General features: G+C 60.8%; 52 protein-coding genes (1 of these 52 cut by a window edge). 25 read left to right on the top strand and 27 right to left on the bottom strand.

All coding sequences use genetic code 11. From position 1 onward, the window contains the following. The first annotated feature begins 258 nt into the window (after positions 1–258). Together QRN45_RS00500 and QRN45_RS00495 are read left to right on the top strand one after the other, a co-directional pair. Entirely contained in the window at positions 259–1,242 is a 984-nt protein-coding gene (locus tag QRN45_RS00500; protein WP_284762121.1) for a M48 family metalloprotease, read from the top strand. A 496-nt stretch (positions 1,243–1,738) separates the two neighbouring features. Next, positions 1,739–2,785, top strand: a complete 1,047-nt coding sequence (locus QRN45_RS00495; RefSeq protein ID WP_284762119.1) for a PDDEXK nuclease domain-containing protein — start codon at positions 1,739–1,741, stop codon at positions 2,783–2,785. Between the two features lie 213 nt (positions 2,786–2,998). Here the strand turns inward: QRN45_RS00495 and QRN45_RS00490 are convergent, their stop codons facing one another. From QRN45_RS00490 to QRN45_RS00455, 8 genes are all read right to left on the bottom strand, one after another. Beyond that, entirely contained in the window at positions 2,999–3,949 is a 951-nt protein-coding gene (locus tag QRN45_RS00490; RefSeq protein WP_284762118.1) for a trypsin-like peptidase domain-containing protein, read from the bottom strand. Positions 3,950–4,193: 244 nt separating this feature from the next. Then, a complete protein-coding gene (locus QRN45_RS00485) occupies positions 4,194–5,675 on the bottom strand; it encodes a ThiF family adenylyltransferase (RefSeq protein WP_284762117.1) in 1,482 nt (493 codons plus the stop codon). Continuing rightward, positions 5,600–6,169, bottom strand: a complete 570-nt coding sequence (locus tag QRN45_RS00480; protein ID WP_284762116.1) for a hypothetical protein — start codon at positions 6,167–6,169, stop codon at positions 5,600–5,602. The genes QRN45_RS00485 and QRN45_RS00480 overlap by 76 nt, the downstream gene beginning before the upstream one ends. Further along, complete coding sequence (locus QRN45_RS00475) at positions 6,153–6,683, bottom strand: hypothetical protein (RefSeq protein WP_284762115.1); 531 nt, start codon at positions 6,681–6,683, stop codon at positions 6,153–6,155. Before QRN45_RS00475 ends, QRN45_RS00480 begins: the two co-directional genes overlap by 17 nt. A 1-nt stretch (position 6,684) precedes the next feature. Further along, the gene (locus QRN45_RS00470) at positions 6,685–6,984 is read right to left on the bottom strand and encodes a hypothetical protein (RefSeq protein WP_284762113.1); all 300 of its coding nucleotides are present in this window, start codon (positions 6,982–6,984) and stop codon (positions 6,685–6,687) included. A gap of 83 nt (positions 6,985–7,067) precedes the next feature. Next, the gene (locus tag QRN45_RS00465; RefSeq protein ID WP_284762112.1) at positions 7,068–8,117 is read right to left on the bottom strand and encodes an ImmA/IrrE family metallo-endopeptidase; all 1,050 of its coding nucleotides are present in this window, start codon (positions 8,115–8,117) and stop codon (positions 7,068–7,070) included. A 4-nt stretch (positions 8,118–8,121) separates the two neighbouring features. Then, on the bottom strand, positions 8,122–9,087 hold the full coding sequence (locus QRN45_RS00460; RefSeq protein ID WP_284762111.1) for a hypothetical protein: 966 nt from the start codon (positions 9,085–9,087) through the stop codon (positions 8,122–8,124). After that, positions 9,084–10,112, bottom strand: coding sequence for a hypothetical protein (locus QRN45_RS00455; protein WP_284762110.1), 1,029 nt, complete (start codon positions 10,110–10,112; stop codon positions 9,084–9,086). Before QRN45_RS00455 ends, QRN45_RS00460 begins: the two co-directional genes overlap by 4 nt. 320 nt (positions 10,113–10,432) lie before the next feature. On the opposite strand from QRN45_RS00455, the gene QRN45_RS00450 reads away from it, so the two are divergent. The 7 genes from QRN45_RS00450 (at position 10,433) to istB (ending at position 15,981) form a co-directional block, all read left to right on the top strand. Further along, a complete protein-coding gene (locus tag QRN45_RS00450) occupies positions 10,433–10,708 on the top strand; it encodes a type II toxin-antitoxin system Phd/YefM family antitoxin (RefSeq protein ID WP_284762108.1) in 276 nt (91 codons plus the stop codon). Continuing rightward, complete coding sequence (locus tag QRN45_RS00445) at positions 10,705–10,998, top strand: type II toxin-antitoxin system RelE family toxin (protein WP_284762106.1); 294 nt, start codon at positions 10,705–10,707, stop codon at positions 10,996–10,998. Before QRN45_RS00450 ends, QRN45_RS00445 begins: the two co-directional genes overlap by 4 nt. A 180-nt stretch (positions 10,999–11,178) precedes the next feature. Beyond that, positions 11,179–12,018, top strand: a complete 840-nt coding sequence (locus QRN45_RS00440) for an SDR family oxidoreductase (protein ID WP_284762105.1) — start codon at positions 11,179–11,181, stop codon at positions 12,016–12,018. Between the two features lie 144 nt (positions 12,019–12,162). Continuing rightward, positions 12,163–12,549: a winged helix-turn-helix transcriptional regulator gene (locus QRN45_RS00435; RefSeq protein WP_284762104.1), complete on the top strand. Its 387-nt coding sequence runs from the start codon at positions 12,163–12,165 to the stop codon at positions 12,547–12,549. A 502-nt stretch (positions 12,550–13,051) separates the two neighbouring features. Next, entirely contained in the window at positions 13,052–13,237 is a 186-nt protein-coding gene (locus QRN45_RS00430; protein WP_284762103.1) for a hypothetical protein, read from the top strand. 258 nt (positions 13,238–13,495) lie between these two features. Beyond that, positions 13,496–15,175 carry an IS21 family transposase gene (istA, locus tag QRN45_RS00425; RefSeq protein ID WP_284762102.1) on the top strand — a complete coding sequence of 560 codons (1,680 nt, stop codon included), beginning with the start codon at positions 13,496–13,498 and terminating at the stop codon, positions 15,173–15,175. After that, entirely contained in the window at positions 15,172–15,981 is an 810-nt protein-coding gene (istB, locus tag QRN45_RS00420; protein WP_284762101.1) for an IS21-like element helper ATPase IstB, read from the top strand. Before istA ends, istB begins: the two co-directional genes overlap by 4 nt. A 1,043-nt stretch (positions 15,982–17,024) precedes the next feature. Here the strand turns inward: istB and QRN45_RS00415 are convergent. Continuing rightward, on the bottom strand, positions 17,025–17,375 hold the full coding sequence (locus QRN45_RS00415; RefSeq protein ID WP_284762100.1) for a hypothetical protein: 351 nt from the start codon (positions 17,373–17,375) through the stop codon (positions 17,025–17,027). Between the two features lie 69 nt (positions 17,376–17,444). Between QRN45_RS00415 and QRN45_RS00410 the strand changes: the two genes are divergently transcribed. Beyond that, positions 17,445–17,594, top strand: a complete 150-nt coding sequence (locus QRN45_RS00410; protein ID WP_284762099.1) for a hypothetical protein — start codon at positions 17,445–17,447, stop codon at positions 17,592–17,594. Next, positions 17,549–17,956, top strand: a complete 408-nt coding sequence (locus tag QRN45_RS20870) for an AEC family transporter (RefSeq protein WP_350309748.1) — start codon at positions 17,549–17,551, stop codon at positions 17,954–17,956. Before QRN45_RS00410 ends, QRN45_RS20870 begins: the two co-directional genes overlap by 46 nt. A 77-nt stretch (positions 17,957–18,033) precedes the next feature. Here QRN45_RS20870 and QRN45_RS00405 read toward each other — a convergent pair whose 3' ends face one another. Further along, on the bottom strand, positions 18,034–19,320 hold the full coding sequence (locus QRN45_RS00405) for an MFS transporter (RefSeq protein ID WP_284762098.1): 1,287 nt from the start codon (positions 19,318–19,320) through the stop codon (positions 18,034–18,036). Between the two features lie 209 nt (positions 19,321–19,529). Here QRN45_RS00405 and QRN45_RS00400 point away from each other — a divergent pair, with 209 nt between their 5' ends. The 6 genes from QRN45_RS00400 (at position 19,530) to QRN45_RS00375 (ending at position 25,042) form a co-directional block, all read left to right on the top strand. Further along, the gene (locus QRN45_RS00400) at positions 19,530–22,004 is read left to right on the top strand and encodes a glycoside hydrolase family 3 protein (protein WP_284762097.1); all 2,475 of its coding nucleotides are present in this window, start codon (positions 19,530–19,532) and stop codon (positions 22,002–22,004) included. Positions 22,005–22,007: 3 nt separating this feature from the next. Continuing rightward, the gene (locus QRN45_RS00395) at positions 22,008–22,643 is read left to right on the top strand and encodes a TetR/AcrR family transcriptional regulator (protein WP_284762096.1); all 636 of its coding nucleotides are present in this window, start codon (positions 22,008–22,010) and stop codon (positions 22,641–22,643) included. A gap of 111 nt (positions 22,644–22,754) precedes the next feature. Then, positions 22,755–23,198, top strand: coding sequence for a pyridoxamine 5'-phosphate oxidase family protein (locus QRN45_RS00390; RefSeq protein ID WP_284762095.1), 444 nt, complete (start codon positions 22,755–22,757; stop codon positions 23,196–23,198). Next, positions 23,191–23,559, top strand: coding sequence for a YidH family protein (locus QRN45_RS00385; protein WP_284762094.1), 369 nt, complete (start codon positions 23,191–23,193; stop codon positions 23,557–23,559). The genes QRN45_RS00390 and QRN45_RS00385 overlap by 8 nt, the downstream gene beginning before the upstream one ends. Beyond that, the gene (locus tag QRN45_RS00380) at positions 23,556–23,900 is read left to right on the top strand and encodes a DUF202 domain-containing protein (protein WP_284762093.1); all 345 of its coding nucleotides are present in this window, start codon (positions 23,556–23,558) and stop codon (positions 23,898–23,900) included. Before QRN45_RS00385 ends, QRN45_RS00380 begins: the two co-directional genes overlap by 4 nt. Before the next feature lie 746 nt (positions 23,901–24,646). Further along, complete coding sequence (locus QRN45_RS00375) at positions 24,647–25,042, top strand: cupin domain-containing protein (RefSeq protein ID WP_284750904.1); 396 nt, start codon at positions 24,647–24,649, stop codon at positions 25,040–25,042. A 400-nt stretch (positions 25,043–25,442) separates the two neighbouring features. On the opposite strand, the gene QRN45_RS00370 is transcribed toward QRN45_RS00375, so the two are convergent. The 5 genes from QRN45_RS00370 to QRN45_RS00350 form a co-directional block, all read right to left on the bottom strand. Further along, a complete protein-coding gene (locus QRN45_RS00370; RefSeq protein WP_284762092.1) occupies positions 25,443–27,599 on the bottom strand; it encodes an amylo-alpha-1,6-glucosidase in 2,157 nt (718 codons plus the stop codon). 244 nt (positions 27,600–27,843) lie between these two features. Continuing rightward, on the bottom strand, positions 27,844–28,566 hold the full coding sequence (locus QRN45_RS00365) for a winged helix-turn-helix transcriptional regulator (protein ID WP_284750902.1): 723 nt from the start codon (positions 28,564–28,566) through the stop codon (positions 27,844–27,846). Positions 28,567–28,758: 192 nt separating this feature from the next. Beyond that, positions 28,759–29,538 (bottom strand): MBL fold metallo-hydrolase, encoded by a 780-nt coding sequence (locus QRN45_RS00360; protein ID WP_284762091.1) that lies wholly within the window; start codon positions 29,536–29,538, stop codon positions 28,759–28,761. 44 nt (positions 29,539–29,582) lie between these two features. Continuing rightward, positions 29,583–30,056 carry a PAS domain S-box protein gene (locus QRN45_RS00355; protein ID WP_284762090.1) on the bottom strand — a complete coding sequence of 158 codons (474 nt, stop codon included), beginning with the start codon at positions 30,054–30,056 and terminating at the stop codon, positions 29,583–29,585. Between the two features lie 215 nt (positions 30,057–30,271). Then, positions 30,272–30,754, bottom strand: coding sequence for an Lrp/AsnC family transcriptional regulator (locus tag QRN45_RS00350; protein WP_284762089.1), 483 nt, complete (start codon positions 30,752–30,754; stop codon positions 30,272–30,274). A 137-nt stretch (positions 30,755–30,891) separates the two neighbouring features. Between QRN45_RS00350 and ald the strand changes: the two genes are divergently transcribed. From ald to QRN45_RS00335, 3 genes are all read left to right on the top strand, one after another. Further along, the gene (ald, locus tag QRN45_RS00345) at positions 30,892–32,007 is read left to right on the top strand and encodes an alanine dehydrogenase (RefSeq protein WP_284762088.1); all 1,116 of its coding nucleotides are present in this window, start codon (positions 30,892–30,894) and stop codon (positions 32,005–32,007) included. Between the two features lie 67 nt (positions 32,008–32,074). Further along, entirely contained in the window at positions 32,075–32,332 is a 258-nt protein-coding gene (locus QRN45_RS00340; RefSeq protein ID WP_284762086.1) for a hypothetical protein, read from the top strand. 546 nt (positions 32,333–32,878) lie between these two features. Next, complete coding sequence (locus QRN45_RS00335) at positions 32,879–33,373, top strand: HtaA domain-containing protein (protein ID WP_284762085.1); 495 nt, start codon at positions 32,879–32,881, stop codon at positions 33,371–33,373. Positions 33,374–33,911: 538 nt separating this feature from the next. Here QRN45_RS00335 and QRN45_RS00330 read toward each other — a convergent pair. The 10 genes from QRN45_RS00330 to QRN45_RS00285 all read right to left on the bottom strand — a co-directional run bounded on the left by QRN45_RS00330 (position 33,912) and on the right by QRN45_RS00285 (position 45,547). Continuing rightward, positions 33,912–34,676: a type 1 glutamine amidotransferase gene (locus tag QRN45_RS00330; RefSeq protein WP_284762084.1), complete on the bottom strand. Its 765-nt coding sequence runs from the start codon at positions 34,674–34,676 to the stop codon at positions 33,912–33,914. A gap of 202 nt (positions 34,677–34,878) precedes the next feature. Next, a complete protein-coding gene (locus tag QRN45_RS00325) occupies positions 34,879–36,651 on the bottom strand; it encodes a helix-turn-helix domain-containing protein (RefSeq protein WP_284762083.1) in 1,773 nt (590 codons plus the stop codon). A 4-nt stretch (positions 36,652–36,655) separates the two neighbouring features. Further along, positions 36,656–37,807 (bottom strand): NAD(P)/FAD-dependent oxidoreductase, encoded by a 1,152-nt coding sequence (locus tag QRN45_RS00320; RefSeq protein ID WP_284762126.1) that lies wholly within the window; start codon positions 37,805–37,807, stop codon positions 36,656–36,658. A gap of 5 nt (positions 37,808–37,812) precedes the next feature. Continuing rightward, positions 37,813–38,049 carry a ferredoxin gene (locus QRN45_RS00315; RefSeq protein ID WP_284750893.1) on the bottom strand — a complete coding sequence of 79 codons (237 nt, stop codon included), beginning with the start codon at positions 38,047–38,049 and terminating at the stop codon, positions 37,813–37,815. Between the two features lie 5 nt (positions 38,050–38,054). Then, positions 38,055–39,248: a cytochrome P450 gene (locus QRN45_RS00310; protein WP_284750892.1), complete on the bottom strand. Its 1,194-nt coding sequence runs from the start codon at positions 39,246–39,248 to the stop codon at positions 38,055–38,057. Further along, positions 39,245–39,985, bottom strand: a complete 741-nt coding sequence (locus QRN45_RS00305) for a gamma-glutamyl-gamma-aminobutyrate hydrolase family protein (protein WP_284762082.1) — start codon at positions 39,983–39,985, stop codon at positions 39,245–39,247. The genes QRN45_RS00310 and QRN45_RS00305 overlap by 4 nt, the downstream gene beginning before the upstream one ends. A 1-nt stretch (position 39,986) precedes the next feature. Next, on the bottom strand, positions 39,987–40,760 hold the full coding sequence (locus QRN45_RS00300; protein ID WP_284762081.1) for an SDR family NAD(P)-dependent oxidoreductase: 774 nt from the start codon (positions 40,758–40,760) through the stop codon (positions 39,987–39,989). 60 nt (positions 40,761–40,820) lie between these two features. Then, complete coding sequence (locus QRN45_RS00295; protein WP_284762080.1) at positions 40,821–42,266, bottom strand: glutamine synthetase family protein; 1,446 nt, start codon at positions 42,264–42,266, stop codon at positions 40,821–40,823. Between the two features lie 210 nt (positions 42,267–42,476). After that, positions 42,477–44,183 carry a diflavin oxidoreductase gene (locus QRN45_RS00290; RefSeq protein WP_284762079.1) on the bottom strand — a complete coding sequence of 569 codons (1,707 nt, stop codon included), beginning with the start codon at positions 44,181–44,183 and terminating at the stop codon, positions 42,477–42,479. After that, positions 44,180–45,547 carry an aldehyde dehydrogenase family protein gene (locus tag QRN45_RS00285; protein ID WP_284762077.1) on the bottom strand — a complete coding sequence of 456 codons (1,368 nt, stop codon included), beginning with the start codon at positions 45,545–45,547 and terminating at the stop codon, positions 44,180–44,182. The genes QRN45_RS00290 and QRN45_RS00285 overlap by 4 nt, the downstream gene beginning before the upstream one ends. Before the next feature lie 378 nt (positions 45,548–45,925). Between QRN45_RS00285 and QRN45_RS00280 the strand changes: the two genes are divergently transcribed. The 5 genes from QRN45_RS00280 to QRN45_RS00260 all read left to right on the top strand — a co-directional run bounded on the left by QRN45_RS00280 (position 45,926) and on the right by QRN45_RS00260 (position 53,365). Continuing rightward, the gene (locus QRN45_RS00280) at positions 45,926–47,440 is read left to right on the top strand and encodes an APC family permease (RefSeq protein WP_284762076.1); all 1,515 of its coding nucleotides are present in this window, start codon (positions 45,926–45,928) and stop codon (positions 47,438–47,440) included. Between the two features lie 188 nt (positions 47,441–47,628). After that, complete coding sequence (locus QRN45_RS00275; RefSeq protein WP_284762125.1) at positions 47,629–48,963, top strand: aminotransferase family protein; 1,335 nt, start codon at positions 47,629–47,631, stop codon at positions 48,961–48,963. 155 nt (positions 48,964–49,118) lie between these two features. Further along, positions 49,119–50,234, top strand: a complete 1,116-nt coding sequence (locus tag QRN45_RS00270) for a Zn-dependent alcohol dehydrogenase (protein ID WP_284762075.1) — start codon at positions 49,119–49,121, stop codon at positions 50,232–50,234. A 208-nt stretch (positions 50,235–50,442) separates the two neighbouring features. Beyond that, positions 50,443–51,939, top strand: coding sequence for an aldehyde dehydrogenase family protein (locus QRN45_RS00265; protein ID WP_284762074.1), 1,497 nt, complete (start codon positions 50,443–50,445; stop codon positions 51,937–51,939). A gap of 154 nt (positions 51,940–52,093) precedes the next feature. After that, positions 52,094–53,365: a M20 metallopeptidase family protein gene (locus tag QRN45_RS00260; RefSeq protein WP_284762073.1), complete on the top strand. Its 1,272-nt coding sequence runs from the start codon at positions 52,094–52,096 to the stop codon at positions 53,363–53,365. Between the two features lie 385 nt (positions 53,366–53,750). Here the strand turns inward: QRN45_RS00260 and QRN45_RS00255 are convergent, their stop codons facing one another. Continuing rightward, positions 53,751–54,392: a hypothetical protein gene (locus tag QRN45_RS00255; protein WP_284762072.1), complete on the bottom strand. Its 642-nt coding sequence runs from the start codon at positions 54,390–54,392 to the stop codon at positions 53,751–53,753. Between the two features lie 423 nt (positions 54,393–54,815). Beyond that, positions 54,816–55,810: the 3' portion of a hypothetical protein gene (locus QRN45_RS00250; RefSeq protein ID WP_284762071.1), read on the bottom strand. Its footprint extends 112 nt past the window's final position; 995 of the gene's 1,107 nt are visible here — the last part of the coding sequence; the start codon falls outside the window, past its right edge; it ends in the stop codon at positions 54,816–54,818.

Below are 55,810 nucleotides of genomic sequence, written 5' to 3'. Positions count from 1 at the left end.
CGACCGGATCACCAAAAGGCAATGGGGGATGGTGAACTGCATCAACGGCCACAAAGACCCCCGCCCCCAGCAGACACCCTCCACCGACAACGGATTCGACGGATTCCTCAACACCCTCGGACAGGAAGAGTAAAGGAATCCATCATGAACACCACCTCGGTGGCTGACCACGGAAGAAGCAATGTCGGTACCGGGTACTAGGGTGCCGGTCACGACGGGATTACGAAACCAAGCGGCTTATTGGGGGCCCGGATGAACATGAAGAACAGCTCCGAAACATCGGCGGCGGCGAAGCGCCGGCGCCGCGGCGTCGACTGGACGGTACTGGTGCAGCTGGTGGCCATGGTGCCCTCCCTGCTGGCGGGTCTGGGAATCGTCGTCCTGGTGATCTCCCTGGTCCTGGGATATGTCCCCAACACGCCGGCGTGGACGCAGTGGGCGCCGTTCGGGGCCGCTGCGCTGTGGTTCCTCCTCGGGTTCGTGTGGTTCGCGCCGTTCCTGCAGTCCTTTCTCGCCCAGTCCTTCTTCTTGTTCAGGTCGCCGGTCCTCGCCGAGCTGCGCCACATGGAGTACTCCTGGCATGAGGTCCCGAGGCGGGCCGGAATCGGTGACAGGGCAAAGTTCCGGCTTTGGATCCAGGACACGGACGATCTGAACGCCAGCGCCGCGGGCGGAAGCATCGTCTCGGTCACCCGGGGCGCGTTGCGATACAGCGGGGATCATCTGGGCGCGGTCCTCGCCCATGAGCTCGGTCACCACCTGAACGGGCACACCTACCCAAGCCTGTTGGCCTGGTGGTTCAGCCGGCCCCTGTACTGGATCCGGCGCCTGGCCCGGCTGGTGCTGCGCATCGCACTGGCCATTCTGCGGTTCATTTCCTACCTCAACATGCTGGTTGCCCTCGTCGGGTACCTCTTCATCGGCAGCGTGTATCTGTTCGTGTTGATCAGCCTCGGACGCGGCATCTCCTGGGCGTGGGAGCCGGCCTGGCCCGCCGTCGTGCTCCTGGCCCTGGCCTGGATTCTGGCCCCGGTGATGAACCGTCAAGCCGAGTACCGGGCCGACCGGACCGCTGTCCAGCTGGGCTATGGTCCCGCGTTGGTCGACGTCTTCCGGGACTGGCAGTACCTCGGCTTCGACGACCACCGCCCCCGCGGCCTGCGTGCCCTGTACCTGGCCTCGCACCCTCCACTGCATGCCCGGATCCGGAAGATCGAAAAGCAAGTCGCCCGCACCCTGTAGCACCGCCACGGCACCCGCCGTGGCTGACCCACCATGACCACCGAAAATCTCACCCCCGGCCAGATAGACAACCCAAACCAACACTGAAGGAGAACAACCGTAGCCACTTCCGAGCACGAACATCAGCCTTTTTAGGCTGATGTAATCTCCAAATCAGCCGTTGGGATGTGATTCAGGACGCCTAGACGGTAGTGGATCTGCCGATGAGGATGCATGAAGATGCTGCAAGGCCTGCGCTGTTGAGCCTGGCGCCGCCGGCCTCGGGATGGGTGGTATTGGGGTCAACCTACTGGCAATTGAGAATCCACTCTCAATTGCGCCACAAGCTGTGGCACATTTGTCGGTCCCGCGATCGGCCTTTAAACGGAGTTGCTCTGCCGTCCACCCGCCAAGAGAGTCTCGGGAGCCGCACCGTCCCGCGACCGGAAGGCAATTGTCCAGACACTGTCTGGACAATTGCCTCTTGAGCGTCAGTGGTGGCCGTTAGGGTGGATACATGACTCAAATCGAGCTGGATCTACCCGAAGATTATGCAGTCGCACTCACGACTCTAAAGGATCTGGTGCGGGAGGCTCAACTCAGGGCCCAGCGGGTGGTCAACAGCGCGATGATCGAGTTGTATTGGAATATCGGACGGACGATCCTGGAACGGCAAGCAAACGAATCCTGGGGCAGTAAGGTTCTGGACAGGCTTGCACGTGACTTGCGCGCGGAGTTTCCGCACATGAGGGGATTTTCCCGGACGAATGTCTACAACATGCGCGCGTTCGCGGCCGCGTGGAGCGGTCCGGAACCAATTGTCCAGACACCGTCTGGACAATTGAGCTGGAGCCATAACGTCACGCTCTTGAACAAGCTCAGGGACCATGAACTGCGCCGCTGGTACGCCTCCAGAGCGGTACAGAACGGCTGGTCGGTCGCCGCTCTTGAACACCAGATCCTCACCGGTCTCCACACCCGCACCGGGGCAGCACCGAACAACTTGGAAGCGCGCCTCCCGGGCGAAGGAACCGACCTGGCACGGGCTGTCGCCAAGGATCCCCTCGTATTGGACTTCTTGGGCCTTACCGAGGAAGCCCAAGAACACGACATTGAAGAAGCCATGACCCTGCGGATGGCTCAGACCCTGGCCGAGTTCGGCCCCGGCTTCGCTTTCGTCGGCCGGCAGTATCACCTAGACGTTGATGGAGACGACTTCTTCATCGATCTCCTGCTCTATCACGTACCTTCAGACCGTTACGTTGTAGTCGAACTTAAGGCAGGAAAGTTCAAGCCTGAACACCTAGGGCAGCTGAACTTCTACGTCGCAGCGGTCAACGACATGCTGCGCCTTCCTCGGCAGGCGCCCACTGTTGGCATCCTTGTCTGCGGGTCTCGGAACGAACGCACCGTGCGGTACGCGCTCGACGGATCCGCACAGCCCCTGACAGTCACGTCGTACACGTACGAAGCGCTCCCGGCAGAGGAAAAGGCAACCCTGCCCTCGCCAGCTGCAATCACCGCCGCGCTCGAACACGACCCCGTCGACGCGGTCGAAGCCTGATTACTACACCTGCGGGCTGCCGGTGGAACGACGAGCACGCGGCGCAGAGAGCATTCTGTCGAACCAACGAGAGAATCAGCCGCAACGGGTCTACACGAGCCGTTGAGTGCGGTCAGTCGAGCCGGCCACGATAAGGACCTTAATTGTAAGCCTAGGGCTACAAAGGGCTTTTAGGCCGGTCATGCAATGCTCTGTTGTCGCGCCCCACCCTAGTCAGTAGTCAATTCTCTTGTGAATATGTTCAATTTCTGAACCCCACCACACCGAGCCGATATCCGATTCGTCATCGGTTCTTCCGCTATAGACCCCAAGGAGCCTTCCTTCCTCAGGCAATGTTCCATCAAGTCCGCCATTGCCATCAACATAAGTCTCACGGCGGTATGAAATAACCGGTGATCCAGATTGCCCTTTACGGGTTCGGCTATCTATCAGGAAGCGCTCTTCTCGACCTGAATTAACCTCGTTTGCAACTGATCCCGCGGTCCATATCGGCATCGTAGGGCTGTAATCCGTAGTAGATGCGGGATAGCCAAGCACATAGACTCGGTCAGTTGGTCTCACCATCAATTGCCCTTGAGAGTCGCGAATGCTCTGAGGGTTCCATACGTAAGCTCTCTGCGCGAGCTGATGTATTCTCGCCGTTTCATCGAGGATAGGAAGTAGGGCAATGTCGGACATGACCTCGTCAGGATACGCATCCTGATGCTCCGGCCCCATGACCCTTCCCGGAGTCTTGGTTCCCTTGTATCTGCTGTACCATCGACGACGAAAGGCTCCGGGCTCTCCCTGCAGGAGAGGAAACTCTATGCAATCCAGCGCTTCAGGTCCCACTCCCATCCCGAGCGCTGCCGGGAGCCTGACATTCAGGTAAAAAGGTCTACTCATTGAATTACATCCATTTATGAATCTACCAGAGGTATCTTGACCCGCAACGACGTGGTAGTTAGTCACAAAGGCCAGGCGGCTTTTTGTCGACAACTCCTGCCACAGATCGTGTTGGGCAAAGATGAATCCTGTTGCAAACCCAATCACCTTCTTATCATGGTCCAAAATATCAACGCGCAGCGAGCGGAGCGAAAACGGAGAGTGCACAATATTGACTGGTTGATACTCGGCGTCTGAGCCTCCGTCAACGTCATCGTCGTATTTGTCTAGTATCGGCATGGTTCCACCTATTCATATTTCAATGAGCCCGAACGGATCGTCGGCTCCTCTTCCGGGCACCGACTAAGCGTAGCTCCGGACCCTATCGCCTTGACGAGCTTGGTGGCAGCGCTCGTCCCAGCTTTGGAACCTTGAGCGACTACTCGTCATCTCGCGCTCGATTCACCCCGCGTCGGCAGTCTCGGTGGTCCTGCATCACTGCGTGTAGATCGTCGAGACGCTTAAGCAGACCATATGGCTGTCGCTAACGATGACTGAATCGATCGGACCACATGTTCTGCAGAGTGGCAGAGCCGGCCGCCCCGCAGAAGATGCAGTCCTCTTGCCTCAGGTATCTTGTCGCGTTATTACGCGATGACCACGGATTGACCGTTTGGATGCTGACATGATTCTTGTCGTCGTCCAGCCCCCCAGTCACGGAGGCTCTCTCCTTGACAGCTTCGGCGGCAAGAAGCACCCCGGCCAAGACGCTTAGGTAGCCGACCGAGAACTGATGCGGCTGGGTATCCAGCTCCGCTGCCAAGATCGGGAGGGCACGGTTGTCCAGTTCCCCACAGCGTGCCGTGCGCGCCCAGGAATCAAGCTCGGATCTCGATATTCCGACGGATTCGGCGAGCCGCGCCTTCGTTTCATGGTCTGCTGCCAAATACCGTTCACGCAATTCGGGGTCGCTAATCTCCGGCTCCAAGGGATTGTGGCACACAAGGCATGCCCTGACTTGAGGGGGGCCCGCGCGCATGAGACTGGCGCGCAGATTGTATGTTGACGCGCCTAGCACCATCGCTGGGATCAGCCGCTGGATCGCCAACCGCGAACGGTTCTTGTCCACGGCTGATAACAGGAGTTGCAAAGGCTGCTGGCGTCGGGGATGTTCCTGGGCAAGACCGTCATGGGGGTCCCACACTAGAAGCCCCGATCCTCCCGCCTGAAGGACTTTGGCGGCCGTGCTCGCCTTCGGCAGGCCAACCGTGGAGGCGTCAAAGAGAACGCACCGGTTGAGGTTCGTCAGATCGACGGTATCCGCGTCGGCGATCTGGGCCGTGCCGTTGAGCCCTGGCGTTGCCCAGAGAGTGAGCATTGCGGCTGTTCCGACTGCGCCCACTCCGGCGAGAAGGAAGTCGCCTGCGAGGTTCTCGGGCATAGACGGGGGATTGGGCGGAATTTCGCTAGCCGTGACATGCTCCCAGCCGTCGTAGACAAAGGGAACGAATTCGACGAGTCCACGGGAAGCGCGGAAGACATGGCCAGCGGCGTGGGCTGCCGCGATGTACGGACCGAAGGGCAGGCTAACCTCCGCCCCGGCGTCGAACGTGGTGTGGGCAAGACCTCCCCACCAGTCACCGAAGACCAAGGTCATGTCGGCGTCGTCAACGTGACCGATGCCGAGGACGAAGCTCTGTTCCGGCGCCCGCGCGGCCGGCATTGGTGGTATCGCCCCGATTGCCTTCGCGGATTCGAAGACTGCCATCACGAGGGATGATCCGGCACTGTACCCCGGTGCAACGCCGGGATGGAGCTTGGCCTCCGGGCAGGCGACCGTGAGCCCGGCGACCGTGCCAACCGATCGGGCCAGTAGGTTGACCAGCATCCACAGGGCCCTCTGCCCGGCCCCTGAGGAAGCGGCCGATGCGGAAATCGCCACATGAACGTTCAATGGCTTGCCTTGGTCATGCGCGACCAAAGCGCCTCCAGCCGTGCCGGAATGCCGGTTCGCGATTGTTTCCATCTTGCAGCCTCCTTCGGATATTGGCTCTGGTCGATTTGAACTGGAACTATGCGGATCAATGAGATGGCTTCGTCTCGGCTCAGCTCGGTCCACCCTGCGGCTCCGCGGACATGAACTGTCCCGTCCCATGGGTCTGGGTCTTCTTGGGCATGCTCAGGGAGCACCACTGATAATGCTCCAAGGTGCTGTGAGTATGCCATGGCGTCGTCGGTGGGGGAGTGGGTCGTGCAAGTGCCTCCGTGCGTATGCACCTGGGCGAGCCGCTGCAGGCGATGCTGCCTCAGGTGCTTGCCGGCGGCACTCATTTCTGCTGCGCCGATCCGGTAGTTGCCGGGAGAGAGGGCTGCGGCCGGAACGGTGAGCGTGGTGACCACGCCACCAAGACCGGGCGGGACGGGTACGCCGTCCAGGAATGCGACTCTTTCGACGCCTTCGGGGGCCCGATCGAAATTCTCGAGGAGCCCTTGCCAGACCGCTTCAGGAATCCAAAGCACCGGCTCGACCCAGGTAGCAGGGGGGAGTGAGGACCTCATGCAGCCGGCTCAGTGTTGCGGCTAGGGTATGAGTTCCCGGTTGCCACTTCTCGCCGGGAAACGGAGTGTGATTCGAGATGTAGTAGTCGCGGGACTGCGAAAAGCACACCAATTGGTCAGCCGATCCGTCGGGGTAGCTGAACGATGGATGGATGGCGAATCCGAAGGGGACATTGGTGTAGGAGGGCAGCCACGGGCTCCCGGGCTGCGGCTTTGGGCCTCGCGGATCTGCCGGGGATACGAAGTAGACGCCCGGAGGCAGTTCGTCATAGCTCCGAGCGTCAAGCAGGATGCAGTAGTCATCGACCGATCCATCCGGCGAAACGGCTGCCGCGTGAATGCATGCGTGGAGGGGATCGAGCTTGGTGTAGCTCCATCCCCAGCTTTCTGGACGACCACTTGCCCAGAACGAGTCCAGGTGGGCAGCGAAGGTCATAGCGGCATACTCGGCGTCGGCAAGCGGAACGGCGGGCACTTCAGGCACCACCTGTGGGGCCGGCCAGAAGCCAGACAGTGTCGTTGCCAACGAGCTCTAGGAAGTCGCCGAGATGCTGTTCCTGGTGCTCGAAGACGTTCGTTCCGGTGGACTCCACCCGCAGGCGATCGGCCGGATTCCGCTCGATTCCGAGTTCTGAATATGCTCGTTCGATTACCGTTCGCGTGGGGGTGCCAGGACCGGCTTGGAGTTCGACCTCTCGCCCGCTGTCCTCGTGGACCACTGTGATCGTGATCTTGCGGCCGTTCTCTTGTTTGGCTGGGGTCTCGTGACTGTTCACGGGCATTCTCCTAAAGTCCTAGAGACGGGACCCTTTCCTGTCTCACTTAGGTCTGACGGGACAACGTCCGATCTGTGCGGCGGTCAGGAGGAGCACTCGATGCAGACCTTGGAGGCGTCTTTGAACTGCGACGGCGGCTTGAGGTAGAAGCAGTGCTGGCACTGACGTTCGGCGGCTCGTCTGCATCCGCAGTGTCCTCTGGGGCAGCGGGGCTCCCCGCAGCGGGAACATGTGTTCTTGACGAAGAAATTGGTTCCGCATGTCTCGCAGTCCTCCCACCTGCTTTCTGAGGAGGACAGCGCTGTGCCGTCCTGGGGCGGAGAGAAGTGCTTCCATGGGGCGCCGTACTCGACCATTACCGCGATGTAGAGCCCGTCGCACCAGGCGATCTGGCCGTAGAGCCGGTCCGACGTGTGCCCGGTGGAGTATTGAATCCGACTGTCGTCACGTTGGATAACGCGATCTGCGCGAGATTCGGCCAGCGATGCGGCAACCAAGGGGTTTGCGGACTGGTCTGAACCTCGGGCTGGGGGAAAAATTCGCCCCCGCGAAGCAGCGAAGCTCACCGTTCCTTCGGAGTCCAAGACGGCAACCGTGCCTGGACTCCTGAGTTCTTCGGCGAGGCGGACGCAGATTGCGGCACGGGAGGCCTTTGAACGGCGGAACAGCTCCAGCGCGCTCTCGACGGTCGGCCCGGTTCGTACCACTTGCTGGACGAGCGTCGAGGGTAGGAGCAGATCGGCTGCGAAAGCATCGCACGCGGCGTCTTCAAATTCTTCGGAGTCCTCGGCTTGCATAAGGGCGTCCCCGAGTTCGAGGTCGATGCTCTGGATGTGGTGACCGAGTTCGTGCAGCAGGGTGAAGCGTTGGCGACGTGCTGAGAGGGACTCCGCGACAACAAGCGTCGGAGGCTGGGTCTGCCAGAGGTAGCCCCCGGCGACCGAGCATCCGCGTTTGGAGCCCTCGGGGACATTGCTCTCTTCGGGGACCGGAGCGATGGTCAGATCTTCCCAGGAACCGATCTCTGAGAAGGGATCTTGCGCCAGCCGCGCCGCAGCTCCGGGCCAGCGTTGTTCGAGGACTGACAGCATGCCCTCAACCTGTTTGCCCGTCCCCTCGAATAGCTTGGGCATTGGTTTACCTTCCCTCGCTCGTGCCGCCGTGGAGGCGTCCTAGCGCAATGGTCCGCAGTCGCTGTCTCCACATATCCGTGTCACGGCCGCTTTGTCGCGCCGCCAAAGCGAACGTCTCGCGGGCAACGCTGAGCCGGGCCGTGTGCTCATCGATTTTCAAGCTCTCGGCCTCTGAGCGAACGAGGAGTCTCCAGCGGGGCTGTTGGAGCTCAATCAGCAATTCGTTCGGCAACGGTTCGGCGATGGAACTTAGGGCCTCCGGAGAAGATCCGATATGCAGGGCTAGTTGTCTGGCTTCCCCGGCGCTGAGCTGATAGTTGCCCCGCACGATGTTCATCGCCTTGCGCTGAGGGACATGGAGTGCCTCCATCACTTGCTTCAAGGTGATTGTAGGCTTTCCGTGGATTGTTCCCTGAGTTGTCATTTGTTCAGGGGACTCGGAAGGCAAAGGCTGGAGATCCTCGATCCAGCCGTCCAAGATGTCCTCCATCTCCGCCCGCTGCTCAGCACTTGTAGACGCCAATTGCCGGAAAGCATGCTCGGCCTCGGGGAGGGGATGTGAGCTGCTTGCGCGTATCGCCGTCTCGAGCGTCTCGTGTGAGAGCCCGCCGAGTGGGCGCTCAAGCGTCTGGATTGGCACCTCTCGCGTGATTCCGAGCCATACCGTGACCGGCACTCCGAGCTCATTGGCTGAGGCATCGACGACGACTGATTCCTGATCTTGCAATCCAGGTTCGATGGTCACTGGTGCGGCCAGAACTTTCTGAGGGTCGGAGGACTCGTGAATTATGAGGAGCAAGATGGTGGATCCTGACCATCGCGCCACCCAGAGGGAGTTATTCCGGACATCGAAGTCCGGCGAATCAACATCTGAGGCCTTCATCGCCCCGAAGCGTACCGCGGTTGGCGTCTTGGTCTGGCTTGCCAGTTCCAGCAGTCGGGCTCGTTTTCCAGGATGGGTCTTGGTCATCGGTTTTGTCCTCCATCCTTGACTGACGGGACTAAGCCTGGCGCGTCCTCAGCCACTGGTTCAGTGGCCCTTCTAAGCTCTCCCCGGCAGCGAGCGAGTACCCGGCGTACTACCTCAGGAGCAGTCACCTCATCACCAGAGATTTCAATGAGCTTCGATTTGAGGGAGCGAATTCGTAAGGCTGTTGAACTCTTGCCAAGACCAAGCATATTCGCTGCCGCCTTGGGGTCATCGAGAACAAGGACGAGACCGCGTTCCTCGGCGGACAGCGCATCAAAGACTTCCTGGGAAAGCGTCTCGAAATGCTGTTGCTCCTCACCCCCGAGGATCTCCTCGAGAGGAGACGGCCCACGTGCCGGAACTTCGTCGGCCGTTTCCTCTTCAGTCGAGACCGTCAGAGGGTCCAGGATGTGCGGGAACCGGTTCGCAACAACGTGGACGAGAGTAGCGATGTGCAGGCTCCCCTCTGCTGTGAGGAGGAGCTCCTCAAGCAAGGCCTCAAGCTCGCCGGACCTCCCAAGTTGCGCACGACGCGTTCCTCCCGGAGGCTCTGGATAGTACGTCACATGCACCCGTCGCGCCACCGCAGCCAACGCAGCCGGATCGGCAACCCCTGCTTGTGCGGGGCCGTCGGTAAGACACCAGAAGTGCTGGGCCGGCGCACGATCGAATCTCCCATCACGTTCCAATCGCTTTTCCAAGCGATCCCGCAGCGAACCCACGGCTGAACGGGCATGGAGGTCAACAAGCCAGTTGCGCAACCATCGGCGGATCATGCGCCCCAATGCATCGTCGTCTTCCGCTTGGAGCTGGGCCGCCGTTGTCAGCGCCTCGCCACGGTCAAGGAAGAAGTCGTACGCGTAATCCTCGTGCGTCGACGCAGGGTCGGAGGTGAGGGAAGGAAACCGGGTGAGCTCCTCACGGGCGACTTTCAGGAGGAGATCGACGGCCTTTGGACCAAAAGATCCAAGAGTACGAAGCTCCTCCATCACGGTCGTTATCGCCGTGGTTGTCTCGTAGCCCACGCTGTCCCCCTGCCAGCTCTTTGTGTGTACAGCACACCGAAATTTGTCCGCGGTTTCTCCACTCTAGAACTGGAGCTCCTTGGGATTTCGGAGTGCTCAATTAACCCTGCGAGGAACCGTCCGCATCACCCCGAATCTTACATGTGAGACGGACTCGCAAATCCGCACCCTGACGGATTGATGAGAAAGCAGTCGACGCGGCGTAGTACGATCAAAACAGCGGTTTAGTTGAAGCTTCAAGCAATTTACTTGACATAAGGCAGATTATCGGCTAAAAGTCAGGCTAGTTGGTGGCCTGATATCAGGCTATAATTTCCAGTATGAGAACCGTACCGCTCAGCGAAGCCAAGGACAAGCTGTCCGCCCTCGTGGAGGAAGCAGACACGACGCACGAGATCATCCAGATCACCCGGCACGGGCACCCGTCAGCGGTGCTCATGTCCGCCGACGACCTGGAATCCCTGCAGGAGACCATCCACTGGCTCTCGCAGCCGGGCATCCGCGAAGACCTCGACCAGGCCCGGCGCGACATCGCCGCGGGCAACACGGTCAGCGGCGCAGACCTCCGCCGTGAATTCGGACTGCCGCCCCGGTGACCGGCGCAGAAGCTACCGGCCCCGCACCGTGGAACGTCGAGGTCACCAGCCCGGCACTGAAGAGATTCCTGCGGCTGCCGCAGAAAGCGGCAACCGCGATCGTCGAATTCGTCACCGGCGCACTGGCCGACAATCCCCACCGGCTGAGCAAGCCCCTCACGAACGAACTCCTCGGACTCCGCACCGCACGGCGCGGCGACTACAGGGTGCTGTTCACCCTCGACATCGAAGAACACATCCTGTACGTCCACCGCATCGAACACCGCTCCGACGTCTACAAACCGCGTTAGCCGAACTCCTCGAGGAAAGATGCGCCATTGGGGGCCTCTCCCCCAAGCTCAGGCCGACGAAACGTCCATTTATCGGCGTTAACCGCGGGAGCAGGGGTGGATGTAAGAACTGGCCAATACTGCAGCGCGGCGCCATTGGTGCAGTTGAAATCACTGGTGCATCATATGCAGTAATAGGGCATGACCTTTCTTATTCATGGAGCTACCGGCGCGCAGGGCGCCCCAGTAGCCGACGCTCTCCTTCGGGCCGGCAAGACAGTCACTGCAGTTGTTCGCTCGACGGCGTCCTACACCAGCGGCGCTGCGGTAATGGTCGACAACTCGTCGGTCGCATCACTCGCTGACGCATATACCGGCGCAGAAGGCCTGTTCATCCACTTGCCTCTAGGTTCGCCGCTGCAGCAGCTCGACCATGCCCGGAACATCGCGGCGGCGGTCAGCCGGACGCGCCCCTCCCGTGTTGTGTTTTCCACGAGCGGATACCCTTTGGGTGAAGACGAGGAGAGCCCGCATGGGGTTCTCATGCGAGGACTCCAGGACTCGGGCGTCTCCTCGGCCATCGTAGCCCCTCGCCTCTTCCTGGAGAACCTGCTGCTGCCCCCGGTTGTGGCGGGAGCCCGGGAGCAGGGTGTGCTGGAGTATCCCCTCCGGACAGACTACCGGGCATCGTGGAGCTCCCATCTGGACATCGCCGACGTCGTCGTGAAGTTATTCGAAGACACTGACGTCTCCGGTGTCGTTACTGTCGGGGCTCTCCCGGGCCTGGTGGGTGAGAACCTCGCTGAAGGCTTCGCGAAGTACCTAGATCGGGACGTGCGCTTCAGGGCCCAGACGCCAGACGAATTCGGCGCGGCCATGATCCCTCTGTTCGGTCACGAGGGCATTGGACCCGTCGTCGATTCCTACCACTGGCGCAATACACAGCCCGATGAACTGATCGACGAAACCCGAAGCGCACAAAAGTTGCTCGGGCTTCATCCGCGTCCTGTCGAACAGTGGCTTCGCGACGTCAACGCCTGAACCCTGCACCGGGCTGGGGCCGACCTGCCCGGCCCGGTCAATCAGTACCTCGGGACGTATCAGACCTAACGAGATTCCAGAACCGACGGTGAGTGCATGGTGTGCATCAAGTGTGCACGATGCACTCGAAACTAGGATGGCAGCATGACGTATTGCGCAGACCATTGGCCCGACTGCGGTGTCGCCCGGTTCCTTACCCTGCTCGACGGGCCGTGGGCGACACTGATTGTGCGTCAGCTTCTCATGGGGCCGGCGCGCTTCACCGAGCTTCGCAACGACCTCCCCGGTATCAGCGCCCACACACTGACAAACCGCCTCCGTCAGTTCCAGGCCTATGGCCTGGTCACTAGAACCGCCTACGCAGAGATCCCGCCCCGGGTTGTCTACGAACTCACTGAACTGGGGGCAGGTCTTCGACCGGTTCTTGCTTCAATGAATGACTGGGCCCAGCACGTTCCGAAAAAGGAGTCAGGTAACGAGCCCCAGGAACGAAGCGTAGCGCATCAAGCGATCGGCACCGCTTCAGGCTGAATGCTCAAACAACCGCTGCCCCAGGCGTGATGCAGGCGCTAATGCCCTGGGTGGTTTTTTGCGCCTTTGATGGACTCCCCCTTTTCATGTGTACCTGCTCTGGATTCGTCTAGGGAAAGTCGCGGATGAATGTCCTTTGGCTCGTATGCCCATGAAGGGCCGGTTGCTCGATGGTGCGTGGTTCGGAAAGATTGTTCAGCGCCCCATCCGAGGACGTCGGAGATGGGATCGCCTGTCCGCTGCGGGCGGACGGGGCGTTCAATGTATTGGGCTTGCCCGCCCTCGCGGTGGGGCGCCACCACCAAGGCGCGTGAGACTGAGTTCGTCGCGGCGGCACCGAGGTTCCTGCGCACCAGATGCAGGCAGGCATCAATCCCCGACGCGGCGCCCGCCGAGGTGATGACGTCCCCGTGGTCGATGTAAAGGACCGAAGCATCGACGCGGACAGCCGGGCGCCGTTCTGCCAGGCACGGACCTGGCAGAACGGCTCCGCAGGCAGGAAGTGGACACTGTCGTACTGGTGGGCTACATGACCAACAACTGCATTCTCGCCTCAGCAGCGGAAGCCAGAGTTCCTCGGCTTTGCTACAGAGGTCATCTCGGATGCGACAGGTGCCATCAACATCGCCAAGAGCGCCGGTGCTGCCGGGGCCAAAACCGTGCTCGAAACGCTGTTGGCACTCCTTAACGCAAACTGGGCACGCGTTTCCACCTCGGAGCCCTGGACTGCTGCGCTGGCCTCAGGCGAGCCAACCGCCGGCAGCTCCGCCATCGCAGGCGCTGAGCTGGCAGCCCGGCTGTTGGTTATGGCAGTTTGAGTGGGGACCAGTTTTGCAGTCTGAGTTGAGCCCACTTTGCGGCTCGCCGGTTGATAAATCGCAGTTTCAGTTGAGCCCGCCCCACGGTTGATCCCATCAGAGTTTTTTCCCAACGGTGGAAGGCAGTGATGGAGTCGAGAGTGGAGCTATTCGCGAGGATCCGCCGGGATGCCAGGGTTAAGGGCTCATCGATCCGCTGCCTTGCCCGGGACCACCGGGTCTCCCGAAGAACGGTTCGGCAGGCCCTGGCCGCGGCGGAACCACCGGTGCGCAGGATCCCGGTCCGTGGGGCACCGAAGCTGGGTCCGCTCAAAGGCGTCATTGATGCGATGCTTCTGGCTGACCTGGACGCCCCGCGGAAGCAACGACATACCGCTCAACGGATTTTCGATCGCCTGGTCGATGAGCATCAGGCCGTGATCTCATACTCCACCGTCCGCCAGTACGTGAAGGCCCGCAGGACCGCTATCACCGTGGAGGCAGGGAACGCCCCGGCGGAGGTGTTCGTGCCTCAGGAGCACGCGCCCGGGGAGGAGGCTGAGGTGGATTTCGGTGATGTTTGGGTGGACCTGGCCGGGGTCAGGACGCGGTGTTACATGTTCGCGTTCCGGCTCTCGAACTCGGGCAAATCCGTCCACCGCGTGTACCCTACATGCGCGCAGGAGGCGTTCCTGGAAGGCCATATCGAGGCGTTTACCGCTTTGGGTGGTGTTCCGAGGAGGCATATCCGCTATGACAACCTGACCTCGGCAGTCACGAAAGTCGTTTACGGGGGCGGGCGGCAGCGCGTCGAGAACGAGCGGTGGGTGCTGTTCAAATCACACTATGGGTTCGATGCCTTCTACTGCGAGCCGGGCATCAAGGGCGCCCACGAAAAAGGAGGGATCGAAGGTGAAGTTGGACGGTTTCGAAGGAACTTCCTCACCCCTGTCCCGGTGGTGTGGACCCTGGCGGAGCTGAACGACAAGCTAAGAGTTTGGGATGACGCGGAGGACCGGCGCAGGATCTCCCAGCGGATCCGGACTATCGGGCAGGACTTCGCCGTCGAACAACCACTGCTGGCCCCTTTGCCGGCAGAGGGCTTTGATCCGGGCCTTGTCCTGACTCCGCGGGTGGACCGTTCCTCGCTCATCACCGTCCGCTCGACGAAGTATTCGGTGCCGGTGCGGTTCATCAACCGGAAGGTCCGGGTGTCCCTGCAAGCGACGCAGGTGAGGATCTTCGACGGGCGGACCCTGATCGCCACCCACCCACGGACCGTCGCCCGGGGCGGGCAATGCGTGCAGCTGGACCACTACCTTGAGGTCCTGAAGTTCAAACCCGGCGCCCTGCCCGGATCCACCGCGCTGGCGCAGGCCCGGCAGTCGGGGATGTTCACCCCGGCCCATGACGCGTTCTGGGCCGCTGCCCGCAAGACCGACGGCGACACCGCCGCCACCCGTGAACTCATCGACGTCCTGCTGTTGCACCGGGTGATGGACGACGCGGACGTGATTGCCGGGATCACGGCCGCCGTGCGGGTCGGGGCGGTCTGCGCGGACGTCGTCGCAGTCGAAGCCCGGCGGGTGGCTGCGGAGCGGAACACCCCGGGGTGGGTCCGGCCCGATTGCGGTTCCGGCGCGAAAGAAGAACTCGTCGAGCACCGCATTGTCAGTCTCACCCAGCGCCGCCTCGCGGATCCCGCAGCCGTGATAGCCGGCCTCCCGCTGGACAAACGCCCGCTGCCGACCGTGGCCTGCTATGACCAGCTCCTCAAACGCACCACCGACCCACGTCCAGTGCCACCGAGCAAGGAGCATGTCTCATGAGCCCCACCGTTCCCGTTGTCGTGTCCCAGACCCTACGCCGGCGGCGGGGCCTGACCGAACATGCCGCCGCGGCGGCCGTGGACCAGGCCTGTCGGCGCCTCCGGCTGCCGACGATCCGTGCCGTCCTCGACGAAGCCGTAGCCGTTGCGGGAAAGGAACAACTCTCCTACCAGGGCTTCCTGGCCGAACTGCTGCTGGCCGAGTGTGACGACCGGGACCGTCGCTCCTCCGTCCGCCGGGTGAAATCCGCAGGATTCCCGCGGGATAAGTGGCTCGGCGACTTCGACTTCGACGCGAACCCGAACATCAACCCCGCCACGATCCACACCCTCGCGGCCGGGGACTGGATCCGCAAAGGCCAGCCTCTCTGCCTCATCGGCGATTCCGGAACAGGGAAGTCCCACCTGCTCATCGGGCTCGGGACCGCCGCGGCCGAGAAAGGATTCAGAGTCAAATACACACTCGCCACCAGGCTTGTTAACGAGCTCGTGGAGGCAGAAAACGACAAAGCCCTGGCCAAGACCATCGCCCGCTATGGACGGGTCGACCTACTGTGCATCGATGAACTCGGATACATGGAACTCGACAAACGCGGCGCCGAACTGCTCTTCCAGGTCCTCACCGAACGCGAAGAGAAAGCATCCGTGGCCATCGCCACCAACGAATCCTTCTCCGGCTGGACGAAGACCTTCACCGACCCGCGACTCTGCGCCGCTATCGTCGACAGGCTCACCTTCACGGGCACCATCATCGAAACCGGAACCGACTCCTACCGCCTCGCCCACACACTCCAGAAATCCACATAACCCGTAAGGTCGAACGATCAGCAGGACCGAGACGTACCCGCATCGTCCAGCACCCCGTCACCGGGCCAGCCCGAGGGCGGCAACCAGGCGTGCCGTCCGGGTCACGGACGGACTAGCTGTCCGGGCCCTGTGGGAGCGATCAGGCTTACTGCTAGAGGGGGCCCAGATCACGCGGTCTAGTTCTCCCGTTTGCGCGCCAGATGCCGTGCGAATAAGCGAATGGATATGCCAACACCGATTCCTATGGGAACCACATATAGCACTCCCGACCGCGGGAAAAGCTGCCCCAGGACGGCCCCGACGACTGCCGCGGAAATTATTATGACGACGATGATGAGTGTTAGCTTCAGGTCAGTCACTATTGCTTCCCCTTTGCAGTCGTGTCACCCCAAGGCCGTATCCGACCGTGTGACACCTCGACCCTACGGGTGTCACGTAGAAACGCCCCCAAGTGTAGCTCCGGTTGCGCAGCCGAGCCCTATCTCAGCGCCGCTGCTCCTGCGGCCCGTACCCTGATAACGCCGGCAACAAAACTGCTGACAATTGCGGGCACCGCTGCCACTGTCATGATGACACCGAACCAGCGCCCACTAAGTCCTTTGATTCGCCAAGCATCTGGCCCCGGTCCAGATACATCATTGGCTATACGACGTTCATAGTCGAAACGCTGCCCGACAGCACGCAAAGCCCCGACGGCGGCGTTTCAACCGTTCCTCGTAAGCGACTCCGGCCGCCATCACATGGTTCCAGACAAGACTGCGATTTACCGCCAACCTGGGCTCAAATCAGATTGACATTCTCAGGCTGTCGTGGAGCTCCACGATCAGCTCGTGAAGCACGCAAGGCATTCCCTGGCGCATACCGCAGCGACAGAAATGCTGATTCATGGTTCAGAGTTTCGTGCCCACCCTGCGGGCGATGGGGGTCGCGGAAGATAACGTGGAACGGATCCTGGTTAAGAATCCTGCACGGGCTTTCGGCGTGCCCGCCTGACCTCCTGCGCTCAGCCGATGACTGCGAAGGTATCGCCCGCCTTGACGTGCTCACTTTCGCGCCGAGCGGTCAGCGCGATTCCCGAGCGACGGAGCCTGGTCCCGGCGCTCCCGGAAGGTTCGCACGGTCAGATGGTCGTAGAGCAGTTCGTAATGGTCGGTGTCATCGAGCCACCACCCGCCCATGTAGTAGTGGCAGACCACTCTGAGGCCGCCCAGCCCGACGGTCACCGGATCGTAGCCCTCGAGGTGGGACCACTTCGAGGACAGTTCGCTGTGCAGGTACTCGCTCATTGGTTCGAGTAGCCAGTGGGCAACCTGTCCGCCGGCGACGCAGCGTTGGCAAGCGTCCCGGGAGTCCTTCACATAGTCCATTGCTTGGCGCACCTGTTCGGCGTCCATCACTTCAGTGCGGCCCGGGACGAAGTACCGGCGACCAAGCGCCGCGATCTCCCCGGTAGCCCGCAGAAAATGCTTGAAGTGGAAGTCCGGAAAGATGCCATACCGTGCACCGGACTGGAGCCCAACCAGGAAGACGACGTCGTCGTCGGGGAGCTCAATTCCACGGCCAGGTCCTGTGCAACCTTTTTCGCAGCGTCCTCATTGGAAACGGCCCGCTGATCGCTGCCGCTTCCCACTATGTCTGGCCGGTCGGGTTCGATATCGGACTGGCTACCACGCTCAAACTTCTCGTAATGCCAGTCAGCGCCGCTGCGATCGCCATTCCCCTCGGGAGCACCGAGGCAATACCCACTGGCATCCTGTTGATCGCAGCAGTTCCAACAGCGCCTTCCGCGTATGTTTTGGCCAGACGTATGGGCGGCGACACCCGCGTCATGGCATCCACCACGTGCGTGCAGACCATCCTGCGTCGCCACCCTGCCAACAGTCCTGATGCTCGCCCTGCGTTGACTTCTGGAACACCAGGGGCAAGGTGGCATCCTGCACTCATAGGGCCGCGGGGACTGGTGATCCACAGCTAAAAGCTGCGTCCACCGTCCCCATACTGAGAACGGTGGACGGGCTGGGGCAGCGGTACTTTTTTGCGGGGAGAAACGGGTCAGCGCACCTTTTTTACGGGAAGGATCGTCAATGCCCCTAGCAGTGCAACGCCTGCCGCCACGGCCAGGAGGAGGTCGTAACTGCCTCCGGCCATTGTCACGAGCGCAGCTGATACAGCTGGTGCGAGGGTTTGGGGACCTGTCATGGCGATGTTGAAGACGCCGAGGTCCTTTGCTGTGTCTTCGGGGTTGGGGAGGACATCGATGACGAGGGCGAGGTCAACAGCGATGTAGATGCCGAAGCCGATGCCGATGACGAGTTCAGCCCAGTAGAACCCCGTGGTTGAGTTTGCCAGGGTGAGCATCCATGTGCCGATGCCGAAAATGACAGCTGAGATCCAGATAAAGACTTTTCGACGCCCGAGCTTGTCGGAGATCCATCCGGCGATTTGGCCTGCTGTTACAAGAGCCAGGGTGTAGATAAGGACACCGGTTGCCAGGGCGCCCGCCGCGTCTTGTTTGGAAAGGCCCAGGTCCTGCTGCAGGTACAGAAGCCGGAACGTGACGAACATGAACATTGCCAGGACAACGAGAAAGCGCGAGATCCAGGCAAACGCGAAGTCCGGGTTTTGGCGGGGGTTCACCCAAAATGTCTTCAATGCGGTACGCAAGCCGCCTTCAGATGCAGGGCGGCGCTCGATCGGCCGGTCCGGTAGCACGAATGCAAAGACGAGAACCAGGACCAGAGCGAGGGCCCCTGGAACCAGGAACAGCAGCAGCATGTTCTGCCCGAAAAGACTTGCTGAGTAGGCTGCCCCCAAGGAGGCGGCTTGCGAGGCGATGCCGATCATGCCGCTGACTTTGCCACGCTGCCATTGAGGTACCTGGTCCGCCAGGGTGGCCGTATGTGCTGCGACCGCAGCATTGCCCAGGGCCTGTGCGAAGAACCAACCGATGCCCAGAACGACGACATTCGGGGCCAGCGCAATGACGGTCAGGCAGACCAGGAGCCCCACTGCGCCGGCGACCAGCCAGGGGCGGCGACGGCCGAATCGACCTATAGTGCGGTCGCTGAGACGGCCGAAAATTGGGTCGAAGAGGAGTGCGGCGAAGGCGCCCATTGAGATAACGACGCCTAGCGTGGAAGCAACTTCAGGCGCGGCGACCAAGGTCTGCACCTTAAGCGTCATTCCGGCCACGATTGGCATAAAAAGGGCGATCATCAGTCCCAGCCGGGCTAGCACCATCGTCGCGATGACGGTTGCTTTTGCCTTTTCAACGGGAACCGGGGCAGCGGACAAAGCCTTGGAAGCTTCAGGTCCTGCAGCAGAATCAGACACAACCATGGGTCTCATTGCTTTCTATTGGAGGCGGTCCAGACCAAGAACAGGTCCGGGGGTGTGATAAAAACCACAATACATCAAAAAACAGACCGAGTACACGGTCTGTCGTAAACGGACCGTGCACTCGGTCGGTGAATGCTATAGTTGTTGTGATTCACCACACAAGACGTGGGCCACTTGCCCCCGCAGTTCGACGACGAAGGAGTCTTCCAATGGGCGTCAATACGACCGACCCCTATGACGTCGCGCTACCCACTCCTCTGCCTCCCGCCGCGGAAGAGGCTGCAGAGTATGCGCTGCGTTCCTTGAGCCTGCCCGCCAAGATCCGGCTGCTCTCCGGAGCTAAAATGTTCAGCCTCTGGGCCGATGCGTCGGTCGGACTCGAGGAGATCGTCATGTCGGACGGCCCAACCGGTGTCCGCGGCGAAGAAGTTGTGGGGGGCCGTGAAAGTTGCCTTCTGCCCAACGCCACACTGATTGCCCAGACATGGAGTACCCAGGTACTTGAAGAGGTGGGTGCCCTCCTCGCCGAGGAGGCAATGGACCAGGAAACCCATATCGTTCTGGGCCCCACCATTAATCTGCACCGCAGTCCGCTGGGCGGACGCCTTTTCGAGTGTTTCAGTGAAGATCCCTACATCACCGGCGTCCTCGCCGCCGCCTACGTCCGCTCACTTCAGGCCCGAGGGATAGCAGCCTCACCCAAGCACTTCCTCGCCAACGAGTCCGAGACGCAGCGCACAACTGTCGACTGCGTGGTCGATGAGCGGGCGCTGCGCGAGCTGTACCTGCTGCCCTTTGAAATCGTGGACCAAGACGCACACCCGTGGACCGTCATGGCCTCCTACAACAGCATCAACGGCGTCACGGCAACAGAGCACGACGAACTCATCAACCAGATCCTCAAGCGGGAGTGGGACTTTGACGGACTCGTCATGTCGGACTGGTTTGCCACAAAGAGCGCCGCCGAAAGTGCTAACGCCGGGCTCGACCTTGTCATGCCCGGACCAGACACCGTATGGAACACTTCACTGGAGAAGGCCGTACGCTCCGGTGCTGTTTCCGAGGAGACCATCGATGATCATGCACGGCGCCTCCTCAGGCTCGCTGACCGCGTCGGCGCCCTCGGTGGTCGCAAGTGGCAGACCAGCATTGCCCGTCCCGACAGTGATGCGCGCCGGGAACAGTTGAGGCGCATCGCAGCACAGGGCATGGCCGTACTCAAAAACGTAAATGCCACGCTTCCGCTGTCCAAAGGCGTTGGGTCCGTGGCCTTGATCGGCCGCCATGCCACCGATACCGTGGCACAAGGCGGCGGTTCTGCCCGTGTGCGCCCGCCGCATGTCGTCAGCATCGCCGATGGCATCAGCTCCGCACTTTGGCCTGACGGTGTCAGGCTTGTGGACGGCGTTGAAACCAGGACGCGGATGCTTGCCGCTTCGCCCGCTTACGTCCGGGACCCCGAGACCGGCACGCCCGGCATGCGGGTGCGTGCCCTGGATGAGCACGGGGAAGTCATCGAGTCGCGGCACCTTGACGTAGCCGAGCTCGAAGTCGCTGAGGACGGTTGGCTCGCTGGCGCGGCCCGTATCGAACTGTCCGCAGATTTATCGCTGAACGAACCGGCCAGGATGCGGCTGGGAGTCATCGGGCCCGGGGAATGGACCGTGACCGCGCCCGGCCATCGGGAGAACTTCACGATTACACCGCATGATGGTCCCGGCGGCGGCCTCCACAGGCCCAAGAGCCACTCGTCCGTGGTCACCGTCGAAAACCGGGCGCGCCTTACTGCTACCACGGCGCCCCACTTCGAAATGCGCATCATCGGCCTCGTGGTGACTGCCGCGCCCCGTCCAGCGGCAGCCGCGATACGGGACGCCGTGGAAGCCGCGGCCTGCGCTGACACGGCAATAGTCGTGGTCGGCAACACCCAGGAGCAGGAAACCGAGGGACAGGATAAGAAGACCCTCGCATTGCCTGGGGAACAGGACGCCCTCGTCGCTGCAGTTGCCGCCGTCGCCCGCCGTACAGTCGTCGTCATTAATGCGGCGACCCCCATCCTGATGCCCTGGATCGATGACGTAGAAGCCGTCCTCTTCGCCGGGCTCCCGGGACAGGAGGCCGGCGACGCCGTCGCCGCGGCCCTCATCGGTGAAATCGAACCATCCGGGCGCCTGGTCACCACGTTCCCCGCACACGACGGCGAAGGGCCGGCCTGGGACATCATCCCAACCGACGGGCGCCTCGTCTACACCGAAGGAACGAAGGTTGGCTATCGGGGCTGGTACAACTCCGGCAGAGAGCCCCTGTTCTGGTTTGGGCATGGCCTGGGCTACACCACGTGGGAATACGCTTCAGCGGAGGTTACAGAACAGGAAGGGCCGACAGTTACGGAAGTGGCCGTGAAACTGTCGAACACGGGATCGCGCGCTGGCAGGGAAACCGTCCAGATTTACCGTATTCCCGCCGAAGGCGAGGAACCGGTGCGCCTTATCGGCTGGGCGCAAGTTTCCCTGGATCCCGGGACGGACGGTACTGTTCGAGTCAAGTGCGATGCCAGAACCCAACGGAGCTGGGACGTCGCAGACCAACGATGGCGTCCGCTAACCGGTGGTTCCATTGCGGTTGCTCGTGGCCTTGGTGACCTCCGAATCACGCTTCCGCTCGAAAACGGACAGGAGTCCTAACGCGTGTCTTACCCTCCCGGCTTCCGTATCGAACGCGAGCGGACCCGTCCCGAAAAGGCGGGCGACGTCGCCCGGTCCAAAGCCATTCAGGCCGCGATCGAACTCTTCTCCACCAGCGGCTACAACAAAACGTCCATAGCCGAAGTCGCGCTCCGGACAGGGCTGTCCCAATCCGGGCTCCTTCACCACTTCCCGAACAAGACTGCCCTGCTTACCGCGGTCCTGGAACAACGGGAGAAGGAAGACAGCGAGTTCCTCTTCGGCGAAGGCGAACCACCGCTGGGCTGGGCTGCTTTCGACTCCCTCGTGGCACTCGTAGCCCGTAACTCCACCCGCCCTGAGTGGATCGGTCTTTTCGTCCGCATCTCCGCTGAGGCCACCGAAGCCAGCCATCCCGCCAACAGATGGATGCTGGACCACTACAGCAGTGTCCGGGCATGGCTCACACGCGCCCTGGAACACGGGAAGGAAAACGGGGAGGTCATTCCCGACGCCCCCGTGGACGCCATCGTGCGCAACACCATCGCCGTCCTCGACGGCCTGCAACAGCAATGGGTAGCCGAACCACACAGCATGTCAATGGTTGCGGAACTGCGCGTCTACCTGCATCAGCTCCACACCGTATGGGGTACCGCCTAAGGGCACGCTTCAAAGCCACTGAGTCTTCCAGCGGATCCCGTTTGCCCCCACTCTCGCGCTGCCCCGCGCTGTGCTTTCGCGCCCTCCATCCACGCCCTGAAAGGCCCTAGCATGCCCGCCCTTCCCCCACACCTTTTCGACATCGTTTCGCAGCCAAACCCCGCTGTGATGGCCACCGTCAATTCAGACGGCCATCCTGTGAGCGTACAGATCGTGTACCTGGCCGAGGATCCGGAACACCTCCTGCTTAGCATCGCGTCAGGAAATTCCCGGGGCGGCCGACTTCAACACCTCCGCCACGACCCGAGGATGTCCCTAACAGTCCTTCAACGGAACAACTGGACCGAGGCGCTCACCATCCAAGGAATCGCCGTCGAGTTCTTTGGCGACGAGAACCTTGCAATCATCGACGCCATGACAATGCACTACTTCGGCGGCCCCTACGCAATCCGGGCCCCCCGGACCGGCGTCAGGGTACGAATCGACGATTGGACCCACCACTCGAACAGTGCTTTCCTCGTGAATGACCCCCATCAGGAGGACGCCGATGGCTGAAACGCGGCGGAGATTTCCGCAATCGGTTTTCACCCACGGCCAGGAACCGGATGCCCGCTTCAGCCTCGCAAACGAGCGAACGTTCCTGGCCTGGATCCGCACCGTACTGGCACTGCTCGCCAGCGGGGTGGCCCTTGAAGCACTCGGACTCGGCCTTCACCCCGCCTACAAGCTCACAGCCTCCGTACTGCTTATACTCGCAGGCATCCTCGCCGCCCTCCAGGCCTGGGACGGATGGAAAAGAACCGAACGCGCCCTCCGCGTCAACACGCCGTTGCCCTCAGCGCCCCTCGCCCTCCCGCTGGTTGTGTTGTTGGCGGTGATCGCGGTGTTGATCCTGCTCGGGATCCTGCTGAGATGAGCAGCCTGTTCGACCCCGGCCTGCAGCCGGAGCGGACCGGACTGGCCTGGCAGCGGACGTGCCTCTCCCTACTTGCAGGGTCTCTCGCAGCGATCAAGGTCCTGCCCCCGGTACTTGGCCCGTGGTCCATGCTCCTTGGCCTGGCCGGGGTAATCGAAGCTCTGACTCTTCTGGTGCTCGTACGGAGCCGGTACCTCCTGCACAACCGACTCCTCACCAGCACAGATGGGCTGCCGGGACAGGTCGCCAGCGGCCGGCTGATCATCACCCTCAGCCTCACAACCCTGATCGCGGGATGCGTCTTGCTGGCAGCTGTCTTGAACATGGCGCAGCCATGGTAGACACTACGTACGCCACGCCATCCCGCATTCGCGCAAGCCAGGCAGTTCCCTTTCTGACCACCAGCACAGCCGCGCTTGAGTCAAGCCGCTCAAGAAGAAGGCCGAAGAGGCCCGACGTTACGCCGTAACCCAACAGCCCCATGAACAGCCATTGACATGCAGAAAAAGGCACCAGGCTGGCGCGTCCCACTCCCGCAACCCAGCAAGGTCACGTCGCTCCGCCCGGGACCCACACAGCCGTGGGCACCTTATATTCATGTCAGGGAACGCCAGAAGGAAGGCATCGCCCTGGCCAGCGCGGCGACTACAAAGGGCGGAACCTGTGCTTGGTCTTGGTGAACCAGCAGCGCGACCGCCGCCGTCTCGGCCTGGACGAGACGGTCGAGGACCTCCCGTCCACGTCTGAGAGGCTCGAGGTGTTTTGTGGTGTATTAGCGTCAACTGCAGCGGACGATCTGAGGTTCCAACGTGCGCAGAGCCACCTGCCCGGGCCGCGGAGGTCGCCTTCCGACCGCTCTCGGCGCCTCGACCGTGGTTGCAGGGATTATCTCGCTCGCTTTGGCCCTAACTATTCGGACCTGAGGACGTCGTCGGATATCCCGCTCTAAAAGGAAAAAGCGCGGAACAGTGTGCTCAGCATGGGGGGTGGTACAGCTTTCGTACTTGTCCTGTCCACCGAGCGGACGCTGAATTGAAGCAAGGCGTCCCCGCCGACGCCTCACACGACAAGGAGTAGAGGAAGAACTATGGCTGCAAACCTCGCGCGCATGCAGAAGGCCAATTTTGTCGACGACGACAAGTACGAACTCATTACTATCGGTCGGATCACGAAGAGGATGGTGACTCTTGACGGGGCCAGCGCCCTTCTCGTCCGTTTTCCGGTGGGGGCATCAGTAACGGAGGACGCGGTCAAGACCGGCGTTCTCGACACGGATATGTGTCCGATGCCGCACGTAGCCTACATACTGGAAGGCAGTTTAGGGGTGCGCCAGCGTACCGGATCCGAAGAGGAATTCTCTGCCGGAGACCTTATGATGCTGCCCCCGGATCATGAAGCATGGACGGTCGGGGACGAGGACTGCGTCTTTATCGAATTCATGCGCGGGACCAGTGACGTCTACGACTATTGGCCCGAGCACTGAGACGGGCCACCAGGCATGATGTGATCGCCTGGCACGGTGACCGCAGGAGATAACGCTCATCATCGGCACGCCTCCCGTTAGGCAAGTCGCAGCGCCTAACGGGAGGCGTGTTAGGCGGCAGACACCGAACTGCATCCGTCTGGGGCCGAACCCCTTCCTCGTGAGTCGGCCGGAAAAGCATCATCTAAGTGCCTATGGTTTCGTTCCTAAGCCAAGGAAGATCCACGGCCCGTCTGCCGCTCCATCCATGGCATGCTCCGGAAGGACTGTGGCAGCCGAATCCGCGGACCCGCGGGCGTTGTGAAGCCTCAGCCGGCACCCGTCGGCAGCCCGGGAAGCCACCCGCATCCTATAGGCAGCACAGCTATGACGTCGTGGGTGTTGACGGCAGCCAAGCTGCCTACTCCCGTCGCCGGCGGTCTGCTTGTTCTATCAGTTCCGTAATCCATGGCCGATGTCCGCGTCGGAATTCCATCCATTCGGGCAGGCCCTGAATAGATGCGCCAGACTTGTCGATGTCGATCGTGATCCGGGCGCCGCCAACAGGTGCGTTGGTGATGTGCAGATCCCCGTAGGCTTCGGGGATCACAGGATCCATCCAGAGTCCCCGCCGGGAGACATGAACGTCGTACCGCATCAGGTTTGTCAGCAGGAGGATCGGGGCCGTTGCTGCCCAAGCCTGGGGCGAACATGCCGTTGGATAAGGTACGGGTTCGGCGAACTGATCACGGCTGAAGCCACAGAAGAGCTCGGGCAAGCGCCCGCCCGTGAATTCGGCGGCTTCCAATATCGCGGTGGTAACGCGCTGTGCTTCCGCCACGAAGCCATATCGCAACAGACCGGCAGCGATGATTGCATTGTCGTGGGGCCATACCGAACCGTTGTGATAGCTGGCCGGGTTGTATGCACCCATGTTGCTGGCCAAGGTCCTTACACCCCAGCCGCTGAACATCTCCGGAGACATAAGCCGCTCAGCAACCTGGGGAGCCTTGTCGTCGTCAACGAGGCCGTAGACCAGACAGTGGCCCATGTTGGAAGCACACGCGTCCACCTGGCGTTTCCTGCCGTCGAGGGCGATTGCATAGTAGCCCCGATCCGGCATCCAGAACTGCTCGTTGAATCTCCGCTTCAGCTCCGCCGCCCGATCGGCGAGTTCATCTCCCCGCACGGTGTCCCCCGCGTCGTATGCCATCCAGGCGCGGGCTGTGTACGCCGCATAGACGTAGGCCTGAACCTCGCAGAGCGCGATTGGGGGCTCAGCAAGCGTTCCATCGGCAAAATTGATTCCGTCCCAGGAGTCCTTCCACCCCTGGTTTATCAGGCCTTGGTCGTTGAGACGTTCATACTCCACGAAACCGTCGCCATCCTTGTCCCCGTAATGACTTATCCATTCCAGGGCGCGGTCCGCGTGAGGCAGCAAATTAGCGATGATATCTGCCCCGAATCCCCACCGGCTGACGGCTCCGAGCACATCCACAAACAGCGGCGTCGCGTCGACGCTTCCGTAGTAGGCCGATTTGCCTCCAAGGGCCAAACCGGCATTGACGCTAAGCCTTACTTCATGCAGGATCTTGCCGGGCTCCTCCTCCGTCAGCGGGTCCACCACGCTTCCTTGCCGATCCGCCAGCGTCTGCAGCGTCCCCAGGGCCAGTGAGGGATCCACCGGCAGCGCCATTTCCGATGCCCACAAGGAATCCCGGCCAAAGAGCGTCATGAACCATGGAGCGCCAGCAGCCACCACAACACGTTCGGGATGATTCGGGTCCTCGATCCTGAGGGCACCCAAGTCATCGTAGCTCCGCCGTAAAGTCCGCTCGATGGATCGATTACCCATGCGGACGACCGGAATCCTGGCAACCCAGTCCTTACGGCGCCGGTCACTAGGGGACACCTCCTCCCCGTTAGGGTGGACAAGTGCGGCGCTCCGGCTGGAGCCTTCGACCTCAGCCGTGGCACTGATAACCGCGCTCCAGTGACCGTGCGGCGGGACAGATACCAGATAGGTGACTGCGTCCGGCTTCACCTCTGCTCCTGGCGCCTGAATGATCACCCGCTTTCGCATGCCTCGCCAGACACCGGCAATGGTTAGCTGGTCCCGGTCGACGTAGCGGGTTGTGTCCCATGTACGCTGGATACGGGCTTCCTTCACTTCGAAAAGGTCCGCGAAATCAGCTTCAACCTCGAGGGAAATCGCGCATTCCACGGGCTTTGTCGAGTAATTGCGAACGGTAAGTTGCTCTTGGATACCGGACCCGACTTCCCGCAGCCGCTCTACGATCAGCGGGCTGTCAGCATACCCGTCAGAGCGGGGAACACGACCTGCAAACAGGGCCCGGAACGGCTCACGTGTCTCGGCAGCCAAGGACTCAAGCGGGTGACTGTTGACTGTCAGGTTCCAGCGGGACAGGAAGCGGGTGTCCTGGACGAACAAGCCATGCGGGTGCTCAGGATGGATGTCCCCATTGGGCAAGGAAATGCAGAACGACGTTTCCTCTACCAGGGTAATGGTCCCTGCCCCCACTGGGCCGGCAGCCGTGTCAGCATTCCATCCAGCCATACTGGTTCCTCCAAGAAAGCAGCACCGGCACGAACGCGGTCTGCTGGACATTCCGGGGCGACGGCGCCTGTGTTTAATTGACCCTACTCTCCCCTTGCTAAGGGATGCAGTCCTTGTTTGGTGTCCCTCAGTTGCATCAGGAAAAGAGGGGAACCTGTGCACCGGAAATAACGGCGAAGAAAGCGGGAAAAGGCGCGGGCCGGCAGTCCGCAGAGGCATCTGGATTGTTCAAGGGCATGGAGCACTAGGAAGCTGCTCGAGGAGCGAACCAACCGGAGAAGGCCGCAGCCCACTCCTCAGGGCCAACAAATCCGATGGAGCCCAGCTTCCTTGCATCCTCACAGCGGCGAAGACCCCACCAGAGATCGTAGAGGACCCGGGGTGCGACATGGATCTGAAGATCAGGGATACGTTCTGACCGTCCGATACTCGAGGTTGTCTTGTTGTTTTCTCTGCAGATCAAACCTTGAAAGGGTGCTCCCCTGACGTTGTCGAACTCGAAAGCGAGGACAATCGACTTCCGAGGCAGGGAATCTGTCACGAGGCTGCGGCCCATGTGTTCGAGAAGGTTGCCAAGCCCTGCCCGCAGGTCATTCTCAAAGGGCGCTTGCCATTGACTTGCCCAGAGACCGAGCGACTCCAAGGTTTGCCGCAGCCCATAGCCGCTGGGCGTCAGTCTATAGCGGCGTGAGCCGCGGGGGCCGGCTTCATCGTTGCGAATGACAAGCTCCAGTTGGACCAGCCGCTTCAGCCGCTGGGAGAGCAGCGTTCTTGAGATGTCAGGCAGCGCGCGGGACATATCATTGAACCCCATTTCACCGCCGAGCAGTTCACGTACGATCAATAGGGACCAGCGGTCGCCCACCAGCCGCAGCCCTTGCGATATGGACCAATAGTCGGCACTCATGCGCCCTGTTGCGTTTGCCAGCTCGTCGTGTTCTCGGGTGAAGTGCTCTGCAATGGTCATCGTCCCTGAGCTCCAAGCGATTTGTGAGTTGTGCTGCCGCCATTCTTCCCGACTCGATGGGCGGTTGTATGTGCGCCGCGCACATACGTTGATGCCGCGTTGTCCGTCGCCGGCCTTCACTGGGTCTGCCTTTAAACGCAGAATCGAAGGTTGACAGCAAACCGTCCAACCTTCGATTCTGCGGTCCGATTGCTAGAGTCGGATGTCGGCAGACTCCCCCGGCTTTAAGGCGATGATGAGGTCGCTCAGCCCAGCGTCCGCAAAAAGCTTGCTGATCTGGTCAGCATTTTGGCTGAAATGTTCCCACGAGTCCTCGTGCACTGGAACGACCTTCTTGACTCCCATGATCTTGGCCGCTTCCAGGGCTCGATCATTGCTGAGGGTGATGTACGCCCCATCCGCGATCACATCGAATTTGGCGCCACCGACGAAGAGTACAGCGATATCAATAGCTGGAAAACGATCGGCGATTTCACGCACGATATCGAGCTCGGAGTTGTCGCCGCTGATATATATCGTGGGCATGCCCTCTGCTTCGAGGACGAAGCCAATAACAGGACCGAGCGCGTCCCACACGCCCTCCGGGCCATGATGCGCTGGCACTGCCGTGATCTTCATCCGCCTTCCATCGGGAAGCGCAACGGTATGAACGTCGTAGTCGCTGATCCCTCGGACGTTGGGGCCGAAGCTCTCCGCAGCCTCCTTCGTGGTGAGGGCAAGCGGCATCATCGTCAGAAAACCCCGGCCGGCCACGTCCAGATTGTCGATGTGCTCGTGGGATGCGAGAGCAAGGTCAACTTGACCAAGCTCCTCGGGGGTGGCGCTCGGACCGAGCTTCTTGGTAACAGGCCCGGCGATTGGGTGATGGTAAACCTGCGGAGAATCGAAGGTGGGGTCAGTGATCATCCGGTAGCCGGCGATCTCAAGGAGCAGGGTGGGTCCTCCAATGAGGGTCACTTTTACGTCGTCCATGATTTGGGTCCTTATCGGGTCGGTGACGGCTGATTCCGGGAGGTTCAGCTTTTGCTTATCATTTGAGCCGTAATGTCTTCCGCCCCGTGCAGGACGTAGACGAGCTTGCCCTCACCGTCGAAAGCCGGAGCGTTCAGGGGCTGGAACCACCGGGGCTCGAAAATCCCGTCTGCGTTCTCGATGTCATAGCGAACAGGCGGAAGAATGTCGATTTTTCCGGTCTCGACAACACGCTCGATGGAGCTGCGCAGAATCTCTGTCCCCTTGGCATCAGGGTTGTCCGGGTTGTCCGGAAAGGCGTCAAGGATGTCCATGCCGATGATTCCCTCACGGCTCTTTCCCGTAGATGCAAGGAACGAGTCAGTGGCAGCGACAATCTTTCTGTCGGGGGTGACGATGATGTATTGGTTCGGCAGGCTTTCGAAGATTTTCTGAAAGTCGGGGTTACGTGCATCTGAGGATGACACTTTCGGTTTCCTTTCCCTGGTGAGCGCCACTTTCGCGTCTCGTAATTCCATTGGAGCAGTTGGCGGTGTCCCTCACTAGTGCAGGACATGGACCGGAACTGCTCAGTGCTCATCCTGTTTCGCTGACTCACGCCTGCCGCAGATGTCTTGAGCACGAAACCCGACGATAACGGCCACGTTGATCGGGAGGAGCGAAGAGCACCAATGAGCGCTCCGGTGGTTATCCTTCCCGGCTCGGGCTTCGACGGCAGTTTGTCTTAGGCCATCTAAAGTCCGAGGGCGGTTCCGTGACCATGTTCAAACACGAGGTTGGTCTGGGTGCCTGCGACGGCCGGATTCGATGACAGATGATCCAGTACGAATTGACGGATGTGTTCGGTGTTCCTGGCCGTGATGTGGATCAAGAAATCGTCTGCACCTCCAAGTACGAAGAATTGTTTGATTTCGGGCAGATCCCGCAGCTCGTTTCCGAAGGCGTTCATCAGATGCCGGGCGCCAGGCCTAAGCCTCACGCTAACCAAGGCTTGGAGGGGCAGGCCCATCGCTTCGGGGGCGACTTCCACGGTGAACCTCTTGATCACGCCCGACTCTTTGAGGGCCTTGAGGCGGGCAAGACAGGTTGTCGGCGCAAGCCCGAGGGCTTCCGATAACGACTGATTGGTGCGCCTTGAATTATTGGACAGCAGGCCCAGAAGCTTCTGGTCGACTTCGTCCAGAGTCACTTGTTGCAGTTTCTGCGAGTCCGACACCTTGTAACGCTCCTCACAATGCAGGGATTGACCAGTTCCCCCCATTATCCCGCAGATACTGCGAGAAAAGCTCGAGTTTCCGCATTTTCTGTCATTCTTTTGCCCACAAGTATCAATCCCCTCAGAAAGCATGAGTCATGATCATCTCCGTACCCAAGGAAATCAAGAACAACGAGTTCCGCGTGGCCATCACGGCCGCGGGCGTGCATGAATTTAGGGCAAACGGCCACGAGGTGCTGGTAGAAACCGGCGCTGGCCTTGGTTCCGGCATCAGTGATCACGAGTATGCACTCGCCGGAGCCGAGCTGGTTCAGACTGCAGACGAGGCCTGGGTGCGGGCCGACATGGTGATGAAGGTAAAGGAGCCAGTGGCATCTGAATACCGTCACTTCCGCGAGGGCCTACTTCTCTTCACCTACCTTCACCTCGCGGCGGAACCCGCACTGACACAGGCGCTTGTCGACTCCGGTGTTACAGCCATCGCCTACGAGACCGTCCAGGAAGGCCGATCCCTGCCGCTGCTCGCGCCGATGTCCGAGGTGGCGGGCCGGCTGTCCGTCCAAGTGGGTGCGACCTCGCTCATGGCGCCGGCCGGCGGCAAGGGCGTGCTGCTGGGCGGCGTTCCGGGCGTCCGCCCCGCCAAAGTCGTGGTCCTTGGTGCAGGCGTCGCCGGCACCAACGCCGCGGCCATGGCCCTGGGCCTAGGCGCCGACGTGACCATCCTGGACATCAACATCAACCGGCTCCGCGAACTCGACGCCCAGTACCAGGGCCGCCTGAAGACGGTTGCCTCGAACAAGTACGAGATCGAAAAGTCAGTGGTGGACGCCGACCTGGTGATCGGCTCCGTCCTGATCCCGGGAGCGAAGGCCCCCAAACTGGTCACCAACGAGCTGGTGGCCCGCATGAAGCCCGGCTCCGTGCTGGTGGACATCGCCGTGGACCAGGGCGGCTGCTTCGAGGACACGCACCCCACCACGCACCAGGAACCCACGTACAAGGTCCACAACACGATCTTCTACTGCGTCGCGAACATGCCGGGCGCCGTTCCGAACACCTCCACGTACGCGCTGACCAACGTCACGCTCCGCTACGCGGTGGCTCTGGCCAACCACGGAGTCAAGGGCGCTTTCGACCGGCTCCCCGCTCTCGCCGGCGGTCTAAACGTGGCGGCAGGCAAGGTCACCCACAAGTCTGTCAGCGATGCCCACGGGCATGACCTCGCCGACTGGCAGGACCTCGTAACGGTTTAGGACATCGGCTGTGCCTGCCGGATAGAAGGCAGACATAGCCCGCTCCATAGGAAGGACACAGCATCGAATGGCATTTCACCTGCAGCCAAAGTGGCAGCCGCTGATTGGCCAGCTGGTCATCGTTAAACTTCAGGATGATGAGATCCGCCGCGGAGTTGTCGACGCAGTTACCGATGATGATCAGATCCTGTGGCTCAGCGGTGACGGCGCCGAGCAGCGCCGCCTGTTTCAACGAGCAGACGGTTTCAACGTGTGGATCGACTACAGGTGGGAAACCGATAAGCCCAGCCCTAGCGCCGGCGTCCAAAATGCGGCTGCACCATGAGGGCCGGTGCGTCTGAAGGCCTACAGCATTGGGAACGGCCTCATGATGATGATGAATTGTCATGGGCCATTACCCGACTGCGTTCCCAAAGAGGCCCTGGTGAACCCTCAGGTGTTCTTGTCACCTGGCACGGCCCCTGGTCCTTCACGCTGGAGCTCTGCCACCAGATTCCTCCCGGACTCGTCTACGAGTGCATCGCGCCTGAACGGCTGAACAGGGCAATTTGATTCAGGACCTGTGACTGGTGGAATTATCGGCGCCCCGCGCCTATCGGGTGTTCGAACGCCAGGTGACCGTGGCCCCGGCCGCGTCCCTTCAGCAGGCTCTGGACCTCAACGACGAGTGGGTTCCAGGGTCCGCCTTTCCTTAGGGATGGGCACAAGGCACATGGCCGATGCGAATGCTGTGCCCGAGGTACATGTCGTTCATCTGAGTCGGCACGACAATGGTCGAATATGAAGAGTCGGTAAGCCACTCCCATTCCTGGCGTGTCGGGGCGGGAGCGCCACCGGCGGTGTGCAACCTGGCAACGACGAAGGAACCCTGATGTCCGAACTTACTGTTGAAAGAGCAGATCTCGGCATGGCCTGGGCGGTGAAAGACAGCTTTGTCCGGTACGTGCAGTCCATGCACGATGGACGCGTACTCCTGCGCGAGGGTGCCGCCGTGACCAATACCCGACAGTTCTATTTCCCCTTCGGATCCCTGGATGAGTCTCACGGAGGCAACTTTGTGCTCCAGTTCGGTGGAGAGGCCCGCTTCCTCGCCCATCATGGGCTTATGTCGGTCTCAATTAGCCACCCGAAGATTGAAGTAGGGCCCGACGGGGCATACCTGTCCATCCAACAAGGAAACGAGACCGTGCGCCTCGCCAATCTCGATCTGCCGGCGGTGTCGGTGGAAGACGGCGTCAGCACTTGGGCGAATATCCAGGTCACACTGACGGGCTCAGGTGCGGCTGTTTTCGCAGACAGCTACTCTGCCGGAGAAATCCTGGCACCACTGACCATGCGAGCACCATCGCTCGTGAAAGTACCGTGAAGCCGTCCCGGGAAGAACGCCTGGAACGACCTTTCGTTGCCCCGGATCTCGACTCCCCCGGTGCATCTGAGTGCCACGGACCGCCAACGACATATTCCTGCCCTGCCCGTAGGCTGACTGGGCCCACGGGCACGAATCAATGTGCGACTGGTCCAAGATAGGCCCAAGCCGCGGCTGCAAGCCACCACAATGTTGGTTACGGAGAAGCCACTGTTGCAGTCGTTCGGACCATGAATGTGTCCAATCGCGAGCCGATGACAGCGGAGCTTCGAGGTTGAAGGGGACACTGCATACCTTTCAATCGGGCAGGGAGACGAGACCGTGAGGGTCGCCGAGCTCAGTCTGCCTGCTCCAGGGACAGCAGTCTTTGCTGACAGCTATACAAGTTGACGAGACGTTGGCGCCGCTGACAACGAGAGCTCCTGCTCTCACCCCAATCCGCTGATCGGGCACACCGGAAGAACTCGCTGGTCTGCCACGGCTGAATTGCTGTAGTGGGTCTTGCTGGGCCCGCAGCTTTGCCTGCGGGCCCTGGGATTTAGCCTGCAGCCACTCCAGTAGTGGCGCGCACAAGCCCAGAGAAGCGTCGTGCCAGTGCTTCTGTGTGGGCTGTCACCGTCTCGTCCTGTTGCTCGAGTTCGCTCATCCCTTGGCCCGCTCGCTGGAGGGCCAGGGGATCGTTATCGTCTACCAGGGTCAACCACTGACGGTAGCTATCGGGCGAAAGTTCTGGGTGAAATTGGACGCCCCACGACATGTCACCCATGCGAAAGACTTGGTGTGGATACTGATCGCTCATGCCAAGCCAGACCGCTGAGGGCGGAAGTTGGGCGATCACGTCGCCGTGCATGGACCCGGCGAGGAAGGGGCGCGGTAACCCGCCCACGAGCTGATCCTTGGCTGCGGCGGCTTGCCAATCGACCCGAACTACCCCTGCCTCAAGGCCCTGGTCTCCCCGGGTGACGGTTCCACCGAATGCCTGTGCCATCAGCTGAGCTCCAAGGCAGATGCCTAATGTCGGCTTCCTGTTGCCGGAAGCGTCGACAATGAGGTTTCGAATATCTGCAAGCCAACTGTAGACGTGGTCATCCAGGGAGCTCATGTCTCCACCCAGAACCACCAAAGCGTCCTCTTCGATTTTGTGGGGGATAGTGTCGTGATTAAAGGGCTGGACAACTCTTGCGGTTATTCCCTCGTCGCTTAACCACGAAGCGAAACGGTCAAGGGGACAGTGTGGATCTGGCTGAATGACCAAGACCTCTATGCTGCCGGTTCCTCCGGATGACTTTGTGTGCGGCTTCATTCTCGAATTCCCTTGTTGAAGTAGAACGGGACATGACATAACCCTGTGGGCGTGCTTCGGACTACCGCTGGAGCAGCTCAAGGTGCTAGGCGTTTGCGTTCCTGCGGACACTGACCGCTGACTACGATGGAGCAGTTCTGCTCTTAGCCGTAGGACGTACTGCAGACCTGGATTTAGCTCTCTATGTGCTGCAGGAAGCTTATTACTTGCCGCTTTCGCGTATTGCCAGGCGGGCAGCAATGCCTGTAGGCAGCCAGTCTCCTGCTTCCTCAAAGGAATGCCCGATGAGCTGCTCCACACGCTGGAGGCGTTGCCGGAGCGTGTTGCGGTGAATGTGCAGCTTCGAGACCGTGTCGGCAATGGATCCTTTGTTGGATAGAAGCATCGCAACTGTTTCGGCCAGCTGCGTTCCATTTTCCGCGTCGTACTGCACAATGGACCTCAGTTCAGCGAGCACGCCCTTAATTTCTTCAGACATCCCCTCCCCTACGAGCGGCAGTTCCTGCAGATGTTCTATATCACTGAACGAGGTGACTCTTCTCCCGGCCCTCCTGCCGACCAGTTCTGTCCACGCCAATGCGGTTTCGGCGTCCGAAAGCGCTGGCTGCAGAGAGGCGACGTCGCGCGCCAGTGGACCCACTCCGGCGTAAGCTGAGACTCCACGGTGTTCGTCGAGGTCAGAAAGAGTTGTCTCCAGCTTCGCCTTAATCTCCTCTCCGGAGCCGAAGGCGGTATCGATAAAGAGCAGGCTAAGGGGTCCTTCCGTAAAGACGAGGGATCGGGGGCCGGCCAGCTCCTGAAGATAGGGTGCGATGCGCCTGGACACCGCATCAGAGTCGAATTTCAGCCGTTTCACTCGCACCAAGACCGGCAGAGTGCGGCCCTTGGACCAGCCTGACTCCTCCAGAATGCGGGCGAATGTGCTCGTGCCGACGCTTCGGAGCAAGCGTGAAGCATGGGATGAACCGACGGACTCCAGTTCCACTGCTTCAAAAAGGGCGGCCAGCTGAGAGCAAATGGCGCTCAGCCGATCGAGCTCTCTGGCCGAATAGCGGCGTGGACGATAGCACGTGACGATGCCCCGGGTGCTCGTCAGGCCAAAGGAGACAGATATCCGCTCGTGTCCGGCGAAGTTGGATTCAATGAACTCGGACGTTGCCGTTCGTGAGTGAGTGGTTCGAACCGTGATTCCGCTTCGCTCGCCCTTGTCCATTGCAACGGCGGTGGGCGGCGACGTGGCTGGACCACGCCCGAAGTATTCGATGACGCACCCGTCGGAGCTCATGTGCTTAAGAATCGCTTGGGAGGCCACTTGGGCGCACTGCAGGACGGAAGTGGCGGAGTTGATCGGGAAATCGACAAGGAAATGCGCTGCTGCGGATTGGCGCCGCAAGTCATCAACAGTCTCAGCCTGCAGCAGGCCGCTGGCAAGCAGCACTCCCACCTCGTCAGCAATCAGCTTTGACTCCCAGGTGAAGGCTTCCTCCTCATATGACCAGAGGCTGAACACTCCAAGGAGGGTTCCGGTCGGTGCCACGATCGGGACAACCAGCATCGAATTGAAATCTTCTTCCTGCAGTTCGCTGATGCTGACGAACCGCGGGTCCTGCTGAATGTTCTTGTTAAGGACAGCCGACTGTCTGGTAAGCCCTACCCAGCCAGTTACACCTTCGCCGAGGCGAAGGGTGACTCTTCCCACTTGCTGGCTTTGAACTCCAGCGGTGCCTGCGCGCATGACAAGGACTTGTTCCTGTTCATCCCACAGGTAGACGAAAACCCCTGCTGAGTTTGTTGCCCTGGCTACCAAGTCCACTGCTCTTTGAGCAAGCGCGAGTGAATCAGGTCCTTCCGCCATAAGCTGCGTGAGCTCGGACAACGTATCTGCGCGAAGCTCTGCTATTTGGAGTTTATGGCGATAGTCAGCGGGCAAGACCTCATTCGGTTGCGAGGCCGCGGGCTCAGCAGGGGATTTCATAGTTTCAGCTTAGAAGGCTCATGCCCATGGCGGCCCGGCTGAACTGCCTTGGTGCGTTGACGCCGACCCAGGCCACGTCCTCCTCCGTAGATCCAATCCGGTACAATGCGGCGTTGCGTTCCTCTGCAGCGTATACCTGAACGAGTTCGCCTGCCGCCGAAAGCATTCCGTGTACCTGTACCTTTCGGCCGAACTGCTCCGTCCACCCGTACGGAGCCTGTTCCAGTTCCGTGGAGTCGAAGCCGGCAAAGTATTCAGCCAGGGCTGCCCCATGCCGTTGGGCCTGGGTCCAACTCTCGAACCGCCGAAAGGTTCCGTCCTCGGCCTGCCGGGCCGAAACGTCTCCGATAGCGAAGATGCCGTCGGCGATTTCACCGCTGGTCAGCAGGGCTTTCCCGTCCGCCGTGCAACGGACTCCGTTGGAAATGTCCAGTTCGCTGTAGGTCAGCCATTCGGTATGCGGGCGTGCGCCGACAGCGCTGATAACCAGGTCGGCGTGCAGGTCCAGGCCGCTGACCCGTACCGTCCAGTGAGGATCCGTTTTCTGAATAGATTCCACAGCAACCCCAAAATGAGTTACAACACCGGCCTGGTGCATCCATGCCTTCGCTTCCTCCCCTAGATGTCCTGAAAAGAAGCGCTGCATTGGTTGCGGAGCCAAGTCCACTACCGTGACGACAAGCCCACGCTGGGCGAGTGTAGATGCCAGTTCCGCACCAATGGTCCCGGCGCCGATGATGATCGCACTGGCAGCTCCTGCATCCACGGCGCTGCGCAGGGCCAGGGCGTCCTGCGCGGTTCTTAGGCTGAGAACGCCCGCTGGCTCATTCGGCAGCCGGATTGAGCCGGCTCCTGTGGAGATCACGACCGCGTCAGCTGCTACTTCTCCGAGCTTGTCCGTCAGGACAGTCCGCTTGTCGGTGAGCAGCCCGATCGCCTTTGCATTGAGGATCGGCGTAGCCTCCGGCCACCACTCCGCCGGTTCGACGGGACCGGTGCCAAGAAGAAATTGCTTGGACAGCGGGGGCCGGTCGTAGGGCGCGTTCGGGTCTGAATCAATGACGATAAATTCGCCTGCAAAGCCCAGCTCGCGACTGCGTTCAATCAGCATCGCCGATGCAACCGAAGCGCCAATGACCACAACCCGTTCTGGCATATGTGTCACGACGCCGAGACCTCTGACGCTTTCTCGCCGGCATCGTTCGTTTCCCGTTCCAGGATTGCCCGTTCGGGGCAGTTCCGGATGGCCTTGCGGACGTTGGGTTCATCGCCGCTGTTTTCGCGGCCAGGAATGACGTGCGCGTAGCCTTCCTCGTCGATCTCAAAGGTTTCGGGTGCCAGAGCCCAGCACCGGGCGTGGCCTTGGCAACGCCCTCCGTCGACCCAAAGTTCTCCCATGGTGATCAAGCTCCAATCTTGAGGGTAAGCGGGCCGACGCCGTGCCACGGTTCGTCGTCATTCGCCCGTTCAAAGTGAGGGACAGCCTTGAGGAATTCCTCCATGGCGATAACCATTTCGGCGCGGCCAAGGTTCGAGCCAAGGCACCGGTGGATCCCTCCGCCGAAGGCCAGGTGGCGGTTGTCTTCACGGTCAATCTTGATTTCATTGGGTTCTTCGTAGACCTCTGGGTCTCGGTTGCCCGCGCCGAAGACGAGCACGACGCGTTCACCGGCCTTGATCTCCTGGCCCCGGACAACTGTGTCCTTCTTCGCGGTCCGGGCCATGGCCTGGACAGGGGAAAGCGTCCGCAGGAATTCTTCAGCAGCTGTGGGGATCAGGTCCGGGTTTTCACGCAACTGCTGCTGGGCCTGCGGGTTGCCGGCAAGGTACCAAAGGGCGGAACGGATCGCCCAGGCGGTCGTGTCCAGCCCGGCCAGGAAGAGCAGGTAGCAGTACGACAGCAGCTCTTCACGCGTGAGCTTCCGGCCTTTCACTTCCGCTTTCAGAAGCTGGGTGATCAGGTCATTGCTGGGTTCTGCTTCCGGTCCGGCCTCTTCACGTTCGTCGAGAAGACGGTCGAAGTAGTCGTTGAGCTCGCGTCCGGCCGCATATGCCGTTTCCGGATGCGCGGTCCGCTCATAGATGATCTCGTCAATCCACCGGTCGAAAATGGGCCAATCCTGCTCCGGATATCCGGCCAGCCGGCTGAAGATAATCGTCGGCATCGGGCGGGCAAGCTTCGCCGAAACATCAACGACGTCGCCGGCCGCGAGGACTTCATGGCATAGCTGTCTGGCGGTCTCACGCATGCCGGGTCCAAGCTTTGAAACATTCATGGGAGTGAACATCGGCAGGAGGATCTTGCGGAAGTCAGCGTGGGCCGGCGGATCGATGTCGATCGGGATCAGGGGGACATCGGTGCCGAAGGGGGGTAGGATCATTGAGGGTCCGACGGCGAAAGTGTCTGGGTCCTGCTCGGCATTGAAGATGTCCTCGCTCTTGGTGACGTACCAAAAGCCTCCATACTTGTTGCTGTGTCCAACAGGGCCGTTGGTTAGGATGTCCTGGTATTCGTCGAATATGTTGTCGAGCGACCGTCCGTGGAAGTCAAAGTCTGACTTGTTGTGGCTGAGTCCCCGCTCAGTTTCTGTGCTCATGAGAATTGCTCCTGAAGTGGTTGCTGTGACTGTGCGTACGCTGCGGCCTTCTCGACGAGATCAACGAAGAGGGCCTTCTGGGCTTCGTGATAGTCGACCATGTGCTCGGGATGCCATTGGACTCCGATGAGGCGGGCATCATCGGCTTCAATTGCCTCGATGACGTCGCCTTCCCGTCCCACGACACGAAGGCCGGTTCCGAGCTTTCCCAAGCCCTGGTGGTGGTAGCTGTTCACCGGGATGCTCAGACCTTTGGCGATCCGGGCTAGTTCGGAATCTGGTTCCAGTTGCACCCTGTGCCAGGGTTCGTGTGAAGGGTTGTCCTGCCAGTGCCCCCTGTCCGGGCTCACCTCCTGGACGAGGTTTCCGCCGCGTATCACGTTGACAAGCTGCATCCCCCGGCAGATCGCCAGGACGGGTATGCCACGGAGCATGGCCTCGTTATAAAGCTCGATCTCGAAATCGTCTCTGATATCACACACGTCGTAAACCGTGTCGATCGGGTCCTCGCCGTACAGCCGGGGGCTGATGTCACCGCCACCGGTGAGGATGAGCCCGTCAAACCCTTCAAGCGCGCCCTCCGGAATTGTTGCCGTTGAGGGAAGAATGGCAGGACGGCCTCCCGCGGCAAGCACGCCGTTGGCGTAGGCCATGTTCTGGACCGTTGAAGGCATCGGGCCAAAGGCGGTATCGACGATCTGCCGGGCCGCGGAAATAGCAATGAGGGGCGCCCGCATGTCAGTAAACCAGCCAACCACCGTCGACGTGAATCGTGGTACCGGTCACCCAACTGGCCTCGTCGCTGGCCAGGAAGGCGACTGCATTGGCAACGTCGGATGGGCGGCCGATTCGTCCGAGCGGCGTACGGTCAAGGAGGAACTTCACAGCATCCTGATTTTCCAGCACGGACTTGGTGAACGGGGTCTCAATGAAGCCGGGGGCGACAGCGTTGACGCGGATCTTGGACGCTGCGGTTTCGATTGCCAAAGCCTTGGTGAACATAAGAAGTGCACCCTTGGAAGCGTTGTAGTGCACCTGAGGATGCCCGCTGCTGGCGATAACAATGTGGGCCTCGACAGAGGTGATGTTCACAATGGCGCTGGTTGAATCCTCGCCCCGAGCCGCCGCACCCTTCTCCAGCAGGCGTCGGGCGGCCTGACTGACCAAGAACGGTCCGGTGGAGTTTACAGCGAAGACCTGATCCCACTCCGCAACGCCCAAGTCATCGAAGTTGCTGCCCTTAACGATGCCTGCATTGTTGACGAGGGTGTCAAGCCGGCCGAATTTTGCGTCGATCTCTGCGATGCCGCTGCGGACCGAGGCTTCGTCAGCGACGTCCATAACAACAGGCACCATTTCCGGGTGCTGGACAACCAGACGCTCGAGCGCGGCCTCGTCACGGTCGAGGGCCACGACGGTGGCGCCCTCCTTGAGCAGCTTTTCTGCGATGGCAAGGCCGTTTCCGGACGCGGCTCCGGTGACAGCAGCGATCTTTCCGGGGTGAGTAGTCATTGGGTTCTTCTTTCTGGGTATGAAATGCGGAAATGGACGTTCTTAGCGCTGCACTGCGCGCTAGATTCGTTCCAGGTAACGTGCGATTTCGAAGTCAGTGACACTGGTCTGAAGCTTGCGGAGCTCCCAGCGCCTCGTCTGGACGTAGTGCCTCACGAAGGTTTCACCGAAGTACGCCTTGGCAACCTCGCTTTTCTCGAACTCTTCGATGGCCTGGTCGAGTGTTCCCGGCAGCTGTTTTACCTGGTGGCCCTCCTCCAGGGCATAGGCGTTGCCTTCCACCCGCCTCGGGGCAGCCAGTTTCTGCTCCACGCCGTGAAGGCCGGCGGCGATATTCGCGGCAATGACCAGGTAGGGATTGGCATCAGCACCCGGTACCCGGTTTTCGATGCGGGCCGCACTGCCCGTTGAGGGGATGGACCTGATGGCGACCGTCCGGTTGTCGAGCCCCCAGGTGGCGCTGGATCCGGCCCACTGCCCACCTTCGGTCCTCTTGTACGAGTTGATAGTGGGTAGGTAGAGGGCCGTGAGCTCCGGTGCCGTCTCGACGATCCCCGCCAGGTAGTTGTACCCGATGGCGCTCAGCTCGCCGGAATCCTCGGCATTGGCGAAGGCTGACTTGCCGGATTCCGCATCCCAAAGGCTCTGGTGCATGTGCCCGGAGGATCCGGCCCACTCCGGGTTGATCTTTGCCATGAAGGATGCCGTGTAGCCGGCCTCCGCTGCTACTTCCTTGACAGTGGCCTTAAGCCGGAGAGCGTTGTCGGCGGCAGCCAGGGCATCTGAATAGTGAATGTTCATCTCGAACTGGCCCGGACCGTTTTCACTGTTGCTGGCCTCGATGAAGATCCCCTGCTCAGACAGGCGGCGGCGGATCTCACCAATGAGGAACTCTGTGCCTGTGTCCCTGACGAGGCTGTAGGTGTGGCTTCCGGCGGTGATGGGGGTCAGGTCACGCCAGCCTTTGGCGGCAAGGTCCGTTGGCGTGCCATTGAACAGGTAGAACTCGAACTCATAAGCGCAGACCGGCGAGTAGCCGAGGTCTTCGGCTTTCTGCACAACCCGCTTGAGAATGCTCCGAGGACAGATCGCCGCAGGCTCCCCGGACAGCTCGTAGGCGTCGCAAATGACAGAAGCCACGCCGGGTTCCCCGGGAACGACCTTCAGGGTGCTGAGATCCGGAAGGAGCGTCACGTCAGGATAGCCTGAGTCCCACCCCGTGTAGCTTAGATCAGAAATGATTTCGTCCTGAATATCCCAGCCGAAGATGATGTTGCAGATATTCGTTCCGCGCTCAGCGACACTTTCCAGGAAGTAGCGGGCGGGGATGCGCTTACCGCGCCAAACACCGTCCAGGTCCACCACCCCCACTTTGAACGTCTTGATGTCGTTTTCGGAGACGAACTTTTGGAGCTCGTCGTGGGCCGACGCCGCCGCGGATTGATCCTGCATGTCGATAGCCTCGAGTTCTTGGAGGTCCTCCGGGACCTGTGTGATCGGATTCACTATGTACCTCTTTATCCTCATTGATATTCGTTACTGAAGACACTAAATGGAGGGTTTGCTTGCCGTATGTGCAAGTTGCACATCATGATTACCGGCTACATGCATTCGGTAAGCCAGGTCACATCCAGTGCCGTACGCAGGCCAATTTCGTGTTCCTGCCCAGCACTCAGGACACGAAAGCCCCTCGTACTGGGCAGTGTCATGCGGGGCCTAGTAGACGTCCTTGACGTAACGGCCCTCGCTCTTCATGGACTGCAGGTAGTCGTTCGCCTTTTCACGGGTCATTGCGCCGTGGCTGCTGAGCACCGTCAGCAGGGCTTCGTCGATATCAGGTGCTATCTGTTTGCCACCGCACACATAGACGGAAGCTCCTCCCGATAGCCAGGCAAAGATGACTTCACCTTCTTCGCGGATCCGGTCCTGGACGTAGAGCTTGCCCTGTTGATCCCGGGAGAAAGCCAGGCTGAGGCGGTCCAGCACTCCGTTGCTCTGCAGTTCTTCCATTTCCGCCTGATAGAGCCAGGAAGGCTTTTCGTGCCGGTCCCCGAAGAACAGCCAGTTTCGTCCCCGGGCTTGTGAGACTTCACGGTCACGGAGGAAACCGCGGAACGGGGCAACTCCGACACCTGGCCCGATCATGATCACATCAGCTGAGTTGTCATTGGGCAGATGGAACTCGTGCGCCGGCAGCGGGAACACTTTTATGGCTGTTTTGGTGCACGCGGCGGACTGGAGGAATCCGCTGCATGCACCCGAGTGCCGCCGCCCGGCAATCTCGTAACGCACTGAGGAGACCGTCAAGTGGATGCGGTCGCCGTCAGCGAGGGGACTGGATGCGATGGAGTACGACCGGTGCTGCAGAGGCCTCAGCATTGAGAGGAACTCTTGAGGATCGACATCTGTTGTCCGGGTTTCCTGCAGCACGTCCAGCATGTCCCGTCCCCACAGCCAGTCCTCCAGCGCATTGCGGTCACCGGACTCGACCAGGCTCCGCACGGGATGATCCGGTGCGAGATCTTCAACAAGCCAGGCCACAATGCCCAGATGGGGCAGCCGAAGCTCATAGTCGTTTTGAAGCGTCTCCCGTACGGTCTTCCCGCCGTCACCGAACACCTCGCTTCCCCGGAGGTTGAGGAATGCCAGGAGGTCTTCCACGAGCTCGGTGGAGTTGGCGGGGATTACGGCAAGTGAGTCACCTGCCCGGTAGTTGCGGCTGTCGCCGCTAACCTCCAGCTCATAGTGCCAGACCTCTTTTTCGGACTCTGGTGCGCTAAGGAGGCGGGCCTCGACGACAGTGGCAGTGTCAGGTTCCCGGCGTGTGCTCTTGGGCTGCTCAGCGGGGTTTGCTCCTGGAACAGTGGAGCCTTCCGGGTTGTTGTCTCGCTTCTTGGGAACAACTGTCTTGAAGGTTTCGAGCATGCCCTTGATCCACTTGCCTGACGTCAGGTCATAGTCGACATCGCAATCGAGGCGGTCGAGGATTCTCTTGCCGCCGAGTTCGCCAAGGCGCTCGTCAAGGTCGATGCCAGCTTTGCAGAAGTCTTCGTACATGGAGTCACCAATGGCAAGGACGGCGAAGGGAACGTCCTTAAAGAGATCTGAACCGGCGCTTTGAAGCTGTTCCCAAAACGGTTGCGCATTGTCCGGCATGTGGCCGTTGTCGTGTGTGGCGGTAACGATCAACAGGCGGTCCTTGCGTGCCGCATCTTGCGGGGTCACCATGTCCAGGCTCATAAGCTCGGCTGAGTAACCTTGGCCGTTTGCCTTGTCCACGATCTTGGACGCAAGGAACTCAGCGTTCCCGGTCTGGCTGCCGTAGAGGACGCTAAGAGTCTGCACGGCGGTGTTTGTCCCACTGGATACTTCGGAAGAGGTGCCTTGGTTCGTCCGAACCAGCTCCCCTGTATCAGTTGTCACGGTTCTGTCCTTACAAATACGGTCTTGAGTTCGGTGTATGCCTCGATGGCAGCTTGGCCCAGCCCTCGACCGATGCCTGACTGTTTGAAGCCGCCATAAGGTGTCTGGATTCGAATTGATGAGTTCGAGTTGACCGAGAGAGTCCCGGACTCGAGTGCCCGCGCCGTCCGCAGGGCCTGGCCGACGTCATTGGTCCAGATGGAGCCGCTCAGGCCGTAAATTGAGCTGTTGGCCAGCGCGATGGCTTCCTCTTCGGTGTCGAAGGGAATCACCGAGGCGATGGGGCCGAAAATTTCGTCGGTTGCTACCCGGCTCTTGGGGTCCGGGGCAATGACGATTCTGGGTGCCATCCAGAAGCCGGGGCCATCCGGTGCTTCACCGGCGGTGACGACGTTGAGCCCGTTTTCGAGGAAGCTGGAAACGGTGTCGCGGTGAGCTGCTGATACCAGAGGTCCAAGATGGGTCTTGTCGTCCAGCGGGTTACCAATTTTCAGTGCACGCGTAGACTCGATGAATCCCTCAACGAACTCGTCGAAGACCCCCCGCTGCACGAGAAAGCGGCTGCGTGCACAGCAGTCCTGGCCCGTGTTGTCGAAGACCGACATCGGGGCTGCCTGCAGACACTTGGCGAGGTCAACGTCGTTGTAGACAATACTGGCGGACTTCCCGCCGAGCTCAAGGGAGACTCTTTTCATCGTCGTTGAAGCCGCCTGGACGATGGACCGGCCGACCTCGGTGGAGCCAGTAAAACTTACCTTGTTAACATCCGGGTGTTCAGCGAGGGCATTGCCGATCCGGGCGCCCGACCCAGTGAGAACCTGAAGCGCGTCTCCGACGACGCCCAGCTCCTTCACGATTTCACCAAATCGAACAGTCGACAGAGGGGTAAGGGCAGCGGGTTTCACAATCACGGAATTACCGCTGGCCAGAGCCGGCGCGATACCCCAGGATGCGATAGGCAGAGGGAAGTTCCACGGGGCAATTACGGCCACAACACCCAGCGGCTCGCGGAAAGTCATGCTGACGCCGCCGTCGACCGGAATGGTGTCTCCGAGGATCTTGTCCACCGTTCCGGCGTAGTACTTGAAGCACTCGGCGACACCAAGAACTTCCTGTCGGGCCGCCGCCAATGGCTTACCAACGTCGGTGGATTCGAGCAAGGCCAGTTCGTCGCAGTGAGCGATGACAGCATCGGCAATAGCCCAGAGGGCATCACGGCGTTCAGCCAGTGGCTTGCGAACCCAAGCGCGCTGGGCGGCCCGTCCGCGTTCGACCGCTGCATTCACGTCCGGCAGGTCGTAGGCGGGCACCTCGCCTATCTTTTCTTCTGTAGCGGGGTTGTAGACGGAAATAATGCTGCTCATACTTGGCGCTCCTTCAGGAGAGTGGTCTTCGTCGGAAGATTCCTCGTCCCCATTTGAAGTCCGGGAAGCTCCGTTGTTACCGAGCATGCCCGGGCTCCCTGGGAAGGAGCGAGTGCGCCGGGCACCACATCAATGAGGGCCATGTGCAAACTGCACACCGGGGCGGTCCGTTCGAATGCTGTGCATTACGACCATGAACGGTGGCGACAGTGTGCAGGGCTGACACAGGGGCGGGCAACGCGGGACCTAGGCTGTAATGCAGTTCACAGACGATGCGGCAAGGGGGCCGTCAAAGCTGAGTTCCACGATGACTGAATTCTTCAGGCCTATCGAAGGCGTCGTGAAGATAAATGAGCTTCGAACGTCCGGGAGGGACGAATGGCAACTAACAATGTTAAATTTGAGCCTGTGGATGCGGGCCCGAACGGAATCCTGAGCCCCGACAAGTTACTCGGCCGCGGGCTCGGCGTCGGGTCAATCGTGTTCATGGTCGTGGCCGGTGCCGCACCGATGACAGCCGTCGTGGCCGGCTGGCCCGTGGTGGTCTCTGCCTCGGAAAGCACGGGCGGCCCGCTGTTCTTCCTCATCGCTACGGTGATCCTGTTTCTGTTCGCCGTTGGATTCACGCGAATGACCCCCTACGTGAAGAACGCGGGGGCCTTTTACTCGTACATCCAAACGGGGCTCGGCCGGGGCATGGGGCTTGGTGCATCAACCTTCGCACTCGGAACGTATCTGCTCCTGTTTCTCGCACTGTGTTCCTACCTGGGATCTGCGGCCCAGACCACTGTCCATGATCTGGGTGGTCCGGATCTTCCATGGTGGCTGTGCAGTTTGGTGCTGATGGCAACCTGCGGTGCCCTTGCATACCGGGACGTCGAGCTCTCCGCCAAGGTCCTGGGCGTGGTCCTGGTCATCGAAACGGTCGTTCTATTGGCAGTAAATATCGGTGTCGTTGTACATGGCGGTGCCGAGGGGCTGAACGGTGACTCGCTGTCCCCCGCGCGCCTGGGTGAAGGAGTCCCCCCATTGGGCGTCATGTTCGCCTTCTTCTCGTTCATCGGGTTTGAGGCCACCGCTGTTTTCCGCAACGAAGCGCGTGACCCCGACCGGACAATACCGCGCGCAACGTACATCGCCGTTCTCGCTATTGGCGTCTTTTACACCTTCACCGCATGGGCCATGCAGGCCGGCATCGGCGACAGCCACATCGTCGAAGTGGCAACAGATGATCCCACCAGCATTGTGGTCGGTCTGGCTGCGAAGTACGTCTCACCTGTACTTGCAACTCTCCTTCAGGTTTTCCTGATCAGCAGCCTCTTCGCGTGCATTCTGACTTTCCAGAACGTACTCACCCGCTACCTGTTCACCCTAGGAACCCAGGGCGTGCTCCCCGCGGGGCTCGGAATCGTCCACCCTCGCCACAGGGCTCCCTCGAGAGCTTCATTGACTGTGTCGATCGTGGCCATTGCCCTGCTTGGGGTCGAGGCGCTCATCGGGCTCGACCCGGTGACGCAGGCCTACACCTGGTTTTCGGGATCAGCAACGCTCGGCGTGGTGGTTTTGATGGCCCTCACATCATTATCTGTCCTCGTGTTCTTCCGGAAGAAGGCAAAAGGAAAGCTTTGGGCCACGCTGTTCGCGCCGACACTTGCAGTGATCGGTCTCGGTGGGATTGTCTTCTTGGTCGTACAGAACTTCGGCCTTCTTGTCGGCGGTGACCTCGCTGCAGGAATCCTGCTGTCGGTGATGGGCGCCCTGTTTGCTGCTGGTTTGGTGACCGCCCTGGTAATGCGTTCAAGGCGGCCTGATGCCTACGCCGCGCTTGTGCCAGCGGTGTCAGACCGGGAGCACCAATCCGCAGAAAGCCAGAACTGCGCAACTGCGGAATAAGAGCCGAACACATCCCGCCTCCGGTTCCTGTCTCGTCACGGATAACGAGACAGGAACCGGAGGCGCTTTCGTGGTGGCACTCGTCGGAGCCGCGACGGCAGTGCCAAAAGAAGACCCGCCAAACGTTAGAGGAGTTTTCCATTTCTGAGAGCGCTCTGTTGAAGCAGACCATTGATAAGAAGTACCCGGTGGTTACGCATGGCCATGGGGTCTACCTTTATGACTCAACGGGTCGGCAGTACCTGGATGGTTCAAGCGGCGCCATGACCGCCAATATTGGCCACGGCGTGGACGAGATTGCGGAGGCGGTGAAAGAACAGTGCCGCCGCGTGGCTTTTACGTATAGAACCCAGTTCACCAACCTGCCCGCTGAAGAACTTGCCCGCCGGCTCACCGACATTGCTCCCGGGGACCTCGATATGGCGTTTTTCGTCAATAGCGGGTCCGAGGCATCCGAATACGCCATCCGCACCGCAGTGAGCTACTGGCGGGAAAGGGGGAACCCAGGCAAAGTCAAAATCCTTGGCAGGACCATCAGCTATCACGGCATGACCATGGGCGCCCTGTCGATGTCCGGGCATGCAGCACGCCGCCCCGACTACGGAACCTTACTGCATGCGTTCTCCTTCGCCCCGCCAGCCTACGCATACCGCTTCGCCCTGCCAGGCGAGAGCGAGGAAGCGTACGCTGCGCGGGCCGCAAAAGCCTTCCAAGATGCCATTCAGAACGAGGACCCCGGCACAGTCGCGGCAGTCATCGTCGAACCAATCGTAGGAGCCGCAGGAGGAGTCCTCACACCTCCAGCGGGCTACTTCGCCCGGCTTCGGGAGATCTGTGATCGGCTGGACGTGCTGATGATCATCGATGAGGTCATTACCGGCATGGGGCGCACTGGCGACTGGTTCGCGAGTTCCTACGAGGACGTCGTGCCGGACCTTCTTCTTATCGGCAAAGGAATGAGTGCCGGTTACTCCCCTGTTGCCGCCGTCTTGCTGCGAGGCCACATCGTTGAGGCGCTCAGAGAGGGCAGCGGCGTCGCCCCGTTCGGCCACACCTTCTCGGGAAACCCCCTGGGGGCAGCAACCTGCCTGGCGGTCCTGGACTTTATGCAACGCGAGAATATCCTCGCGAACGTCCGGCAACGGGGGAAGCAGCTCGAGGAGGGTCTGCTCTCCCTGGCAACTAGGTACCGCTGCATGGCCGATGTCCGTGGGCGGGGCCTGCTCTGGGGCTTCGAGTTCGTTATGGACCAGGAAAGCAAGCAGGCACCCGATCCTGCGCTGGGAGCGGCCAACGCATTCGTGCAGGAATGCCTTGCCCATGGGCTCATTGTCTATCCGGCCGGGATCGCCCCGCTGAACAACGCCGTGATCCTGTCCCCGCCCTTGGTGATCACCGAAGAGGAGACACGAGTACTGCTGGCGAAGCTGGAGAAAGCCGTCCGCGCCATGGAACGCTACCTTAAGCGCTGGGCGGCCGTGGATGACAACCGGCATGGATCCCGAGTCGGAACCGGAAGCTGACTCTCATCCCGGCCGTTCCACAGTGGAGCCGGAGCTGGTCAGGTTGCCATAGTGGTCGTAAAGGCTGTTCCCTCCACACACTTTTGAAACTCGACCAGGGCTGAAGATGGTCGAAGCGACCCATCTGCAAGCACCTCCACTATCAAGGAAGCCAAGTGAGTACACAGATTCTTGCCGCCGTGCTGGAAAAGCCCGGAGCCCCTCTTCAGATCCGCGAACTGCTGCTGGATGATCCGGAGGACTATGAGGTCCTGATCCGGACTGAGCGAGTGGGCCTTTGCCATAGCGATCTGCACTATCTGAAGGGGTCGCTGGATATCTCCCTGCCGGCTGTCCTCGGGCATGAAGTCGCAGGCATTGTCGAGCGCGTCGGCTCTGCGGTCACAAGAATCAAGAACGATGACCGGGTCGTGGTAACGGTCACCCCCTCCTGTGGGGCATGCCGCAATTGCATAGGCGGGCGCCCCACCCAGTGCGAACGGGTCGACTCGGTGCGTGAGCGGCATCGGCCCAGGCTGCTCTCACCTGATGGATCAAGTGTTGAGTCGCTCGGCGGTATCGGCGCATTTGCAGAGGCCTTCCTCGTGAAGGAGGCATCCGTTGCAGTGGTCGGCTCGGATCTGCCTCCCCAGGTGGCGTGTCTTCTCGGTTGCTGCGTCAGTACAGGAGTCGGTGCGGTTATTCACGGCGCAAAGGTAGGGCCAGAGGATACTGTTGCCGTAATCGGTTGCGGCGGTGTCGGAATAGCGGCCATTCAAGGTGCCAGGTTGGCTGGGGCACGACGAATCATTGCCATTGACGCCGTGCCGGCCAAGCTGGAGCTCGCCCGCAACTTCGGTGCCACGGACACTGTTGTCTCATTACCCGACCCAACAGAAACACTCATCCAGGTCCGATCACTTCTTCCCCAAGGTGTCAGCCATGCAATCGAGGCGGTGGGCCGCAGCCAGACAGCGGAACTCGCCTTTTCGCTCCTGAGCCCGAACGGAACCGCCACCATCCTAGGTCTCATGCCCACAGGGTCCGAACTGCGTATCCCCGCAGATGCACTCGTCTACGGCGACCGACACCTGCAAGGCGCCTACATGGGCGCGAACAGGTTCCTCAGCGACGTCGACATGTTCACGGACCACTACCTGAATAACCGACTGGATCTCGATGCAATGGTCACCAAGGAACTGCCCTTCGAACGTATCAACGAGGGATTCGAAGCGATGGCGGAAGCATCGACGATCCGAGTTGTGCTGAACATGACCGACAGGCAATCGTGATCCGGACAACCTTGAAGACCGTTCGGCAGCTGACTGTTACGCCGATCATGATCTAATTTTGCGCCACGGCCAGCGCCGGAACGAAGGCTGCACAACATGGCGTTGCAAATCCTCCTGAACATAAACGGTCGAACGTCATGGCTCAGCCCCTACCGTCGCTGGTCCTGGACGACAAAGACAACAAAAGAAAACCAGAGGAGCACCTTAATTGACTACTGAAGGACTAGCACAACTGACCGATATCTCCCCCGACCTCGTCGAGCAACGCTCCTTTGTCGATGGCGCATGGCTGCAGCTCGACGAAAACGGCCGCTACCTTACCAACCCAAATACGGGCGAACCCCGGCAGCCGATGCGAAAGACCGGAAGGGCTGACGTCGAGCACGCACTCGCCGCAGCCGCGTCACTGCACGAGTCCGGGAAACTTGAAGACATCAAACTGCGGGACCGTCTTGAGCTCCTGAGGAAGATAGCCGCATCTCTCGATGCTCAGAGCGAAGAAATCGCACTGCAGGACAGCATCAACACGGGAGTCCCTATCCGGACCACCCGCCTGATTGCCGGTGCACTCGGGGACAGAGTCCGGGGAACAATCGCTGAAGCGGAGGAGCTTGGCGAGTCGGAGACCCTTGACGGCGGTGACCGGTCTGTGGTCATCCTGCGCAAGCCCCTCGGCCCGGCCCTCATCGTTGGCCCCTGGAATGCTCCAACCTTCACCGTGGTTGGCAAGGTGGCGGCAGCAATGGCGGCTGGGTGCCCGGTCATCCTCAAACCCTCCGAGAACGCACCCGGCGGTTGCCAGCTCTTCGCCGAGTCGATCGCCGCTGCCATGACCGAACTCGACTACCCAAGTGCCGCGTTTCAACTGGTTCATGGGAATTCGGAGACAGGATCACTGCTGACTTCGGATCCCCGCATCGAGGCTCTTTCGTTTACCGGCGGCGATTCGGCAGGCCGCACAGTCGCGCAGGCTGCGGCGTCCAATCTCGCTGTCATGCAGATGGAGCTTGGATCCAACAACCCCGTGATCATTCTGGATGATGCCGATGTCAGCTCGGCGGCACAGTCCATTCTGCAGGGCATGACCCGTCTCAATGGCCAGTGGTGCGAGGCGCCCGGCAAGGTACTGGTTGACGGGTCGATTCACGACCGTTTCGTTGAAGCTATGAAGTTCGAACTCAGTAAGCTTCGGGTCGGAAATGCCTTGGATGAGACAACGGAAGTGGGTCCCCTGGCGTTTGAGCGGCAGCGTGATGGGTTGAAAGCCGCAGTGAATCGGCTTCTCGAACTGGGGGGAACACTGGTCACTGGCGGCAACCTACCGGATCTTAACGGTTGGTTCCTGGCACCGGGGATGATCGTCGGATGTCCCGCCGGAGCCGCCACGGAAGAACTCTTCGGCCCACTGGTCACGGTACATCCCGTGCATTCCGTTGAAGAGGCGCTTAGCCATGCAAACGGACCGGCAACCGGTCTTGATGCCTACGTATTCGGCGGTGACGAAACACGGGCCATCGACGTGGCATCCCGTATTCGTGCCGGGGAGGTCCGTATCAACGGCACGTTCATGAGCGACCTGGCCGGCAATTCGCGCCAGAGTTTCTGGGGTACCAGCGGTATCGGAGGCCACGGTCCCCAGTACGGCGTACGCTTCTTTACCGGCGACCGCGTGGTTGGCGTGGACAGGACGGATTTCCCGCTCTAGGCGCCATATCCGACCCCAACAAGCGTAGGCGAAGCCCCGCTGGGCCTGCGACAAAGATTCCGGGAACGTGACGCGTGGCTAGGGCGGGGGCTCCGCGTCCTCTCGGGCAAGCAGCAGGCCAGGGCCTGGCAACATGAGACGAGAAAGCCCTTCAATGAAAGATACTTCAACGACAGATACGGTGCGGTTTTCACCGCTGAGTTTCCTTGAGGGCGCCACGGCGGCGATCCCGGCCTTTGGCAGCGACCTGGTCGATTTCCGTAGGGAAATGCACGCCGATCCTGAAGTCGGCCTGTATCTGCCCCGCAGCCAGGCCCGGGTCCTTGAGGCACTCAAGGGACTCGACCTCGAAATAAGCCTGGGAAAAGCGGTCTCGTCCGTGGTTGCGGTACTCCGCGGCGGGGCCACCCAGTCCCCCGTCGGGAGCCGTCCCACTGTACTGCTCAGAGGGGACATGGACGCCCTTCCGGTGACGGAAAAAACGGGCATACCCTTTGCCTCGACCAATGGCGCAATGCATGCCTGCGGCCATGACCTGCATACAGCGGGCCTGATTGGTGCCGCCCGGTTGCTCTCGTCCGTACGTGACAGCCTGACCGGCGACGTCATCTTCATGTTCCAACCGGGGGAGGAAGGACATGACGGGGCCCGCATCATGCTGGAGGAAGGCGTTCTTAACGCAGCCGGCAGGCGACCGGATGCTGCCTACGCCCTGCATGTCGTTTCGGACATGCCATCAGGCGTGTTCACGACCCGGGCCGGCTCCTACATGGCAGCCTTCGGAGATCTGTCCGTCAAGGTTATCGGGCGTGGTGGGCACGGTTCGCGCCCCTTCCAGGCTCTGGATCCCATACAGGTAGCTGCTGAAATGCTTGGCGCGCTACAGACGTACATTACCCGGCGATTCAACGTTTTTGACCCCGTGGTTCTGTCCGTGGGCCAATTCCATGGCGGTTCCGCCTCTAATGTCATACCTGATTCGGCGGAATTCAGGGCCAGCGTCAGGTCTTTCAGCCCCGGTGTCGAAGCACGGCTCGCACAGGAGTTGCCGGATCTTATCCGGCAACTGGCGACCGCTCATCAACTGACAGCCGAGGCAACGTTCACTCCGGTTATGCCGGCCACCGTCAATCACGACAGTGACGCCGAACTCTGGGGCAGGACCGCACGGGCGTTCTTCGGAGAGCAGCGGTTCGTGCCCAGCCCGTCCCCCAGGACCGGGTCTGACGATTTCTCCCGTGTCCTCGTGGAGGTCCCCGGAGCGTACGGGCACCTCGGAGCTGGGTCTCCCGATATTGACCCCATGGATTGGCCTCCTATGCACTCGCCCAGGGCAGTGTTTGACGACGGTATCCTCGTCGACCAAGCACAATTTCTGGCGGGCGTAGCACTTGGAAAGCTCCAGGAGCTGGAAGTCATGGGGTAGTCCCAGCCCAGTTCGGAGGGTTTCCTGAGGGACCCACGACTCAGTTAAGCAGTGGATCTGGCAGTACCGGTCGGAGTCCCGAATGGATGGCTCGTCAACCACTATCAGGTTGACGTACACCCCAACCTGACGTCAGGATGAAGCACCGAGGGCCTACGAATAGAACTCCCAAGAATCTTTCTGACATCAAGCTTTTGAAGTCTCAAAGCCCAACCTGACACTTAAGGGGGAAGACCTCTTCCGGACGACATATGGGCGCTTATCGGGTTCGGTTTCTGGCAGAGGATTGTCTGGGCTCACGAACGCCTACCTCGGCAGGACGCCGTTGTAACGCGTCACCTGCGGTTCGGTTATTGCCTCTACGGGCCGCGGAACCGCGCCGGGGTCATCTTCGATGGAGTAAACGAGCCGGGCTTTGTTCGTGATGTTGTCGATGTTTTCCGTCGTGATATTGATGGCTGTCGAATGGTTTCTGAGCTTTTGGTTCAGTTTCCTTCTGCGGCCAGAAAAGCTCTTCCATGAATGAATCGAAGGTCCGGCCGCTGGCCCGCACGTACGCACTGATCTTTTGGTGGTCTCGGGTGCGCATGCCGAAGGAGAGTTCGACGTCGACATCCCCGAGCGGGTCGACGGTCGGGTCAAGGTAGCTTCCGAAAATCCGGAGCCGTTCCACGAACAGCGGCATCCCGGGATCGGCGTTGTACATGCGCGCCCGTTCCAGCAGGCCGGCGACGAGGCGGTCTGCCGTTGATCGGGTGATGGGTTTGCCGAAGCTGGCCATGGCCAAGGCGTTTCCGAGGGTTGTCGCCTCCCACCAGACGTAGCCGGGATCATCGAAGGCGGGCTTCACCAGGTAGCCGGCCGTCTCCATCCGCGCGAACACTGCGTCGGTGTCTTCGACTCCGTTCCTGCGGAGCAGGGTGTCGGCTGTTTCCTGCGCGAACGTGCCGCCACGGTACAGGCGCACCAGGTCCCTGGCCACGGGTGCCGGCAAGCCGGCAACCGTGTCGGATTTCGCTATCCTCATGGGCCGAAGCCTAACCCCCTCCGGGAATCCCCTCCATCAAACCAGCGCCGCCGTTGCCCGCGGTAGGCTCCGAGATCGTGGTTTCCTCAGCCCTTCGGCCGGTCGGGCTGCCAAGTCCGGTCCGGTGACCCTTGTCGTGATTCCCGGTGTGCTTTCGCCGTGGCCGCCGGAAAAGTGCCGGCCGCGTACGGTTCCGGCGGGGCCGCCTGCTCCCGTGTCCCGAAATCCCGTGAGCCCGATGGACCATGCGGCGCGCGGACACCCTGGTGGTTGTTCCCTTTTGGCGTGGGTGGGTGTTCAGCAGATCAGGCCGCTCTTGCCTCCCCAAAATCTATGGCTGTTCCTGGGCGGGACTTCCTGCTTGGCGGCGCTCTTGCCCGTGGTCGCGGCTGTGCTCCTCAAGGAACTTCGTCCACGACTGGCCTACCGTTGCGGGCCGGTGATCTCCGGCCGGGGCCCGGGTGGTTCCGGTGGGCGTTGCGGTTTCCGGAGCGCTTGCTGGGCTTGTTCCAGGAGTTGCTTGATGTGTTCGGATGCTTCGGGGTTGGATCGTTGGCTGCGCTGGGCGTTCAGGTACCAGTCGAAGCGTTCCTTGATCGCCTCGATGCTCTTGGGCGAGTTGGTTCCGACTCCCAGGCTGACCGAGTGGTCCAGCGCCGGCCGCTGGCTGTCTGCTTCGGTGCGGACGGCGTGGAGCACTTGGTTCTCCTTGCCCTGATGCACTAGCCTTGACTCAGAAGCAACAGCCGGCCCTCCGCCTCTTTGAGCGCTGACAGTTGGCTGGACCCCCGGACCTTGCTGCGGCAGATGGGGGTTGCTTCCTTTAACGGCCAGTCCGGTCCGGGCGTGCAGCACCGTCGTCACCGGGGCCAGAGGCTTGAACCAGGTGCCTTCGGATCTGGCCAGCTGGTGGTAGAAACTCCAGGACGACAGGTCCGCGGCCCACAGCAGTTTCTCGTCCCAGGGCGAGATTGATTCGATTACCACCGAACGGTGGAGAAGCCCGGCGTTCCGCAGGCGCGCAAACACCTCATGGTCTCTGGCATTGCCGCCGGGATAGGCGTCTTCCTTGAGCTGTTCGAAAACCATCAGACGGGGAGGATCATCCCTGCGGGAGCTGGTCGCAGCACGGGCCAGGGTCGTGATGCATTCCTCGCGCGCCTTTTGCAGGGCATTGTCCCCGGTACTGATTTCCGTCTGAACGGTGACGACGGTGAAGTCCACAACCCGGGCGAGATATTCGTTCAGTTCCAGGATCCTTGGCCGCAGCTCTTCCACTGGCCCGAGCTTGCCGTTGTATGCCTCGGTCGTGTGCCAGTAGTTGGCACCGACGATGCGTTCGAGTTCTTTGCGGACGATGTCCAGTGAGTCTTTGGGGACCGTGACGCCGCTCATCGTGTAGAACGGGCGTTCACCGT

This window comes from Arthrobacter sp. efr-133-R2A-63, assembly GCF_030209795.1.
Taxonomy (GTDB): Bacteria; Actinomycetota; Actinomycetes; order Actinomycetales; family Micrococcaceae; genus Arthrobacter; species Arthrobacter bambusae_A.
This window is presented reverse-complemented; position numbering and strand designations above follow the sequence as displayed.

Coding starts and splice junctions, on each gene's coding strand:
- QRN45_RS00285 (WP_284762077.1), bottom strand. CDS start 45,547: ATGAGCAGCATTATTTCCGTCTACAACCCCGCTACAGAAGAAAAGATA.
- QRN45_RS00280 (WP_284762076.1), top strand. CDS start 45,926: ATGGCAACTAACAATGTTAAATTTGAGCCTGTGGATGCGGGCCCGAAC.
- QRN45_RS00355 (WP_284762090.1), bottom strand. CDS start 30,056: ATGGAATTACGAGACGCGAAAGTGGCGCTCACCAGGGAAAGGAAACCG.
- QRN45_RS00495 (WP_284762119.1), top strand. CDS start 1,739: ATGACTCAAATCGAGCTGGATCTACCCGAAGATTATGCAGTCGCACTC.
- QRN45_RS00325 (WP_284762083.1), bottom strand. CDS start 36,651: ATGAAATCCCCTGCTGAGCCCGCGGCCTCGCAACCGAATGAGGTCTTG.
- QRN45_RS00485 (WP_284762117.1), bottom strand. CDS start 5,675: ATGGAAACAATCGCGAACCGGCATTCCGGCACGGCTGGAGGCGCTTTG.
- QRN45_RS00410 (WP_284762099.1), top strand. CDS start 17,445: ATGCTTGAAGTGGAAGTCCGGAAAGATGCCATACCGTGCACCGGACTG.
- istB (WP_284762101.1), top strand. CDS start 15,172: ATGAGCCCCACCGTTCCCGTTGTCGTGTCCCAGACCCTACGCCGGCGG.
- QRN45_RS00405 (WP_284762098.1), bottom strand. CDS start 19,320: ATGGTTGTGTCTGATTCTGCTGCAGGACCTGAAGCTTCCAAGGCTTTG.
- ald (WP_284762088.1), top strand. CDS start 30,892: ATGATCATCTCCGTACCCAAGGAAATCAAGAACAACGAGTTCCGCGTG.
- QRN45_RS00255 (WP_284762072.1), bottom strand. CDS start 54,392: ATGAGGATAGCGAAATCCGACACGGTTGCCGGCTTGCCGGCACCCGTG.
- istA (WP_284762102.1), top strand. CDS start 13,496: ATGGAGTCGAGAGTGGAGCTATTCGCGAGGATCCGCCGGGATGCCAGG.
- QRN45_RS00440 (WP_284762105.1), top strand. CDS start 11,179: ATGACCTTTCTTATTCATGGAGCTACCGGCGCGCAGGGCGCCCCAGTA.
- QRN45_RS00365 (WP_284750902.1), bottom strand. CDS start 28,566: ATGACCATTGCAGAGCACTTCACCCGAGAACACGACGAGCTGGCAAAC.
- QRN45_RS00370 (WP_284762092.1), bottom strand. CDS start 27,599: ATGGCTGGATGGAATGCTGACACGGCTGCCGGCCCAGTGGGGGCAGGG.
- QRN45_RS00335 (WP_284762085.1), top strand. CDS start 32,879: ATGTCCGAACTTACTGTTGAAAGAGCAGATCTCGGCATGGCCTGGGCG.
- QRN45_RS00465 (WP_284762112.1), bottom strand. CDS start 8,117: ATGCCCAAGCTATTCGAGGGGACGGGCAAACAGGTTGAGGGCATGCTG.
- QRN45_RS00310 (WP_284750892.1), bottom strand. CDS start 39,248: ATGAGCACAGAAACTGAGCGGGGACTCAGCCACAACAAGTCAGACTTT.
- QRN45_RS00500 (WP_284762121.1), top strand. CDS start 259: ATGAAGAACAGCTCCGAAACATCGGCGGCGGCGAAGCGCCGGCGCCGC.
- QRN45_RS00380 (WP_284762093.1), top strand. CDS start 23,556: ATGAGCAGCCTGTTCGACCCCGGCCTGCAGCCGGAGCGGACCGGACTG.
- QRN45_RS00320 (WP_284762126.1), bottom strand. CDS start 37,807: ATGCCAGAACGGGTTGTGGTCATTGGCGCTTCGGTTGCATCGGCGATG.
- QRN45_RS00375 (WP_284750904.1), top strand. CDS start 24,647: ATGGCTGCAAACCTCGCGCGCATGCAGAAGGCCAATTTTGTCGACGAC.
- QRN45_RS00400 (WP_284762097.1), top strand. CDS start 19,530: ATGGGCGTCAATACGACCGACCCCTATGACGTCGCGCTACCCACTCCT.
- QRN45_RS00360 (WP_284762091.1), bottom strand. CDS start 29,538: ATGGACGACGTAAAAGTGACCCTCATTGGAGGACCCACCCTGCTCCTT.
- QRN45_RS00450 (WP_284762108.1), top strand. CDS start 10,433: ATGAGAACCGTACCGCTCAGCGAAGCCAAGGACAAGCTGTCCGCCCTC.
- QRN45_RS00435 (WP_284762104.1), top strand. CDS start 12,163: ATGACGTATTGCGCAGACCATTGGCCCGACTGCGGTGTCGCCCGGTTC.
- QRN45_RS00330 (WP_284762084.1), bottom strand. CDS start 34,676: ATGAAGCCGCACACAAAGTCATCCGGAGGAACCGGCAGCATAGAGGTC.
- QRN45_RS00340 (WP_284762086.1), top strand. CDS start 32,075: ATGGCATTTCACCTGCAGCCAAAGTGGCAGCCGCTGATTGGCCAGCTG.
- QRN45_RS00305 (WP_284762082.1), bottom strand. CDS start 39,985: ATGCGGGCGCCCCTCATTGCTATTTCCGCGGCCCGGCAGATCGTCGAT.
- QRN45_RS00260 (WP_284762073.1), top strand. CDS start 52,094: ATGAAAGATACTTCAACGACAGATACGGTGCGGTTTTCACCGCTGAGT.
- QRN45_RS00460 (WP_284762111.1), bottom strand. CDS start 9,087: ATGACCAAGACCCATCCTGGAAAACGAGCCCGACTGCTGGAACTGGCA.
- QRN45_RS00490 (WP_284762118.1), bottom strand. CDS start 3,949: ATGCCGATACTAGACAAATACGACGATGACGTTGACGGAGGCTCAGAC.
- QRN45_RS00390 (WP_284762095.1), top strand. CDS start 22,755: ATGCCCGCCCTTCCCCCACACCTTTTCGACATCGTTTCGCAGCCAAAC.
- QRN45_RS00300 (WP_284762081.1), bottom strand. CDS start 40,760: ATGACTACTCACCCCGGAAAGATCGCTGCTGTCACCGGAGCCGCGTCC.
- QRN45_RS00315 (WP_284750893.1), bottom strand. CDS start 38,049: ATGGGAGAACTTTGGGTCGACGGAGGGCGTTGCCAAGGCCACGCCCGG.
- QRN45_RS00415 (WP_284762100.1), bottom strand. CDS start 17,375: ATGGACGCCGAACAGGTGCGCCAAGCAATGGACTATGTGAAGGACTCC.
- QRN45_RS00385 (WP_284762094.1), top strand. CDS start 23,191: ATGGCTGAAACGCGGCGGAGATTTCCGCAATCGGTTTTCACCCACGGC.